This is a genomic window from Arthrobacter monumenti (assembly GCF_054511255.1).
The window spans coordinates 57,672-110,222 of sequence record NZ_JBTNCY010000010.1 but is presented as its reverse complement, the minus strand read 5'-3'; the positions used below and the strand labels follow the sequence as shown (position 1 = coordinate 110,222).

The 52,551-nt window shown below is 61.9% G+C and carries 46 protein-coding genes, 1 tRNA gene and 1 pseudogene (1 of these 48 cut by a window edge); 22 read left to right on the top strand and 26 right to left on the bottom strand.

The window, feature by feature from the left end:
* Positions 1-252 precede the first annotated feature (252 nt).
* Both ACX80B_RS15570 and ACX80B_RS15565 read left to right on the top strand, forming a co-directional pair.
* Positions 253-705, top strand: a complete 453-nt coding sequence (locus ACX80B_RS15570; RefSeq protein ID WP_459297780.1) for a hypothetical protein — start codon at positions 253-255, stop codon at positions 703-705.
* A gap of 98 nt (positions 706-803) precedes the next feature.
* A complete protein-coding gene (locus tag ACX80B_RS15565) occupies positions 804-2,216 on the top strand; it encodes an FAD-binding oxidoreductase (RefSeq protein ID WP_459297779.1) in 1,413 nt (470 codons plus the stop codon).
* Here the strand turns inward: ACX80B_RS15565 and ACX80B_RS15560 are convergent.
* Both ACX80B_RS15560 and ACX80B_RS15555 read right to left on the bottom strand, forming a co-directional pair.
* Positions 2,213-3,232, bottom strand: a complete 1,020-nt coding sequence (locus tag ACX80B_RS15560; protein WP_459297777.1) for a LacI family DNA-binding transcriptional regulator — start codon at positions 3,230-3,232, stop codon at positions 2,213-2,215. The two genes, ACX80B_RS15565 and ACX80B_RS15560, sit on opposite strands and share 4 nt — an antisense overlap.
* A gap of 39 nt (positions 3,233-3,271) precedes the next feature.
* Positions 3,272-5,002: a glycoside hydrolase family 13 protein gene (locus ACX80B_RS15555; protein ID WP_459297775.1), complete on the bottom strand. Its 1,731-nt coding sequence runs from the start codon at positions 5,000-5,002 to the stop codon at positions 3,272-3,274.
* Between the two features lie 270 nt (positions 5,003-5,272).
* Here ACX80B_RS15555 and ACX80B_RS15550 point away from each other — a divergent pair, with 270 nt between their 5' ends.
* Positions 5,273-5,410: a hypothetical protein gene (locus tag ACX80B_RS15550; protein WP_459297773.1), complete on the top strand. Its 138-nt coding sequence runs from the start codon at positions 5,273-5,275 to the stop codon at positions 5,408-5,410.
* Between the two features lie 179 nt (positions 5,411-5,589).
* Here ACX80B_RS15550 and ACX80B_RS15545 read toward each other — a convergent pair.
* The 4 genes and pseudogenes from ACX80B_RS15545 to ACX80B_RS15530 all read right to left on the bottom strand — a co-directional run.
* Positions 5,590-6,924, bottom strand: a pseudogene (locus tag ACX80B_RS15545) (DUF4032 domain-containing protein); the annotation flags it as partial.
* A 109-nt stretch (positions 6,925-7,033) separates the two neighbouring features.
* Positions 7,034-8,116, bottom strand: coding sequence for an ABC transporter ATP-binding protein (locus ACX80B_RS15540; protein ID WP_459297771.1), 1,083 nt, complete (start codon positions 8,114-8,116; stop codon positions 7,034-7,036).
* A 207-nt stretch (positions 8,117-8,323) separates the two neighbouring features.
* On the bottom strand, positions 8,324-9,160 hold the full coding sequence (otsB, locus tag ACX80B_RS15535; RefSeq protein ID WP_459297769.1) for a trehalose-phosphatase: 837 nt from the start codon (positions 9,158-9,160) through the stop codon (positions 8,324-8,326).
* A complete protein-coding gene (locus ACX80B_RS15530; RefSeq protein WP_459297767.1) occupies positions 9,153-10,667 on the bottom strand; it encodes an alpha,alpha-trehalose-phosphate synthase (UDP-forming) in 1,515 nt (504 codons plus the stop codon). Before ACX80B_RS15530 ends, otsB begins: the two co-directional genes overlap by 8 nt.
* Positions 10,668-10,828: 161 nt before the next feature.
* Here ACX80B_RS15530 and ACX80B_RS15525 point away from each other — a divergent pair, with 161 nt between their 5' ends.
* Positions 10,829-11,722, top strand: coding sequence for a DsbA family protein (locus ACX80B_RS15525; RefSeq protein WP_459297765.1), 894 nt, complete (start codon positions 10,829-10,831; stop codon positions 11,720-11,722).
* A gap of 126 nt (positions 11,723-11,848) precedes the next feature.
* Positions 11,849-11,925 (top strand) — tRNA-Thr (locus ACX80B_RS15520).
* Between the two features lie 144 nt (positions 11,926-12,069).
* Here the strand turns inward: ACX80B_RS15520 and ACX80B_RS15515 are convergent.
* Positions 12,070-12,873, bottom strand: coding sequence for an NUDIX hydrolase (locus ACX80B_RS15515; RefSeq protein ID WP_459297763.1), 804 nt, complete (start codon positions 12,871-12,873; stop codon positions 12,070-12,072).
* A gap of 99 nt (positions 12,874-12,972) precedes the next feature.
* On the opposite strand from ACX80B_RS15515, the gene ACX80B_RS15510 reads away from it, so the two are divergent.
* Positions 12,973-14,004 (top strand): SPFH domain-containing protein, encoded by a 1,032-nt coding sequence (locus ACX80B_RS15510; RefSeq protein WP_459297761.1) that lies wholly within the window; start codon positions 12,973-12,975, stop codon positions 14,002-14,004.
* Entirely contained in the window at positions 14,005-14,925 is a 921-nt protein-coding gene (locus ACX80B_RS15505; protein WP_459297759.1) for a diacylglycerol kinase catalytic domain-containing protein, read from the top strand.
* Here ACX80B_RS15505 and ACX80B_RS15500 read toward each other — a convergent pair.
* From ACX80B_RS15500 to ACX80B_RS15445, 12 genes are all read right to left on the bottom strand, one after another.
* Positions 14,903-15,109 (bottom strand): helix-turn-helix domain-containing protein, encoded by a 207-nt coding sequence (locus tag ACX80B_RS15500; protein WP_459297792.1) that lies wholly within the window; start codon positions 15,107-15,109, stop codon positions 14,903-14,905. The two genes, ACX80B_RS15505 and ACX80B_RS15500, sit on opposite strands and share 23 nt — an antisense overlap.
* A gap of 285 nt (positions 15,110-15,394) precedes the next feature.
* Positions 15,395-15,838 carry a hypothetical protein gene (locus ACX80B_RS15495; protein WP_459297757.1) on the bottom strand — a complete coding sequence of 148 codons (444 nt, stop codon included), beginning with the start codon at positions 15,836-15,838 and terminating at the stop codon, positions 15,395-15,397.
* Positions 15,839-15,902: 64 nt separating this feature from the next.
* The gene (locus ACX80B_RS15490) at positions 15,903-16,331 is read right to left on the bottom strand and encodes a hypothetical protein (RefSeq protein ID WP_459297755.1); all 429 of its coding nucleotides are present in this window, start codon (positions 16,329-16,331) and stop codon (positions 15,903-15,905) included.
* A gap of 109 nt (positions 16,332-16,440) precedes the next feature.
* A complete protein-coding gene (locus ACX80B_RS15485; protein ID WP_459297753.1) occupies positions 16,441-18,246 on the bottom strand; it encodes an alpha/beta hydrolase in 1,806 nt (601 codons plus the stop codon).
* A gap of 5 nt (positions 18,247-18,251) precedes the next feature.
* Positions 18,252-18,575, bottom strand: coding sequence for a DUF6507 family protein (locus tag ACX80B_RS15480; RefSeq protein ID WP_459297751.1), 324 nt, complete (start codon positions 18,573-18,575; stop codon positions 18,252-18,254).
* Between the two features lie 194 nt (positions 18,576-18,769).
* The gene (locus tag ACX80B_RS15475; protein ID WP_459297749.1) at positions 18,770-19,210 is read right to left on the bottom strand and encodes a hypothetical protein; all 441 of its coding nucleotides are present in this window, start codon (positions 19,208-19,210) and stop codon (positions 18,770-18,772) included.
* A gap of 49 nt (positions 19,211-19,259) precedes the next feature.
* Positions 19,260-21,386 (bottom strand): hypothetical protein, encoded by a 2,127-nt coding sequence (locus tag ACX80B_RS15470; RefSeq protein WP_459297747.1) that lies wholly within the window; start codon positions 21,384-21,386, stop codon positions 19,260-19,262.
* Between the two features lie 1,141 nt (positions 21,387-22,527).
* Positions 22,528-24,018 (bottom strand): hypothetical protein, encoded by a 1,491-nt coding sequence (locus tag ACX80B_RS15465; protein WP_459297745.1) that lies wholly within the window; start codon positions 24,016-24,018, stop codon positions 22,528-22,530.
* Positions 24,019-24,189: 171 nt separating this feature from the next.
* Positions 24,190-25,245, bottom strand: a complete 1,056-nt coding sequence (locus tag ACX80B_RS15460; protein WP_459297743.1) for a zinc-dependent alcohol dehydrogenase family protein — start codon at positions 25,243-25,245, stop codon at positions 24,190-24,192.
* An 8-nt stretch (positions 25,246-25,253) separates the two neighbouring features.
* On the bottom strand, positions 25,254-25,931 hold the full coding sequence (locus ACX80B_RS15455; RefSeq protein WP_459297791.1) for an endonuclease/exonuclease/phosphatase family protein: 678 nt from the start codon (positions 25,929-25,931) through the stop codon (positions 25,254-25,256).
* Positions 25,932-26,030: 99 nt separating this feature from the next.
* Positions 26,031-27,737, bottom strand: a complete 1,707-nt coding sequence (locus ACX80B_RS15450) for an alkaline phosphatase D family protein (RefSeq protein ID WP_459297741.1) — start codon at positions 27,735-27,737, stop codon at positions 26,031-26,033.
* Between the two features lie 94 nt (positions 27,738-27,831).
* Positions 27,832-28,488, bottom strand: coding sequence for a GmrSD restriction endonuclease domain-containing protein (locus ACX80B_RS15445; RefSeq protein WP_459297739.1), 657 nt, complete (start codon positions 28,486-28,488; stop codon positions 27,832-27,834).
* Between the two features lie 507 nt (positions 28,489-28,995).
* On the opposite strand from ACX80B_RS15445, the gene ACX80B_RS15440 reads away from it, so the two are divergent.
* The 4 genes from ACX80B_RS15440 to ACX80B_RS15425 all read left to right on the top strand — a co-directional run bounded on the left by ACX80B_RS15440 (position 28,996) and on the right by ACX80B_RS15425 (position 35,184).
* The gene (locus tag ACX80B_RS15440; RefSeq protein WP_459297737.1) at positions 28,996-32,796 is read left to right on the top strand and encodes an amino acid adenylation domain-containing protein; all 3,801 of its coding nucleotides are present in this window, start codon (positions 28,996-28,998) and stop codon (positions 32,794-32,796) included.
* A gap of 3 nt (positions 32,797-32,799) precedes the next feature.
* Positions 32,800-33,558 (top strand): 4'-phosphopantetheinyl transferase family protein, encoded by a 759-nt coding sequence (locus ACX80B_RS15435; protein WP_459297735.1) that lies wholly within the window; start codon positions 32,800-32,802, stop codon positions 33,556-33,558.
* Complete coding sequence (locus ACX80B_RS15430; RefSeq protein ID WP_459297733.1) at positions 33,555-34,484, top strand: EamA family transporter; 930 nt, start codon at positions 33,555-33,557, stop codon at positions 34,482-34,484. Before ACX80B_RS15435 ends, ACX80B_RS15430 begins: the two co-directional genes overlap by 4 nt.
* Positions 34,485-34,599: 115 nt before the next feature.
* Positions 34,600-35,184: a HutD/Ves family protein gene (locus ACX80B_RS15425; RefSeq protein ID WP_459297731.1), complete on the top strand. Its 585-nt coding sequence runs from the start codon at positions 34,600-34,602 to the stop codon at positions 35,182-35,184.
* A 4-nt stretch (positions 35,185-35,188) separates the two neighbouring features.
* On the opposite strand, the gene ACX80B_RS15420 is transcribed toward ACX80B_RS15425, so the two are convergent.
* The 4 genes from ACX80B_RS15420 to ACX80B_RS15405 all read right to left on the bottom strand — a co-directional run bounded on the left by ACX80B_RS15420 (position 35,189) and on the right by ACX80B_RS15405 (position 38,857).
* Positions 35,189-36,391, bottom strand: a complete 1,203-nt coding sequence (locus ACX80B_RS15420; RefSeq protein ID WP_459297729.1) for a cysteine desulfurase-like protein — start codon at positions 36,389-36,391, stop codon at positions 35,189-35,191.
* 68 nt (positions 36,392-36,459) lie between these two features.
* Positions 36,460-37,386 carry a lysylphosphatidylglycerol synthase transmembrane domain-containing protein gene (locus ACX80B_RS15415; protein ID WP_459297728.1) on the bottom strand — a complete coding sequence of 309 codons (927 nt, stop codon included), beginning with the start codon at positions 37,384-37,386 and terminating at the stop codon, positions 36,460-36,462.
* A 50-nt stretch (positions 37,387-37,436) separates the two neighbouring features.
* Complete coding sequence (locus tag ACX80B_RS15410) at positions 37,437-38,222, bottom strand: HpcH/HpaI aldolase family protein (protein ID WP_459297726.1); 786 nt, start codon at positions 38,220-38,222, stop codon at positions 37,437-37,439.
* Positions 38,219-38,857, bottom strand: a complete 639-nt coding sequence (locus ACX80B_RS15405) for a hypothetical protein (RefSeq protein WP_459297724.1) — start codon at positions 38,855-38,857, stop codon at positions 38,219-38,221. Before ACX80B_RS15405 ends, ACX80B_RS15410 begins: the two co-directional genes overlap by 4 nt.
* A 147-nt stretch (positions 38,858-39,004) precedes the next feature.
* Here ACX80B_RS15405 and ACX80B_RS15400 point away from each other — a divergent pair, with 147 nt between their 5' ends.
* Positions 39,005-39,859 (top strand): SDR family oxidoreductase, encoded by an 855-nt coding sequence (locus tag ACX80B_RS15400; protein ID WP_459297722.1) that lies wholly within the window; start codon positions 39,005-39,007, stop codon positions 39,857-39,859.
* 99 nt (positions 39,860-39,958) lie between these two features.
* On the opposite strand, the gene ACX80B_RS15395 is transcribed toward ACX80B_RS15400, so the two are convergent.
* Positions 39,959-40,228 carry a GlsB/YeaQ/YmgE family stress response membrane protein gene (locus ACX80B_RS15395; protein ID WP_459297720.1) on the bottom strand — a complete coding sequence of 90 codons (270 nt, stop codon included), beginning with the start codon at positions 40,226-40,228 and terminating at the stop codon, positions 39,959-39,961.
* A 157-nt stretch (positions 40,229-40,385) separates the two neighbouring features.
* Here ACX80B_RS15395 and ACX80B_RS15390 point away from each other — a divergent pair, with 157 nt between their 5' ends.
* From ACX80B_RS15390 to ACX80B_RS15375, 4 genes are all read left to right on the top strand, one after another.
* Complete coding sequence (locus ACX80B_RS15390; RefSeq protein WP_459297718.1) at positions 40,386-41,267, top strand: potassium channel family protein; 882 nt, start codon at positions 40,386-40,388, stop codon at positions 41,265-41,267.
* A gap of 120 nt (positions 41,268-41,387) precedes the next feature.
* Positions 41,388-42,395: a cation diffusion facilitator family transporter gene (locus tag ACX80B_RS15385; protein WP_459297716.1), complete on the top strand. Its 1,008-nt coding sequence runs from the start codon at positions 41,388-41,390 to the stop codon at positions 42,393-42,395.
* A gap of 133 nt (positions 42,396-42,528) precedes the next feature.
* Positions 42,529-43,599, top strand: coding sequence for a lipid II:glycine glycyltransferase FemX (locus tag ACX80B_RS15380; RefSeq protein ID WP_459297714.1), 1,071 nt, complete (start codon positions 42,529-42,531; stop codon positions 43,597-43,599).
* Between the two features lie 125 nt (positions 43,600-43,724).
* Complete coding sequence (locus tag ACX80B_RS15375; protein ID WP_459297789.1) at positions 43,725-45,197, top strand: threonine/serine exporter family protein; 1,473 nt, start codon at positions 43,725-43,727, stop codon at positions 45,195-45,197.
* Between the two features lie 29 nt (positions 45,198-45,226).
* Here ACX80B_RS15375 and ACX80B_RS15370 read toward each other — a convergent pair whose 3' ends face one another.
* Complete coding sequence (locus ACX80B_RS15370; protein ID WP_459297712.1) at positions 45,227-45,910, bottom strand: uracil-DNA glycosylase; 684 nt, start codon at positions 45,908-45,910, stop codon at positions 45,227-45,229.
* A gap of 214 nt (positions 45,911-46,124) precedes the next feature.
* On the opposite strand from ACX80B_RS15370, the gene ACX80B_RS15365 reads away from it, so the two are divergent.
* The 6 genes from ACX80B_RS15365 (at position 46,125) to ACX80B_RS15340 (ending at position 52,409) form a co-directional block, all read left to right on the top strand.
* Positions 46,125-46,400, top strand: a complete 276-nt coding sequence (locus ACX80B_RS15365; protein ID WP_459297787.1) for a DUF3263 domain-containing protein — start codon at positions 46,125-46,127, stop codon at positions 46,398-46,400.
* Positions 46,401-46,441: 41 nt separating this feature from the next.
* Complete coding sequence (locus ACX80B_RS15360) at positions 46,442-47,125, top strand: LytR C-terminal domain-containing protein (RefSeq protein WP_459297710.1); 684 nt, start codon at positions 46,442-46,444, stop codon at positions 47,123-47,125.
* Positions 47,126-47,272: 147 nt separating this feature from the next.
* The gene (locus ACX80B_RS15355) at positions 47,273-47,461 is read left to right on the top strand and encodes a cold-shock protein (RefSeq protein WP_459297708.1); all 189 of its coding nucleotides are present in this window, start codon (positions 47,273-47,275) and stop codon (positions 47,459-47,461) included.
* A gap of 16 nt (positions 47,462-47,477) precedes the next feature.
* The gene (locus ACX80B_RS15350) at positions 47,478-48,779 is read left to right on the top strand and encodes an ABC transporter substrate-binding protein (protein ID WP_459297707.1); all 1,302 of its coding nucleotides are present in this window, start codon (positions 47,478-47,480) and stop codon (positions 48,777-48,779) included.
* 272 nt (positions 48,780-49,051) lie between these two features.
* Positions 49,052-50,689, top strand: coding sequence for a chaperonin GroEL (groL, locus tag ACX80B_RS15345; RefSeq protein ID WP_459297705.1), 1,638 nt, complete (start codon positions 49,052-49,054; stop codon positions 50,687-50,689).
* A gap of 172 nt (positions 50,690-50,861) precedes the next feature.
* The gene (locus tag ACX80B_RS15340) at positions 50,862-52,409 is read left to right on the top strand and encodes a threonine/serine exporter family protein (protein WP_459297703.1); all 1,548 of its coding nucleotides are present in this window, start codon (positions 50,862-50,864) and stop codon (positions 52,407-52,409) included.
* Positions 52,410-52,476: 67 nt separating this feature from the next.
* Here ACX80B_RS15340 and ACX80B_RS15335 read toward each other — a convergent pair whose 3' ends face one another.
* Positions 52,477-52,551 carry the 3' portion of a WXG100 family type VII secretion target gene (locus ACX80B_RS15335; RefSeq protein ID WP_459297701.1) on the bottom strand. Its footprint extends 219 nt past the window's final position, so 75 of the gene's 294 nt are visible here — the last part of the coding sequence; its start codon lies beyond the right edge, outside the window; it ends in the stop codon at positions 52,477-52,479.

Sequence of the window (52,551 nt, the reverse complement as noted above, 5' to 3'; positions counted from 1 at the left end):
GCGCCGATGGTACTGCACCCGGGAGGGTGTGGGAGAGTAGGTCACCGCCGGACCCACATTAAGTGAGGGGCCCCAAACCACCAGGTTCGGGGCCCCCACCCACTTAACAGCTCATTCCCTTAAGTTAGACTGACCGGAAACAGGCTCGACCGGGAAACAGGCTCGAGCGGCGTAGAGCGGCCGCTGGGCCTCCGGCTAGTGGAACGGGGGATCACCATGACGCCGGATCCTTTAGACCCACGATCCATCTCCGTGACGGAAGCTTGGAATAACTCCAGGGTGGTTCGGCCGATACTTGGGGTTCTCGCAGTTCTCATCGCGGTAGTCACCTTGATCTCCCTGAAATGGAACGACGACTCGGGCACGTCGGGCCTCCCGGGAACGCGGATATTCCTAGTCGCGTATGGGCTGGCCGCGATGGTGTTCCTAATGGGATTGGTTCCCGCCGATCTTTGGGGAAGACGTGAATCGTTGAGGACCTGGTCGCCGTTGCCAGCGTGGATGCACTACCTCGCGGCTGGTCTTCTGACCGGGCTGGCTATAGGGATCACAGACTGGCACAACCCTCATCCCGCAGAATCGATGCATTTGTGGTGGACATTCTTCATGGCGACTGGCCTGCTCGCTCCGCAGGCGGACAACCGCAGGAATGAGAAAGAGGAGCGCGGCCGTTTGGAAATGAAGCCCGCGGCGCGGATTCAATGAGAAATGCATCGCCGGCTATGCGCGCCCGGACCTTCCGTGGAGGTATTCGCTGGCGTTCCAATTTCCAGACCCGCCTCCGGCGCCGGTAGGCTCGGGCTATGCCAGAGCTTCAACTCACTGACCTGATTTCCTCCCTGCCCACGGACGCCATCAGTACAGACGACGACCAGCTCCAGTTCTATTCCACAGATCTAGGGCCTGTCGTGGACTTGCAGCTGCCAGCAGCGGTGGTGTGGCCTGGAACGATTGAAGAGGTTCAGGCGGTACTTCGCTGGGCTCACCGGGCCGGAACCGTCGTGGTTACGAGGGGTGCCGGCACCGGCGTTTCGGGCGGGGCCCACGCAACCGCCGGCTGCATTGTCTTGAGCCTCGAGCGAATGAACCGCATTCTCGACATCCGCCCGGATGATGAGCTCGCGGTGGTCGAGCCCGGCGTGATCAATGCTGACCTGAATTCCGCAGTCGCCGAATATGGGTTGATGTACGCACCGGACCCCGCCAGCTACCGGACCTCAACGATCGGTGGCAATATCGCCACAAACGCCGGTGGCTTACGATGCGCCAAATATGGCGTCACCCGGGAAGCAGTACTTGCCCTCGACGTCGTGCTGGCCGACGGGACGTTGATTCATACCGGCCACCAGACATTCAAAGGCGTCGCTGGATATGATCTGACCGGTCTCATTGTCGGATCGGAAGGGACACTGGGTGTTGTGGTCGGTGCAACCGTACGGTTGAAGTACCTGCCGGAGGAAGTGCAGACCATCGCGGCTTTCTTTCCAGACTTCAGAACCGCAGCCGCTGGGGTGCTGGCAGTGGGCAAGGCCCGGATCCAGCCGGCGATCATGGAACTGCTTGACGCTGCGACGATGTCTGAACTGGACCGTCAGTTCGGCTCGAGTCTAAGCGACCGGGGTGCCGCACTGCTGCTCATCCAAACAGATGGATTCGGCGCCGCGGCAGAGGCGGAGGAGATCAGCCGGGTGCTCTCCGGACTGGGTGCCAGCATCAGCGCCGAGAACGCCGCGGAAGCCGAGAAGTTGGTGGAGCTGCGAAGGAACAGCCGCGGCACGGAGAAGCCGGAAGAATACCGCGTTGGCGAAGACGTCGCAGTACCGCGTTCACAGCTCGTCGTCTACGTTGCCGAGCTGGAACGAATGGCGGCGGAGCACGGGGTGAACCTCCGGGTGGTCGCGCATGCCGGGGACGGAAATCTGCACCCCACATTCTGGGTACCGATCCCGGAAGCGGCGAAGATCGCAAAGACATCCGGAACGGGTGATGTATTGCCCGAAGTCGATGAAGCGCTTGAACGGCTTGATGCTGCCCTCGATGAGTCCGTCGAGGTCGCGTTGAAGATGGGCGGGACGATGACCGGCGAACACGGCGTGGGGCAATTCAAGCTGCGCTGGTTGCCGTTGGAGCAGCGCAAAGAGGTTCGGGAACTGCAGCGCGGCATCAAGGAGCTCTTCGACCCTGCGGGGATCCTGAATCCGGGCAAGGCTATTTAGCCGCTGGCTGGTACGGCGGTGCTCGAGCGGACAACGAATTCGGTATCGAGCTTTTCGTTGAGTGGACCTGTTTCCTTCTCCGCGCTGCTGAGCGCTGCCAGCAGGCGTTGGACGGCGCGTTCGCCCTGCCGCTGTGGAAACTGATTAATTGTCGTCAGGCCAAAGACCTCACTGAGGTCATGCCCATCGATTCCAATCACCGACAGGTCCTCGGGCACATTCAGCCCCAGCTCCCGGGCGGCGAGAATGGCGCCGATGGCCATCTCATCCGAAGCGCAGAAGATGGCGCTGGGCCGTTCGTACGGGCTGGCCAGTAGTTGCTTCGCTTGCCGGTGGGCGTCATTGACGGTGAAGTCGGACACGACGACCCAGGACGGGTTGACGTCCAAATCGGCCCGGACCATTTCTGTCTCGTATCCGCCGCGGCGGCTGCCGGTCAGTTCGAAGTCCCGGTCCGCATCCGGACCACCGGTTATGTGGGCAATCTTCTTATGCCCCAGCCCGATCAGATGTCCTGTCGCCAATGAGCCCATGCCGAAATGGTCGACACTGACGGTTGGCACCCCCGGCATTGCGCCGCCGATACCGACGACCGGCCGGTTCACCGACAGCAGCCGTGCCAGTTCGTCCTGGTTCAGCTTCAACGCGACGGGAATGACGGCGTCGAGGCGTTGGCGCATCAGGTAGTCCTTCAGCACGCTCTCCTGATGGTGGGCACCGCGCGCCGTGTTGTACAGCGTCAGGTCATAGCCGACGTCGAGCAGGGCCCCAGCGATGCCCCCGACCACTTGGGAGAAGAACCAGCGGTCAACAGATGGCACGATCACGCCAATATTTCGGCTGCGGCCGGAGGCAAGACTGGAGGCGTGATACGAGAGGACGAAGTCGAGCTCCGCCGCGGCGTCCAGGACCCGTTGCCGGGATGTGGCCGAGACGTGCCCATTGCCGCTCAGCGCCCGGGAGACCGTTGCCGTGGAAACGCCGGCGCGTGCTGCCACGTCCTTGATTCCAGCCAATGTGTCCTCTCCCGGGCTGCCGATAAGGTAGCAGCAGTGTCAGCCTAACTGAATCCACACCGTCTGGTTGGGCTGCAGCACGTTGCCTTCGCCGGCGCCCGGCTCGCTGGCCGCAAGGATATCGCCGTCCGGGATGCCGGCAGCATCCAGGCCCATGTTCATGGCGACGAGGATGGAACCATTGACGAAGGCGACGACATCGCCGTCGTACTCAGGGCTGAAGCCGAGCGAACCTGAACCGAGCCCCAATTCCTTTCGCAGTCCCAGCGCCTCCCGGTACAGCGTCAGGGTGGATTCAGGGTCGGCGCTCTGGTTTTCGCGTGCCAGTTCGGTCCAGTGATCCGGCTGCGGGAGCCACGACTCGCCCGCCGTGCTGAAGCCGTAGGAGTCCCCGCCGGAGGTCCAGGGCAGCGGGACGCGGCAGCCGTCGCGCCCAAGCCGCTCGCCGCCGGTGCGGAGGAACGAGGGATCCTGGCGGTGCAGTCCCTGCATCGCGGTGTGGTCGGGGAGACCGAGTTCCTCGCCCTGGTACAGGTAAACGCCACCGGGAAGGGCGAGCATCAGCAGGGATGCGGCCCGCGCGCGGGAGAGTCCGACGGCGGTGTCCGGCTGAGGGTCGTTGGGACCGACGCCGTCGCCGTCGCGTGGTGTGTTTCCGCTGTACCCAAAGCGGGTGGTGTGACGGACGACGTCGTGATTCGACAGCACCCAGGTGGTGGGCGCTCCCACCTCATCGAAGGCGGACAGCGAGCTGCTGATCACCGAGCGGAGCGCATCCGCATCCCAGCCGGTGCCGAGATACGCGAAGTTGAAGGCCTGGTGCATCTCATCCTGGCGGACCCAGTGTGCCAGTCTGGGCAGCGGGTCGATCGATGCCTCCGCGCAGAGGATCCGGTCGCCGTTCCGGGTGCCGTCGGAGTAGCTATCGAGGATTTCCCTCCAGCGCCGGTAGATGTTGTGCAGTTCTTCCTGGCCGAACATGGGCGCCTCATGACCGGGGAAACCATCGGTGCTGACGCCGTCGGCGCGGCCGCCCCAGTCCGGCAGATCCTTGGCCTTGACCAGAGCGTGCGCCACATCGACCCGGAAACCGTTGACGCCGCGCTGCAGCCAGAAGTTAAGGATCCGCTCGAATTCGGCGCGTACGGCCTCGTTGTCCCAGTTGAAATCGGGCTGGGAGGAGTCAAACAGATGCAGGTACCACTGTCCCGCGGATCCGTCTGCTTCCTGCACACGGGTCCAGGCCGGGCCGCCGAAGTGTGACTGCCAGTTGTTCGGCGGGAGTCCGCCATCGCCGCCGCGGCCGTTCCGGAAGACGAACATCTCCCGTTCGGCGCTGTCCGGTCCGGCAGCGAGGGCTGATTGGAAGAACGGGTGCTCGCTGGAGCAATGGTTCGGAACGAGGTCGATGATGACTTTGATATCGAGTTCGTGGGCGCGCTGGACCAGCAGATCGAAGTCGTCCAGTGAACCAAAGAGTGGGTCGACGTCGCAGTAGTCGCTGACGTCGTAGCCGCCGTCTTTTTGTGGCGATGTGAAGAAGGGGGAGAGCCAGACGGCATCAATGTTGAGGTTGGCCAGATCGCCCAGTCCGGCAGTGATGCCGGCCAGGTCGCCGACGCCGTCGCCGCTGAGGTCGCGGAATGAACGCGGATAGATCTGGTAGATGACCGACGAGCGCCACCAGCGAAGGTCGCGGTCCGCAGGGTGCAGGGGCAGCAGCGATGACGCTTGGGCAGTGCCGGCGGGTGCGGTTACTGAATTTTCCATGACGGCCATTTTAGGACGCGCCGGCCCATAATGGAAACGCTTGCAGACCGTAAGCGGGCTTATTTTTGCTGAGCCGGCGTGGCTCGATGGGAGGGTGAGCGTCTTATTGGACGTGGTGAGTGGAAGCGCTTGCACATCTGGAATGGTGAAGACTTAACGGCGTCGGGCACCGGTCTGCACAGGCGTAAGGATGAGTGGTTTTGCTCCTGCCTGAAGAGGCGTAATCTCTTATCAACGGAGCCATCCAGGCCCCAAGGATTGGGAGCAACGATGTCTGATAAATCGCCACACAAAGGGCTGACCAAAAAGGCCGGCAAGTCGCTGAAAGAAAAACGGGCGGACAAAAAGGTTAAGGCTGCTGGCAAGGAGGCCGCCGCCGAAAATATCGCCAACGTCAAGAAGCACTAGAGGCGCCGGGCAATTCCCCTCTTGAACCTTCAGTGAGGGGAATTTCCGGGTTCTGTTCCTGGATGTTGTACCGGCTCATCGCCGCCCGGCGTGCTGGATGCGTGCGTGCCGTGCGCGGGGTGGCTCGCTGCTGGTTCGCCTTCCGGATCGTGATCCGGCGCCTCGCCGGCATCGTTGCCCTGAAGCACGTTTAACGTTTTAGTATCCGGGTTCAGCAGGATCGCGGCCTCGTCCCGGCGGTGCCGCAGCACATCGTCGAGGTAGGACTGCACCGTTTCGGCCAACGGGACGTCCCTGTCCTGTTTCTCCGACATGTACCAGCGGTGCTCGAGGACCTGGTGCACGACTTCGGCCGGCTCAAGCTTGCCCGCAAGCTCGCGGGGAATAGCGCGCACGATGGGTTCGAATACGTGCGTCAACCAGGAGTGGGCGCTGATTTCCTCGTCCAGATGTGGATAGTACTCCGCCCGGTACTGGTCCAGATCGTTAAGCAGCCTGCGTGCCTGGTTCTCCTGGACGTCCAGCCCTGTCAGCCGGATGAGCCGCCGCGGATGATGGCCGGCGTCGACGACCTTGGGCTGCAGCTGGATGCGTGAACCCTCGGAGTCAGTATTGATCGAGTATTCCTCGACGTCGAAACCGAGCTCATTGAGCCGTTCCACGCGCGCGGCGACACGCCAGCGCTCCCCGGCGCCGAAGGTTTCCTTGCCGGTCAGCTCGTTCCAGAGCCGTCGGTAGCTGTCCATGATCCGCTCGCTGGTGGCCAGGGGATCGACATGTTCCTCGATCAATCCGCCTTCAAGCAGGTCCATCAGCTCACCTGCGATGTTGACCCGCGCAATCTCCAGATCGTATTCGCGCTGTCCAGAGGAAAGTGAGGGATAGATTTCCCCGGTCTCGGCGTCGACGAGGTACGCGGCGAAAGCGCCGGCGTCGCGGCGGAAGAGGGTGTTGGAGAGCGATACGTCTCCCCAGTAGAAGCCGATCAGGTGCAACCGGACCAGCAACAGAGCCTGGGCATCGATCAGACGGGTGAGGGTGTCGCGGCGCAGTTTCTGGGAGAACAGTGCGCGGTAGGGGAGGGAGAATTTCAGATGCCGGGTAACGAGGACCGGGTTGAGCTCCTCGCCGTCGGGCGTCGCGCGGCCGCTGATAACCGCGACCGGTTCCACCGAGGGAACGTCGACTTTCTGCAGCCGGCGCAGCACATGATACTCATGCCGGGCGATGTGTTCACTGGTTTCCTTCACTGCGATGACGGAGCCGCCCAGATGAGCGAAGCGGACCACATGCCGGGAGATGCCGCGCGGCAGGGCGGCGAGATACTCGTCCGGCCACTCCTCCAGGGTGATATGCCAGGGCAGGTCCAACAATTCCGGATCGGTGGCGGCGGCGGTGATATTCAGGGAGCCGACAACGTTCGCGGGAGGCAGCCCGGCATTGCGTGGCAACTTGCCCTGCTGTTCCCAATCACTGGGTTCATGCCATTGGGCGTCCCCCGAAAGCTCACTCATCATGCTCCCATCTTAAGCACGCACGGCCCCGGTGCCGGCGTTTCCGGGTGGATATCCACCCGGAAACGCCCGGCTCCGGAGCCGGGTGTTTCAATCAGTTGACAGGAATTTAGTCGCCGAGGCGGAGACCTGTCTTGGTGTCGAAGACGTGGACGTGACCCTTCTGCGGACGGACCCAAACGGTTGCGCCCTTCTCCGGTGGGCGGCGGCCATCGACGCGGACAATGATGTCGTGCGAAACATCGTTGACCATGGTGTGGCCGAAGATGAACGCGTCAGCACCTTGCTCCTCCACGAGGTCGGCCTCAACCGAGAGGCCTTCACCTTCGGAGACAAGCTCAAGGTCTTCGGGGCGTACGCCGAGCGTGACCGTATTGCCTGCGGCTTCGCGCAGGGCTTCCTGTCCGGCGTCGTAGGTCGTCCCGCCGAACTTCACGCCGCCGTCGACGATCGGAAGCTCGAGCAGATTCATGGCCGGTGAACCGATGAACCCGGCGACGAAGACGTTGTTCGGGTGATCGTACAGCCGGCGCGGAGTGTCGACCTGCTGCAGCAGTCCGTCCTTGAGCACGGCAACGCGGTCGCCCATGGTCATGGCTTCGACCTGGTCGTGCGTGACGTAGACGGTGGTGACGCCGAGCCGACGGGTCAACGAAGCAATCTGGGTACGCGTCTGCACGCGCAGTTTCGCATCGAGGTTCGAGAGCGGCTCATCCATCAGGAATACCTGCGGGTTACGCACAATTGCGCGTCCCATCGCAACACGCTGACGCTGGCCACCGGAGAGTGCCTTCGGCTTGCGCTCGAGGTAGTCTTCCAAGTCGAGCAGCTTGGCGGCGTCACGGACGCGTTCGGCGCGTTCCTCTTTGGACACTCCGGCGATCTTCAGTGCGAAGCCCATGTTGTCGGCGACTGACATGTGCGGGTACAGAGCATAGTTCTGGAACACCATGGCAATGTCGCGGTCCTTGGGCGGGACATCGGTAACGTCGCGGTCCCCGATCATGATGCGGCCGGCGTTCACATCCTCAAGGCCTGCCAACATCCGCAGCGAGGTGGACTTTCCGCAGCCCGAAGGGCCGACCAGTACAAGAAATTCCCCGTCCGCGATGTCGAGGTCGAGCTTGTCCACTGCGGGACGCTCGGTACCCGGGTACACCCGGGTGGCTTGGTCAAACGATACCGTTGCCATGTTTATTTTTCCCTTCACCGGCAGGTACGTGCCGGACGATCCGTTGTGAATGGTGAATATTCAGTTATTTGGGCTATGCCCGGAGGTGACGTGGTTCACGTCCCTGAAGAAGTATGGCAGAAAAAGTCCGACGGCGTGCATCGGGGACGTAACAAAGCTCACATGAGCGGACGAAAAAGGGCTCAGGCGGCCGACCGCTGAGCGCGGCTATCGGCTGACTGTGGCGCGCAGTTTCAGCAGGGTTTCGAGCAGATCCTGCACTTGCTCCGGACTCTCGATCCGGTAGCCGGCGCGGCTCAGTCCGGAACCGATTTTCACCCCGACATCCTCCGGCCCGAGCACGGCCATCGCGTGCTCATCGGTGACATCATCGCCTGCGAAAAGCACCGCCGTCGCGCCCGTCAGCGACCGCAGTGTTTCGATACCTTGACCTTTATCGGAGTGCACCACGCTGGACTCGACGACCTTCTTGCCCTCGGTCACGCTCAGCCCGTCGAGCCCGTTCAACTCCCTTAGCGCCGTCTCCACAGCTGCCGCGGCGACATCCGGTTCGGCGGTCCGGGTGTGCAGTACGACGCCGGCGGGTTTGGTTTCGATATGTGTGCCGGGGTGCGCTTCAACAATGCGTTCGACGACGGCGGTGGCTTGCGCCAGCAGCTCCCTCGCCGCAACGTCCAGCTCCAGCGGTTTGCGGTCCGGCCCGGTCCAGGTTTCGGCGCCGTGACTGCCAATCAGCAGCGTCTTTTCCCCGGGCGAGGCGAGGAGCCGCAGTGTGTCCAGAGCGCGTCCGGAAATCAGCGCCGTCGTCGTCGCCGGCAGTGCTGCGAGTTCCGCGAAAGCCTGCGCCGAGCGGGGGAGGGCCCTGGCATCTTCGGCCCGGTCGACCAGCGGAGCCATGGTTCCGTCAAAGTCCATGGCCACCAGCAACCGCTCCGCAGTGGCCACCCGTTCGAGTGCATGGCGCAGATCCTCGGGAAGAGTGGCGCCGTCGTCCTCGCCGACCGTTTGCGCAGGAAGGGGGCCGCCGGCGTCGTTCTCACTCACTGGTTGGGCCTCTGTCCCCGGTGACTTCACGCAGGGTGCTGAGGAATGACTGCGACCAGTGCTCGACATCGTGGTCCAGGATTTCGCGCCGCATTTTCTTCATCCGCCGCTTCGCATCCTCAGGATCCATATGGACGGCCTTCAGGATGGCTTCCTTTAATCCGTCGATATCGTGCGGGTTCATCAGCACGGCTTCATCGAGCTGGTCCGAGGCTCCGGCGAACTCACTGAGCACCAGGGTTCCGTTCGATTCCACCCGCGCGGCGACATACTCCTTGGCCACCAGGTTCATGCCGTCCCGCAGCGCCGTCACCAGCATGACGTCGGCGGCCAGGTAGAGCGCCACCATTTCCTCCAGCGGGTAGCTGTGATGGAGATACCGAACGGCAGTGTGCTCAATGGTGTCGTGCTGGCCGTTGATGTGCCCGACCGAGCCCTCGATTTCCTCCCGCAGAATCCGGTACTGCTCCACGCGCTCGCGGCTCGGGCTGGCCACTTGGATCAGGACGGCGTCCTCAACGGTCAGCGTGCCGTCATCGAGCAGCTCGGAATACGCCTTGAGCCGGTGGCCGATGCCCTTGGTGTAATCCAGCCTGTCCACGCCGAGCAGGACCTTCGTAGGATTTCCCAGGTCCCGGCGGATCTGCGCCGCGCGTTCTATGACTTCGGCATCGTGGGCGAGCTTATGGATTTTCGTGCTGTCAATGGAGATCGGGAACGCTTCAGCCCGGGCAATATGGCTGACCTCGCCGTCGTCGTCCTGGACGTGGACAAACTGTTGCTTGACGCTGTAGCCCCGGAAGCGCCGGGCCGAGCGGATGAAATTGCTCGCGTCGCTGGTGCGTTGGAATCCGATCAGATCCGCGCCTAGCAGGCCGTCGATAACCCGTCCCCGCCAGGGCAGCTGAGCGAAGATTTCGGTGGGAGGGAACGGGATGTGGTTGAAGAAGCCGATGCAGAGGTCGGGGCGGAGCCGGCGGAGCATCTGAGGCACGAGCTGGAGCTGATAGTCCTGGATCCAGACCGTGGCGCCTTCGGAGGCAACAAGGGCGGCGGCGTCGGCGAACCGCTGGTTGACGCGCCGGTAGGCTTCCCACCAATGGCGGTGGAACTCGGGTGGGGCGACGACATCATGGTAAAGCGGCCACAGTGTCGCGTTGGAGAAGCCCTCGTAGTAGTACTCGACCTCTTGGCCGCTGAGACTGACGGGGATGAGGCGCATGTCGTTGTGGCTGAACGCGTCAAGATGCTCACTGGTTGCGCCGTTCCAGCCGATCCAGGCGCCGTCGGCCTTCGCCATGACGGGCGCCAATGCGGTGACCAGCCCGCCGGGGGAGCGGCGCCAGGAAGCGTTGCCGTCGTCGTCGACCACCCGGTCCACCGGAAGTCGGTTGGAGACGACTATGAAGTCATATTCGCGCTGGTCCGAGTCGCCGATCTGCGGGCTCAGATCCTCCAGCTCAGGTGAAGAGTTTTCGCCGGTATCAGCGGTTGTGGATGCAGTCATAGTTGCTCCCTACGTCGAATCGACCCCACATAGACTCTAACGTTTATGGAAACTTTCTGTTCCGCTGCTTCGTTTGTATGACGGTGCATGAAATTGCTGGCTAGACTGGCAAAGTTGCAGTTTTCCGTGGTTCGAGACCACGCCCAACAACACGAGGATTTATGACTCCGCAGAACAAAGGCAAGCCGTCCCGGGCCGAGCGTACGGCCGAGGCGCGCGAAAAGGCCCGCAAGATCCGCGAGGAACAGCAGAAGAAGGAAAAGCGGAACCGCCTGCTGGTGCGTTGGGGAGTCGTTGCCGGAATCGTCGCTATTATCGCCATCATCGCGATTATTGTTATGCAGAACGTTCGCGGCCAGATTCCTGATGAGGGCCCGACGGCGGCAAACACCAACGAGTACGGCGGCATCGTTATCGGCGCCGATAACGAGGTGTTGACCAACGCTCCGGCTGGAAACATTTCCGCTGATGATCTGCCCGACGAAGCACCGCAGCCGGAAGGGGAGGGACCTCTCGTACCGCCCGGAATTGAGCCTTCCGAAGAGGACGAACCCGTAAACGTCGTGCTGTTCGAAGACTTCCAGTGCCCGATCTGCAAGCAGTTCGAGGAAACCTTCGGTGGCCAATTGCAGGAGTTGCAGAACGAAGGCGATATCACTGTCGAGTACCGAATCATCAGCATTCTGGACCGGGCCACGACGACGAACTACGCGTCCCGGGCCGCCAACGCCGCTAAATGCGTTGCCGATGAGTCACCCGAAAACTACACCGCTTATTCGAACGCTCTCTTCGAGAACCAGCCACCTGAGGACGGCGGCGAGGGACTCTCGAATGAACGTCTGACCGAGATGGCCTCAGAGGTTGGAGCCGAAGGGCTGGGCGATTGCATCGACAGCACCAAGTTCCGCCCCGCCGTGGAGATCCAGACCGAGCGCGCCGGAATGTACGGCGTGGACGGGACCCCGACGGCCTTCGTGGATGGGGAGAAGTGGAACCCGCAGGAAGTTCCCTCGTTCATCGATTTCGTGGAGCAGAAACTCCAAGCGAAGCAGTAATTTCCAGCAGCCCGGGCGGGCGCGGTTTCCTACGACCGGCCCGCTTGGGCTAACCTTGTTTAGCGCGTTGAAGTTCCGCCGTTATGGCAGGAACGACGACGCTGGCCGGCTCACTGGGGCCGGTTCGCCTCCTTAGCTCAGTTGGCCAGAGCACCTGTCTTGTAAACAGGATGTCGCCGGTTCGAATCCGGCAGGGGGCTCCACGAAAAACCGCGCAGTTACTGGGATGTAGACCAGTTGCTGCGCGGCTCTTTTTTGCCCGGAGGCAGGGACCCGCCTTGGCTGGGCAGCTGAATTTTTCACTTTCCGCATGGCATGGGATGCACGAAACAGGTTATGCATCCTTGCTATGGGCGTGGTCGCATTAGCGGCGGATTGAGGACTGTGCGAATTGGCTCCCCTGTGGCCGGACGGGCTTCTTTGGCGAGCCGGTAAAGTGCCGCGGGGCGACCGGTTGCGCCCTCAATATTTCGTCCGGTTTCTTCGAGGAAGCCGGGTGTGCTGATGGCCTTACGGTGGAAATTGCGAGGGTCCAGTCGCGCACCCCATACGGCTTCATAGACCGAGCGTAACTGGGCAACTGTAAATTCCTCCCCGCAGAACGAGGCAGCCAGGGGGGAGTACTCAAGCTTGGATTTGGCGCGTTCGAGTCCGTCAGCCAGGATCTGCTGGTGATCGAAGGCAAGGCCTATGGCGGGGTCGTTGAGGACTCGTCGGACGGGGTGCCACTCGGCTTCTGCAGCATCGCTGCCTGCGGAGAGGACAGGAAGATCGGGCGCGAGCAGGAGGTAGGCGACAGTGAGTACATCCCCGCGGGGATCCCGACCAGCGGGGCCGTAGCTGCGCAACTGTTCCAAGTGACCGGGTATGCGATCGACTCCTGTCTCCTCTGCCAACTCTCGGCTGGCGGCGGTCGGCAGGTCTTCTCCGGGAAGAACGAAACCACCAGGCAGTGCGAGCCTGCCGCGAAAGGGCTCGATGAGCCGGGTGATGAGCAGGACATGCAGACCGCCATCACGCACAGTCAACGCGACGACGTCGACCGCCACTGCGAACTGCGCGGATGGAGGCAGCCCCCACTTCAATGCCGGCTGATTCCCGGTGTCGGAATCGCGCGGTCGCTCATTGGGGTTGGAAGAGAGTGCGGGCATGAAGCCACCGTAAACCCTTTATCGTCGGATTGACAATAAGGGCGTTGGTCGTTATCGTCATAGTGACGATAATAATTTCAGAAGCATAGGAGAACTCCCATGGCCAGCATCAAGTCTTACCCCTGGATCAGGCACTTCCTCGGCACCCCGACCGGATACGTCGTCCATCTACAGGGCGGTGCGGTTAAACACCAGGGCGTGGGGCAGGCGTTTTGGTTCCGGCCCAACACCTCGGTGTTGAGCGAGGTTCCGATTGACGATCAGGAACTGCCCTCGATGTTCCATGCGATCACCCGGGACCACCAGGATGTATCAGTGCAGGCGAATGTGACCTACCGCTTCGTCGACCCGGTATCGGTATCAGGGAGATTGGACTTCGCGCTTCAGCCTGACGGCACCGCCACGGCCACAGGTCGGGAACAGGTGGCCACGATCATCGGACAACTGGCACAGAGCCACGCCATCGACCAGATGGCTACCACCACGCTCGCTGAGGCTCTGGAGCGCGGGGTAAGTCAGCTTCGCGGAATGCTGACTGAGGCGCTTCGCAGCGATGAACGTCTGCGCTCGACCGGAATCGAGATTCTGGGCGTGCAGGTTTTGGCTGTTCGTCCCGAATCCGATGTCGAACGGGCCCTGCAGACACCCGTACGGGAGCAGCTGCAGGCCGAGGCTGACCGGGCCGTCTATGAAAGGCGGGCCTTGGCGGTTGAACGGGAGCGCACAATTTCCGAGAATGAAATGGCGAGCCAAATCGAGTTGGCCACCCGGCGTGAGCGTCTCGTCACTCAGGAGGGCGCCAACGCACGACGGCAGGCCGAGGAAAAAGCCACCTCAGGACTCGTCGACGCACGCGCCGCTGCCGAGCGCAAAGGGATTGATGCCACGGCCGAAGCCAATAAGGTCCGCGTGGTCGGCGATGCGGCCGCTGCACGTGAAGCGGCCGCCATGGAGGTCTATCAAGGCATGGATCAAGCCACTTTGCTGGCCATTGCACTCCGTGAGGCCGCAGGGTCGCTCCCCAATATCGGAGCTCTCACGATCACCCCGGATCTACTCAGCGGTGCGTTGACTGCGCTCCTGGGTGGAACGGGAGCAGCGACCGCCAATCAGGACAAGGTGGACGTCTAAATGGCCAACCCCAGGATCGTCATTGTCCACCGCCGCACCGAGCTCCAGGAACTGCTGGACCGTCACGCCACGCGTGGTCAAGCGGAGTTCTTCCTGCGCACCCGGGGCCGCACGATCGAGGAAGTTCAGGAACGGCATGATCGACTGGCTACAGCATTGGCGACCGTTCGTACGGCCATCCCTGCCGAATGGCGCCACGCCGAAGTGGAACGCGAAGACCTCAGCCGGTTCCTGCTCGCTCCCGAGGACATCATCGCCGTCGTCGGTCAGGACGGACTGGTCGCCAACGCAGCAAAATACCTTCAAGGCCAACCCGTGCTGGGTATCGACCCCGAACCGGGAATAAACCCTGGAGTCCTTGTCCGCCACACCGCCGAGGAGGTCGCGTCACTGCTCAACCGAATCAGCCAAGTCGGCGCCAAGGCAGGGTGTCAATTCGATCGCGAGCAGCTGACGACCGTCCGGGCGGAGCTGGACGATGGCCAACAGCTGTCGGGACTGAATGAAATTTTCGTCGGACAAGCCTCTCACCAGTCCGCCCGATACGCGATTCAAACATCGAGGAGTGAACATGAACGGCAATCCTCATCAGGACTAATCGTCTCTACCGGAACCGGCGCGACGGGATGGTGCGCCTCAGTAGCGCTTGAACGCGGCGGGCGTTCTCTCCCCGCCCCGTCTGATAGCCGGCTTGCGTGGTTCGTTCGCGAAGCCTGGCCTTCACCCATTACAGGAACCAACCTCACCGAGGGCATCCTTGAAGCTGGAGAATCGCTCACCATCACAGTCGCGTCCGATCAGCTCGTCGTATTCGCAGATGGAATGGAAAGCGACCGACTCACCGCCACATGGGGACAAACAATAACGGTAAGGCAGGGTGATCGTCCCCTCCAGCTCGTCACGAAGTTGCGTCGTTCGTAAGTTCAGACGAGCGAGCGGTTGGATCGGCTTCGCGGAGCCGTCCTTTCCGCCGTACTCTTTCTGAGCCGTACTCTTTCAGGTACCGGTAGAGGGTCGAGCGGGACAAGCCGACAGCCTTGGCTGCCTGCGCGCCGGTTTGCCGTCGCGTCTTATGGGCATCGCCGGATGCGCCGCGTCTTTTCATCAGCAGGAAGCTAATACCCATTACCGGGCCAGCGGCGGCAGCAAGATAGCCGTACATGGGCTGGTCCCCTGTCCAGGAGCTTCAGCTGATGAAAGGAAGTTATCTGGATATGGCTGGTTTGAAAGACGGCGGATTGATCCACGGGTCTGACTGACGGGCTGAGGATCGGCATGACGGTGACTTATACTCGCCTCGATCACCTCCAGCTCCGGGACGGCATTCACCGTGTCTTCGACGGATCTCACCATGCTTGTGGGCATCTGCCGGAGGTAGCTGGATGTTGCGCTAGTTGCGGCCGACGACGACCATCAGCAGGAGCTGCAGGAGCGGGTAGACCATGACGCTGAAAACAGTTATTCCGAGAGACGCTGCTGTCCTGAGTGCCCCGAAAGCCAGCCGCACTCCGGTGCGGAACCTTGTGCGGTCCTTGTGGTATCCGTTGACGATCCAGCCGGCCAACACCGTGGCGAGTCCAATCGGGAATCCGATGATGAATGTCCACCCTCCGACATCGGCGGAAATCGGGTCGGTGGTGCCGAAAGGGTAATTGCTGACGATCAGTTCAGGTGAAAAGACGTTCACCCATGTGGCCAGGACCAGGTAAGGAACCATACTCAGCACAATGATCCCACCGCCGATGTATTTGAGTTTCCTGCGCCATGCCGGTCCCTCGCCGACGCGATGAGTGCCAGCGGGAGGAATAGATGGATCGATGCGGTGGGAGGTCATCTGGGTCTTCTTCTTGTGGCGGGCCTGTCCCGGCAAAGACAATAGCGGAAACCTCAGCTGCGGTCTATTTGGTGATCTGGTCCATGTCCCGGTGCGTCGAACATTCACTGTCGACTATGAGTCCGCTTCCGGTCTCGCCCACTGTATAGGCGAATGACGCGCCATTTTCTGCTCTCATGGACAACTGAATGTATTTGCCTATTCCGGCCTCGTCCTTGAACTGATTGGTGACAGTGAATTCTCGGTCGAGAAAGTGTTCCTTGATCTTCGCGGCCGCGGCCTGCAGATCATCCGCGCCTGGCCCGAGCAGGGACTGGGAAAACCGCTGTACGTCGGAGGCGTCGCCACAGGGAGTGCCCCGGTAGCCGTCAGTAGCCTCCGGCTGCCATGCGGCCCCATCATTGTAGGTCCACTTGCCACCGTGAATTCGGACGATGCTGTTGGCAAGTTTATTGAGCTCAACAGCAATTTCGGTTGGCGGTTTGTTTCCCACGGTGTCCTCTTCCATGCCTAGCCCGCACGAACCCAGCCCGAGACTCAGAACGAGTATCGTAACAACCGCGAGCCAACGGACGCATCGTGGGCGGTGTGATCGGAACTTGTTAACGGACATATCGTAACCATTCCTGTCGCGCTTCGAGCTCCCGATGATTTAAGTCTGTATCAGTGGTCTCAACCAGCCCTCCGTGACCGCTGATGACCTTCGCGATGCTGTTGAGGCTCTGCGTGTCTACATCAAGATAGCCACCGCCTGCGTCGGTTTCCCAGAAGGCGAAGAAGTTCTCACCGTCTCCGAGTGCGCTGTGCCCGGTAGTCTGGGCGAAGTTTTCGGTGCCTTCGGAGCTAAAGACCTTTGCATCGAATGCCCTGGCGGTCGGGCTCACCCGCTGATCTGTTCCGCCCAAGCCAGCCAAGTCAATCCCGGTGGTGGCAACCACGTCCCTTCTGGCCTGGGTAGCGTAAACTTCCGGGTTTCCCTTACTATCGGTGGCTACGTGCAAGTCTGCTGATTCGTCGACGACGTCGGGGTTGACTCCGGCTGAGCCGTAAAACACCACCGTATCGAGGTCGAAACTGGTGTGGGTCAGGGCCAGCGACGCGGTCGTGGTCCCGTACGAGTGTGCAGTCACTGAGGTGAATGGCATAGCCCCATCCGCAATGCGGGCGGTGTGGAAGCCCTCCAACGCTGAGGTCAGCCGCGGAGCCCCGGCCTCTGCCGAGACCATCGAATTGACCTCCCAACTGGGCAGTTCATCCGGCGAGTCATAACCGACCCACGCCACCACCGTCTGGTTGTCCTCAGGATACAGAGCCCCTTGCCGGTCGTAGATGTTCTGGGATGCGTCGGTCCAATAGATCATGTCCCCGGTGTTCGACCCCATCCCGGGCACGTTGAAGGTCACGTGATCGGCAGTATCGAGGTCGCCGATCGCTACGGCGGCCAATGGCGGGCTGGACGCATCGAAGGAAACGAGACTCCGCTCACCACGGCCCCTCGCCTCCGACGCCAGGCTTTGTTTGATGTTTTGGTAGGCGTCGCGTTGTTTCTTGGTGGCGAATGGTTGGCTGGCGGCGAGGGCCAGTGCTGTGGCGTTGGCGGCGGCACGGGTGTCGTAGTCGATGCCTTCGAGGTTGCCGACCAGCGAGGGCAGTTCCTTGGAGAACAGGTCGCGCATGTCCTGGTCGAGACCGCGCCACCATTGCCGGTTCACCGCCGGATCATGGCCGGCCGCCCTCGGCGGTGCCGCCAGGGCAGCAGCCGGATTGGCCCCTACGAACGTCTTCAACTGGGCGGGGCTGAAACCGGCCAGCAACCCCAGATACCGGTCAAAAGCCGCCGCCGGATCATCGGCCGTGCCCACTGCCACCCGATGGGATGCTGTGGCCGCATCGAGTACGTCTCCGCCGCCGGGCCGGTCCGCGTCCGAGTACATGACCGGCACATCCACTCCGGAGCGTTCGAGCCTGGAAAGCGCGCGGATGCAGTCGTCTTCGGCCGCCTCCAGCCGGGCCGCCAGCGCGTTCGCTCTGTCCTGCAGCCGGCGCTCACCGGTAAGGAGGCTGGCAGCGTCGGCCGGTGACCATGTTTGGGCTTCGTGGTCGGCGAAGTCCGACTGTAATTCCGCCCGGGCCCTGCGGATGGCTTCAACTTCGGTGGCGAAAACCTCCAGGGCCTTCGCCGCTGTTGCCAGGACTTCGGCCAAGCCCGCTGCGGTGTCTTTGGGCCGGTCCATCGCCGCATACAGCATTTCCTGCTCCGGAGCCTGATACACCCCGGCCAGGTTTGCCCATTGCCGGTGGGCGTCATGGACAGTGTCGCTGAACCGTCGTCCGAACCGTGCCATATCGATGGCGGCATGGGAGAGCTCCTGCCCATCGGGTAGCGCGGCGATCGCCGAGAGATCCACCCCGCTCACCACACACGCCCCAAAGCGGCAATCGTGCTGGTCGCCATCTGCTCGTCGCCGGAACGATACGCCTGGACCGCCGTGGAGGCACCACCGACGGCGTTCCACCCGCCGGCGACAACCGAGCGGGCATCGGCCATGGCCACCGCATCGGTGAATGCGTTGAACGCCGGCCCCACCCGGCCCATCTGCAGGGCAGTCCCAACGGCATCCATACAGGACCGGAACTGCGTGTCGGCGCGGTCGATCTCGTCCAACCCGCTCTCCACACCTTTCACGATGGACGTGGCGGCTGGCACGTCGACGTCATACCGCACGAAGACCGCCACACGACGCCAGACCGAGACTGAACACAGAGACCATCTCACACGAATGGGAAGCGGGAAATCAAACGGAGACTAACACTGTGACGGCGTATCCAGCGTGTTGGTTTATCAGAATTCTCCCGGAGGACATGCTGCCATCTTCGTGCCACCAAGCATGCCCAGAGACGCTGCACTGTCGCCGAGGACATGATCTCCTGTCACCGAGTCTTGGGCTGGTCCGCCCCACTGGAACGGTTCTCAACGATCAGGATAAAACCGGGCGCCGCAACGGCGCTCAGGCCAGCGATGATGACCTCTGGCAGCGGAAAACCCACTCCCGTAGACGACGAAGCGAAATGTAAAGCGGCCGCTGACACGCCTACCGCAAGGTAAGCAGCCAGCGCCGCCATCACAACAGTCTGCCCCGAACGCAGGACAAAGTAGCTGACCGTACTCGCGACGGCTCCGATCATGGCACCGATGATGGCCCCGCCAATCAGGTGCCAAGCTGCCATGCCAGGAGCAACACCGGCAGGATCACTGCCCGCATAGAGCAAGAAGTAGGTGACTACGGCTATGGCGGCACCCGCCAGAAGCGCGACGGGAATCAGCCAGAAAAGCTTGTTTATCCTGCCGTTTGATGGGTATGAAGCTTTCACGATCAGCTGTACCTTCGGCTGTAAAGGACCAGTTTGGTGGTAAGACCAGCTATCGAATTTTGGATGTCGCGGCGGATGTCTTCGCCACGGTGGTGTAACCGGTTTGGTGGCCGGTGACCTTTACCTTGATCCTGTCGTAGCGGTCTGCGGCGACCAGCCTATACGTGCGGCCGGTCGCGCCCTTGATGGCTTTGCTAGAGCGGTACCACCGGTAAGTGAACTTTGTGTTGGCCGTCCAGGCCCGCGGGTTGGAGGTCAGCCGGTGGCCGACCTCTTTGCTGCCGGAAATCGTCGGGGTGGACGTCTTCAGAGTGCCCTTGGAGATAACGGTCGTGGGCTTCGAGTAGCGGTAGGAAGTGTTGTATCCGGGAAGGCTGGTTGCCAAGCGCACTTTGATCGTCTTGCCTGCGTCCTGGCCGGTCAACCTGTACGTCTTGTCGGTCTCACCCTTGATGGCGGTGCTGCCGCGATACCACCGATAGCGCATTGTGGGAGGCATGTCCGGGTCCGGCACGGATAGCCCATGCCACGAGACGTTGCTGTACGGTGCCGTCAGGATGTAGCCGGCCTTCATCGTGCCGGTCGGGGCGCTCACCCGGTCGGCGATCGAGAAGACGCCCTTAGTGACGGTAACGGAGGTGGCAGCTGTCCTCATGGTGGCAGAGATGAAGCCCGGCTTTGAAACGCTTATCCGGACGGTGTAGGAGTGTGTTCCTAAATCGTCGACCCTTGGATAGTAGGCCGATTTGGTTGCCCCGGTAACAGCCTTTCCGTCCCTGTACCACTGATATTTACGAGTCGTTTTTGGCGTCCACGTCGATGGTATGCGGACGGACCACTGGGCGCCGATACGACTGGAGGGGACCTCGATACTGAAGCTGGGGGCCTTGATTGTCCCTATGGCAACAGGCCCGGTGGGAGTTGACGTCTTTGAGGTGGTCTCGTAGCCGGTTCGCCGGGATGTCACTTTGACGCTGATCGACTTGCCTAGATCGGCGGCGGTCAGGGTGTACTTACCGGCGGCGGTGTGGAAGTACCAGGGGTCCATCCATTGCATGTCGATCACGGTGCCGTCGCGCATCCATTCGACCTTGTATTGGCCCTGGACCAGTGCCGGCTTCCAGATTCCCGGATCCACGGTCAGCGTTTCTCCGACTTTTGCAGTTCCACTGATGATCGGGGCTGCCGGTTCGAAGACTCCGAGCACGACGGGATGGGTGGGTGCAGACATACGTGAAACCGGATGGAAGCCAGGGCGCGTCCAAGTGACCTGCACAGTCAAGCGCTTGCCCGCGTCTCCGGTCTGAGGGGCGTAGGAGCGTTGGTAGGCGCCTTTCGGAGTGACGGGGGTTCCGTCCGCGAACCACTGGAATTCTTGTGTGCCCCCGTGGAAAACGTCGCCCATTTCCACGTGGAGCACTGAACCGCCCTGGGGCAGTCCGGTGATTGTGGGCGTAGATGGACTCCAATCGGACAGCGGAACCGGCACGGGAGCGGACTCGCGGGCGGTCGTGGCGTACCCCGGCTTCTTGGCCGTGACCTTCACGGTTATGCTCCCACCCCCTAGGGACGGATTGACAGTCAAACTGGTTCCGCTGCCGTAAATCTGGGTTCCGTTCCGGTACCAGGCATACGTCAGGCCTGGTTCGGGGCTCCAGATGCCGGGGTCCACCGCGAGGACCGTGCCAGGATCACCGGTGCCGTTGAGCACTGGCACCGGGGCATCTGTGAACTGCTCGATGGCAGGTGTTGCCAAGGCCGTGTCCGGCAGGGTAATGCCAGGTGAAGAGACGGCCACCGGATCGGCTGCTTCAGGCCGAAATGCGTCCTGATGCCACTCGGTGATGTGGGGGCCGTCCAGGCGGGGCTGTGTGTCGGTGTACCGGAGACGGTAGGAATGATCGCTGGCCACCGAGAGGGTGTACTGGCCGAGGGTGTTGCTGGTTCCGGTCGCGTCCGCTGGCACGCCCGCGGCCCCGGCATCCGGGCCGCTGAAAGCCGCAACTTGGATACCCTGAAGCGGCTGGCCGGCCTCGTCTAGGACCCGTCCCTGCAGGAATGCATCGGCTGCGTGTGCGGGAATCGCCCCGGCCAGCGATCCGGCAGCCAGAACGGCCGCGACGAGCATCGCGTAGAGAGACTGCCGGGCGCGCGGCATCGCGGATTGAATATTCAAGTTTCCCCCAAGTTTCGCAGAGCGGTCAAGATGTTCCGACTGCCGCGCAAATTTTAGCACGGTATGTGTGACTGCTGGTTAGCGGGAGCCCTAGTATGTGAACCATCAGCACAGTTGTCAGGAGGCCGGTATGAGCGAACCGAAGATGGTCGATACTAGGGATACCCGCTGGAAGAGGAATATCCGTCCTACCGGGTCCAGGTGTGGCATCGCAGGAGCCCAAACCCGGACGAGGCACTGTTTCTAGAGGAGTACCAGTTCGACGACGTCGACGTGGACCGCGTCCTTGAATGGGCTTCATCCCAGGAGGGGCCAGCCAGGGAGGTCGTCGTCTATGCGCGGATCACAATGAACTACGAGCCGGGCCTCATCCGGTTGCGCGGCAGCGACCCCTCCGTCCCAGACTCACCACCCAGAAGCTGAGCCGCAATGCCCCTGACAGGGTTTTTCATCGTCTGCATGGTGCTGATGTCCGTCTGCGGGTCCTGGCTCTATTTGGTGACAGACAACGGTGAGGTCCGGATTGCTGGGGTTGCTATCGCAGGGTGCGGGTTGGTCGGCGCCACCGCTGGGGTTTTGTCGCGGTCGGGAAAATGACCAACATGGTTTAGGCGGGCACGGGTTCGATCACTTTAAAGACAAGCAAAGGCTGCCAGTCGGTGCCTGGGTCACACCGTAACACCACTCATTCCATTATTGCCGTCGGCGCTCGGGGCAACGGACTTGCCTTTGAGGTCCTTGCAGTTCTCGGGCAGGTCGGCGTCAACAGCAAATTTGATATTGCCGGATTCAATCTCATGACGGCCAGCCGGGACGACGGTCAGTTCTGGACAAAATGGCTCCAGACTGTGCTGGATTCGGTGTGTACCTCTATCGCGCTCCTCCGGCTGCCTCCATCCGGATCCCACCGAACCGGTGCCAACAAGGGGACGACGAGGCATCCTGCTCAAACGAATTCGACGTCGACCTGGCTGAGCCGATTCTGCGGGTGGCCGGGCCGGATCAGGAGACCGCCTGCTGCTGATCGAGTGCGTCGTCTCGGCGGTGCCATCGCACGCCAGCCGGAAGTGCCAAATGCTGTTGGATCCATCGGGCATCTTCCCGCCTGCCCGACCTGCGGCGTGAGCGGAGCGGCCATGGCCTATTTGAGGTGCAGCGGGAAGGAGTTCCAGCCGTAGCCGATATTGGTCTTGGTCCCGAAGCGGTTTTTATAGACCGGGTAGTAGCGCAGCTGTCCGTTATCCATCCGGACCTGCAGCCCACGGGATCCCTCGGCCTTATACGTTTCGGTGGCCCGGATGCTGTTGGCCCGTTGCCAGCCGCTCCGGCCAACGAGCTTGCGCACCTTGAGGTTCATCGCGTTTTCATACACGTACAAGCGTTGGCCCTTGGTGGTGACGAGTTCGTTCCTGCCGTCCAAGTCAAAGTCGGTGAGCGCGAAGTTCCCGTAGCTGCCCCAGCCGCCAGTGCCGATGATTTCCGCGTCCCGCAGTCGTGAGCCGTTGTCGTAGAGGCGCATCCGGCCGTTGGAGTCCTTGGCGATCACAGATGGCCTGCCGCGGTTCCATTCCCCGACAGTGAATGTCAGGTTTTTCCAGCCGGTGGCCATAAGCTGCCGCCCGTGAAAACCGCCACGGCGCTTGCCCTCGTAGAAGTAAACCCTGCCGTTGTTGAACTGGCCGATCATGTCGAAGACGCCGTCGCCGTTCCAATCGGTGACGTGTGCGGACTTCATATCCTTCCAGCCGGAATGGATACGCACGCGCGGATTGAGCCAGCCGTTGCCGGCCGCCGGGAAGTTCCAGAGCACCCCATCACGTCCAGCCGAAAGGACATCGCCGCCGGATTTGATAGAGGCGATCGACAGGCCGGCGCCAGTGTTCTTGCCTTGGTGCCGGGTTCCGCTGAAGATGTCCCCAACGGCGCCGAGAACCATCCGATCTCCCGGAACGGCTGTGCGGAGGTACCTCTTCACCGTGGAGAGGTGCGTGGAGATGCAGCCCGCGGAGGTCACGTTTCCGGCGTGCAGGAAGATGGCGAAGGATGCGCCGCGGACCGTGGTCATATCGGGTTTGCGGTTCCAGTTGATGACCGCGGCCTGCTCGTAATAACCCTGGTTCATGTACCGGTATAGATTTTCGTCCGATTCGCCGCCGCGGCCCTCGAAGTACTGGTTGTAGCGGGAATTCCGCTCACCGCCCCATTTCGACGACGGTTTGATCCGGTAGTACTTCAAATCGGTGCCTGGATTGGACCTGCCGAGCGCTTCGGTGACGCTGAAGCTACCGGTAGGTGATTTCCAGGTGTCCTCCCACAGCTTGCCTTGCGCCGCGAAACCCTTCAGCCCCGCGAAGCCTGAGTCCACCCATTCCTGCTGATAGCGGACGTTCCGTTTCACGCAGCTGGTAATCCGGACCCGGTTGGACGAACGCGAGGTGGCAGTCGCAAAGGTGACACGCTTCGCTTCGTAGGTGTTGTACTTCACCTGCCCGGCGTTCAGCCGGGTGCAGGGATTGGTGACTTGGTATGCGCCCTCGGCTGGAGGGGCGCTGACCGTTCCGGCAAGGGGGCTTATCAACAGGGCGAGGGCCAGCGCCATTGCGGCAGGCGACATCAAACGGGCGATTCTCAAGGAATGTCCTTATGCAGAGTGAAGTGGCCCGGATGCCGGGCAGACAGGGCAAGTATTCGCCCCCTCCACCCAGGCGGGCAGAGGGGGCGGAAAACCTATCTGATACGAAGCATAAGGCAGAAATCCCCGATCCCTTGACAACGTTGTCGTCAGGGGCGCGGCTGGAACCCGTTAGGGCTTCAGCAGGACCTTGATGGAGCGTCGCTCGTCCATCGCCTTATACGCTTCGGCCGCTTCATCGAGGGGCATTTCGACGTCGAAAACCTTGCCAGGGTTGATACGTCCGGACAAGACATCCTCGAGTAGCTCGGGGATGTACGTGTGCGCAGGGGCCATGCCGCCGCCCACGGTGATGTTCTTGGCGAAGAGGAATCCGATCGGCAACTCGGCTCCTCCGGCGGGAACCCCGACGAAGCCAAGATTGCCGCCAGGCCGGGTGCTCCCGAGCGCCTGCCGCATGGATTCCTCCGTCCCGACGCATTCCAGCACCGAATCGGCCAGCACTCCACCGAGGAGCTCGCGTACTTTCGCCACGCCGTCGTCGCCGCGTTCAGCGACGATGTCGGTGGCTCCAAATTCGCGGGCCAAGGCTTGGCGGTCTTCGTGCCGGGACATGGCAATGATGCGCTCGGCGCCCAGACGCTTCGCGGCGAGTACCCCACACAGTCCCACGGCGCCGTCGCCAACGACGACGACGGTGCGGCCCGGTCCCACCCGTGCACTGACCGCGGCGTGATGTCCGGTGGCCATGACGTCGGAGAGTGTCAGCAGATTTGCCGTCAGGGCGGCATCCGGATCGCTGACACCTTCGACCTTCCGCAGCGTTCCTTCCGCCTGGGGGACGCGGACGGCTTCACCCTGGCCGCCGTCGACATAATCGCCATGCTCGTCGTTGCCGCCCCAACCGGTCAGATGATCGCAGGCTACGGTGACGCCATTGAGGCACTGGGGGCAGTGGCCGCAGCTGTCCACAAAGGGAGCGATGACGAAGTCGCCGGCTGACAGTTGGGTCACTTCACTGCCGGTTTCCTCCACCACGCCGACGAATTCATGACCGATCGCGCGGGGCTCCTCGGTTTCGCGCACGCCGCGGTAGGGCCAGAGGTCCGAGCCGCAGACACAGGACGCCGTCACTTTCACTATGACGTCGGTGGGCCGTTGAATAGTCGGATATTCCCGGTCTTCGACCCGGATGTCACCCGGTCCGTGGATGATGGCGGCACGCATGTATGCTCCTAAAGAATTTCGCTGTACTCGGCGGTTATGAGAATTGGTAAGTGGTCGGAATCGCCGCTTGGCAGGGTCTCGACGTTTTCGATGTCCATCCCTCTGGACGTGGCGAAGTCGAAGTGTCCCTTGAAGACCTTGTAACGCATATAGGTTCTGCTGTCGCTCAGTGTGAGGTCATAGCCGGAGGCGTTCATATGTGCGGTGAGGTTTTTCGTGAAGAAGGGGTAGTTAAAGTCGCCGACCATGAGTGAGATGAGTCCGGAACCCATGCTGAGCAGTTCTTCGTGCGCGGCATGGATCTGCTTCCGGCGCAACGAATTCGAGGCGGTCAGCGGGGCGGCATGGAAGGACCCGACAACGATGTCGTGGTGCGATTCGTTGTCGATGAGGCGTGTTCCGATGAGCCGCTCATGCGCCGGCGCGGCGATCCGGTCATGCAACGACTTCTTGAGGGAAAAGGCATTCGTATCCAGCGCAGTGAAGCGGTCCTGCGCGTAATAGATCGCCAGGCCGAGCCGGTTCGCCTTGGTGGAGTCGGCCAGGTGCAGGGTGCCGATCGTCTCGGGAAGTTCCGATACTTTGCATTCCTGAAGGCACAGGATATCGGGACGGAAATCCTTCGTCAGGTCGACAAGTTCACCACTGGCATTGTGCTTTCGGAGGTTGTAGCTAATGACCCGTATCAGGAAAAACACCCCTTCCGGCGCTGACTAGTGGACTACGGATCGAGTCTACCTACTGAGGCATTCGGATAGATCACGGTACTTCTACGGCGGAAGCTTCTACTGTGGAGGCGGGGTTGAGGATTGCCGCGTTTGTCGAACATCGTTTCCAGCGATCGTTTCCTGATGCACGAGCCGTAAATAGGGAGTGCCATTGGTGTGCTCCGCGCGTTCAATCCGCAGCTTCCCGGAGCCGGTGTCGAGCCGCAGCGACGCCAGGTGATTGCCGAACAACGGACCGGTTGTCAGGGACCACTTGATACCCGCCTTCGGAACCCGTGCTGTGTTGGCCAGCAGGCGGCCGATGAGTCTGGCAATCCAGGAATTCGCGATGATGATGGCCCTTCGCAGCTTCCCCGGATAGTGGCTGCGCAACGGGGAGCTGACGATCTGCGCAACCGGCGCCTCTGCCGTTCGGCCCAGCCGGTTGACGTGTGCGACGTAGGAATGGTGGACGTCGCCGGAGAGCACCAGTACGGTGGCAGGCGCCGCCCCGCGTTGTCCAGCCGCGACTTCTCCAATAGCTGCGGCCAGGCGTTTGAATGAGGTCCGGAACGCCCCCCAGTGCTCGAGATTGCCGATCAGCCGGAGTTTCTCGCCTCTTCTTGCAAACTTGGCTCCCCAAATGCCCTCGGTAAGCGCCTCGTCCCAAGCTTCGACGTCGTGCACTGATGGTTCCAATAAAAACGGGAGGGAGGAGCCGATTAAGAGATGGTCGCAATCGCCCCGGAGCCAGCCCTCGACCAGTTCCCACTCATCCTCGCCGAGCATGTTGCGCCGGCCGGTTTCCAGTACCCGTCCTGAGCGTGTGTCGAGCATAACCAGCCGGGTGCGGCCCAGATCGCGGCAGTAGCTCCAGCGGGACCGCTTGTGACCATTCACTTCATCATCGGCATGGGCGGCGAATTCTCGAAGCCGCTTCTCGCCGTCGTCCGAGTGCATCAGCGCCGGCCACAGGCCCTCTTCAACCAAGGCCGTCGGAGAGAGGTTGCCCATGTGTTGATAGAGCCAATACGCCAGGTAGGCGCCCATGATCTGTTCCGGCCAGCCCGGATCCTGCATCACCTCGCGCCGCCAGTGGGCCGAAATGTTCCAGTGGTTCCGCACTTCGTGATCGTCGAAAATCATCGCCGACGGCACAGTGGAGAGCAGCCAGCGGATATCCGGCTGCGACCAACTGTGCTGATACACCCAGGCATAGTCGTCAAAGTTGCGGGCAGCTCCCTTTGGGGGTGTTCCCGGCGGCTGCTTCCGGGTCATCTGCCCGCGCACCTCGGGCGACAGCCGCTTGTCCGCATAGATTTGGTCTCCCAGCAGCAGCAGAAGGTCAGGTAGCGGGCGTTCACCCGCTTGCAGTGCCCGGGACAACGCAATCAGCGCATCAACTCCCACTGCATCCGGCGCTTCGCCATGCTCCAGTGTCCACGGCTCAATATTGGGACGGTCGACCCTGCAGGAACCAAAAGCGATATTGAGTTCCCGGCCGTCTTCCATCGTACGGATCCGTGGTGTGGCCCGCCGCTCGTCCGGTTCCGGCCAGACGGTTGTTCCATCCAGGCTCACCGAGTACTCAGTCTCAGAACCGGCACCCAGTTGGTCGATAATGACGAGCGCGTAGTGGTGTCCACCGACGGAGAAGGTCCGGCTCGTGCGGCCGAGAACACCGACCTCTGCCGGCGCCGAAGTCTCTACCCAGACCGTGGCCGTTGTCTCGTCGACGTAGCGCAAAATTGGTCCCAGAATCAGGGACGCGTTCGCTGCTGGCATTCCACCAGTGTATTAGGGCAACAGAGGAGGTCAGCCTGAAGAGTCCGAATTCTTTCCGCAGGGAAGATTGCGCATCTGACGGGATCGCCGCAGATTAGCGCTTGGTGACAGTGATGGTCCGGGATGAGCAGGAGTTTGCGAACTTCACCAGCGCGTCCTTTTCCGCTCGGTCGACCTTCAGGCCCCAGCGGATCTTGATTGCGACCCAGTCCGCCACGTAGCGGCAGCGGTTTTTCGGCGGCATCCAGGCTTCGGGTCCGCTGGCCTGCTTGGATGAGTTCAGCGAATTCGTCTGCGGGTTCAGCGCCCGGCGGTCGCCCATGTCGTTATAGAAGTTGATGCGACGGTTTTGGCTCCACGATTTCGCGCCGGATCCCCAGGCTTCATGGACCGGAATCAGGTGGTCGATCTGGACCTTGGAAGCGTAGTAATGGGTGCGGTTATCCCAATTGGTAACCCATTTGCCCTTGCTGACCGTGCACCGGGTGGACGAGGTGAAACGCGGCGTAGTCTTCGACTCCTGAATCAAAACTTCGGCACGGGTGTCCTGACAATCCCGGTTGAAATCCTTCCAATCACCAAAATAGCGGTACCGGTCGTAACCGGTGTTCCGCTCGGTGGCCACCGGCAGCGAGCGGACGGCGCTGCGTAACGATGCTTTGTAGGTGGTGGCGGCTTCGGCCGGCACCGTGAACCCACTCACCAGCAGGATGGCGCCAACGATTACGGACAGAGCTTTTCCAAGCATCATTTACCCCCAAGTAATGAATTATCCAGCGCTCGGCAAAGCCTCTGTATGGATACGGTGATGTCTGCGCGGGACGAAGGTGTCAACGCGACGGAATAATAATGACATGTCCGGATGAATTGCGCTATAGGAACGTACCGGGAACTGATATTTGGATGGTTTTGAACAATTCGTCCTGGCTGCGACAGACCCAGTTCCAGCCAAGTTCGGGGTGTTATAATCCTGTTATCTTCGAGGTGAGCTTCATGCCTAACCATATAGTCCGGGTTGTTGGAGTCGATACGACGAGGTCAGATATGATTCGCGTTTTGATTTCTCAAGTTTCACCTACTCCTGTCTCGTGTCTTGGACCGAGGCTTTATGCGCTGCCCCGTCAGTACTTGCCTCCTCAACGGCCGAAGCAAGGGTCCAGCGCACTCAACTTTCTATTCGACGACGTGGAGCCGGATGCCGGTCTGACGATCGGCGGGGTCCCGGCCCCATAGGAAAGTCTCTCTATAGGACTTCAAAATGGCGTTTGACCAGCTCAATCCGCTTGAACATCTGGAAACGGATGCACTCATTGGTGCAGACTTCTCGGTTTCCGCCAGACAATTGACGACACTGGTGGAACGCCTGGCGGGGGAAATCACCTCCGCTGAAGGCGGAGGAGCGGTCGCAATTCTGGCCGAGCCGGGAATTGTGCCGTCCACGGCGGCTATTGCCGCGCTGTCCTCCCGGCGGCCCTACCTTCCCATCGCCGCGTCCTATCCCGAAGAGCGGATCAAGTACATTTTGGATGACAGCGGAGCAACCACTGTGCTAGCCGCTTCCAACGACGCCGACCGCGTGCGGAGCTGGGGATATGGTCTCAGCGTTGTGGACGTCGAAACCCTGCTCCACGATATGGAGGCAGATGCTCCGGCAGGAACAGCCCATGTGTGGGATCTGGTGGACTTGAAGGTAGAGCCGGATGCCCCTGCGTATCTAATTTATACGTCCGGTTCGACGGGCGATCCCAAGGGAATCGTCGTATCACGGGCAAACCTGGCCAACCAACTGGACTGGCTCCATGAGCAGGCGTACTTGACAGAGGGCACCCGGATCATCCAAAAAACCCCTATTGGCTTCGACGCCGCGCAATGGGAGATACTCGCTCCTCTGGCCGGCGCAGTGTCGGCGACTGTGGAAGCTGGAGAGCACAGGGATCCGTATGCCTTGATCGCCCGGATGCAGGAGGCCGCGGTGACCGCTTTGCAAGGAGTCCCGACTCTGCTCCACGCAATAGTCGAAACCGGCGAGCTGCCGAAGGTGACTTCGCTCCGTCGGATCTTCTCCGGAGGGGAGGCCTTGTCGTGGGACCTGGTGGCTAAGCTTCAAGAGCAATTGCCTGGCCTTGAGGTCGTCAACCTTTACGGGCCTACCGAGTGCACTATCAATGCGACCTCGTTCAAAATTCCGGCCAGCGGCCTCCAGGGGACGCGGCCCGGTACCAACTCCGTGCCGATCGGGAAGCCCGTGTCCAATGTTGGCTTGTCGGTGATGGAAGACGGACCCGAGGGGCCGGTGGCTGCAACGGTCGGCGAACTCTGGATCTCCGGGGCGCAAATCGCCATCGGCTATCAGGGCATGCCCGGAGAAACTGCCAAGAAGTTCCCAACTATCAACGGTAGGCGGTGCTATCGCACGGGAGACCGGGTGAGAAAGCTGGAGGATGGCAACCTTGAGTTCCTTGGACGGTTCGACAATCAAGTTAAAATTCGTGGAAACCGGGTCGAACTCGACGAAATAGCGGCACAATTCCACCGCCATCCTTGGGTTGAACGTGCCCATGCTTTGCTGCTGTCGGGCCGCCGGCCCGGCCAACAGGAGCTTGTCGCCTGCATCCAGCTTGACCCTGGAAATGCACCCTTGATGGATGGTGCCCAGGCGGCATCACACCACCGGTCAAAAGCAGACAGGACACAGGTAAAGGCCCAGCTCTCAAGCCCGGGGCTGCGCGAGGTTGGCGGCATTCCAGAGGCGGATGTCTTCAGTGTTCCGGGCAGCGGTTCAGAGGAACGCATCGAAGCACACACGTACGCGCGGAAAACGTATCGATTCTTCGACGGACCGCGTGCCCGCCAACGTGAGATTCTGAAGCTGATCGCGGCCGCGGAAACAGCCGCCGTCGAGCCTTCCGTGCCCGATGCGGACATCTACCGCGCATCGGTATTGGATATGCTTCACGCCGTGTCGGCTCACCATAGCCCGGAGCGGCTGCTGCCAAAGTACTTGTATGCCTCTCCCGGGGCGCTGTACTCCACGCAGATTTATCTGGAGAACGACGGGACGCTTGGCATCCCGCCAGGTATGTATTATTTCCATCCAATCGAGCGGCAACTCTACCTCCTGCCTGGCCAGAAGGAATGGAATCCGACGGGGCTCCGGTTCCATTTGGTTTCGAAGACCTCCGCAATCCAGGACGTCTACCAGAAGAACGTCAAAGAGGTACAACTGCTGGAAGCCGGTCACATGCTCGGCGCGATGGAACAGTTCGCGGCCCGGCACGATGCCCACGTGCACTTCGAGGAGCCCGGACGAAGCCACTTCCCGGGACAGGAGTCAGACGACGACGTCTACCTGGGCACAGTTGAACTGCGCACTTCGCGGCAGCCGTGGTTGGAGGCCTGCGACTTCTATATTTCGATTCCCGAGCACACGACCATGCCGCTCGAACCTGGAATGTACAAGCACAACGGGCAGAGCGGGCTGCAGCGCATTTCGGATCTCTATGTCCGGCAGAACGAGGTCATCGCCATTAACCAGGCGGTGTACAGCCGGGCCGACTTCGGGGTGGCCATCGTGTCCGGAGAAGACGATCCGCGGCATGCCTACATATCGATGGGCTACCAGATGCACAAGATCCAGGACAACGATCTGAAGTTCGGCTTCATGTCCGCGGGATACAGCTCATTCAGCGGCCACCCGCTGCCCTCGGCAACGACGATTCAAAGGGCACTCGGGGTCTCTGAAGAACGGGACCTTCCGTCATATTTCGCACTGGGAGGACACATCTCGGACGAACAAATCGAGCACCGGGGCATGAATGAAGACTCTGTACATATGACCGGCCCTGCCGAGATGATCACCAAGGACATGACGAACTACGTTCCCGACTACATGGTTCCGGACCGGACGGTGCTTGTCGCCGGGTTCCCGACGACACCGAACGGAAAGATCGACGGCCGCGCGCTGGAGCAGAGTCCGGAAGTAACCGCCCCCTCACGCAACCGCGGAATCGTTGAGCCGGGCACAGCGACCGAAACGCTGCTGGTCCAGCTGTGGCAGGGCGTTTTGAAGGTCGACGACGTATCGGCGGACGACAATTTCTTCCAGGTCGGCGGGGACTCGATCCGCGTCATGATGCTGCTCGCGAAGCTCAAAGAGCAGGCCCACATCACTATCGGGCCAGAGACAGTGTTCTCCAATCCGGTACTGAACGATCTCGCCAGCGCCATCGACGAAGGTTCGCACGCTTCCAGGCTTATCCCGCTGAGTGACTCAATGCCTGGCCCCGCGACCATTGTCTGGCCCGGTCTGGGAGGCGTTCCGATCAACCTCAAACCCTTGGCGCTCAACCTGCAGACTGAGTCCACCGTCTACGGCGTCCGGGCGAGCGGTATCAACCCGGATGAGCCCATCCACAGTGACGTACATGAGATGGCGCGGCACGACATTGAATTGATACCGGACCGCGACTCGTACCGGCTGGTTGGATACTCATTCGGATGCCGGGTCGCCTTCGAGGCAGCCTTTCAATTGGAGAATTGGGGAAAGAACGTCGAGTCATTGGTGCTGGTCTGTCCAGGCAACCCTGCGGTGGAACTCGGGGGAGAGCCTACAGGCAACCGGGCCGCCTCCTTCGAGAACCGCGAATTCGTCGCCATGCTCACCTCCGTATTCACCGGCCGGATCGATCTGGACCTGATAGCAAAGGCCTGGGAGGCCGTCGCCTCGGCCGAGGATATGGTCACGTTCGTGATGGCCAACGTCGATGGATTCGAAGCGTCGCAGGTGCGCCGGATCGTGGATCTGGTGTCCGGGACGTACGAGTTCGACTACTCCTTCACCGAGATGGCGGATCTTCAAATCAAATGCCCTGCACTCATCATCAAAGCAGCCGGTGATCTGTACTCCTCCGTAGAAGACATCATCTCCGATGGACAGCTGGACTTTGACGAGAAGCAGCTGCCGGACGACCACTACACAGTGCTCAGGGAGCCGGGTGTGCAATCCCTGGCGGCAGCCGTACGTGAATTCCAGCTCAAACACTCAAACGCGAAAGGCTGATTGATGCCCATCAGCATGGAGCGGCACGAAATCCGGGACCATCACACGCAGGCGTTTGCGGGTGAACGATCCTGTGTCACGGTTGAGTACGAAGGCTGGCGCGGAACTGCGAAAGTGCGGTTGCAGTCCGATGGCAGGCCAGCGCTGGCGTACCTGGCTGGAGAACTGGATCCTCAGACAGCTCTCTGGTGTAATCGCCGTGAACACGAGCGTGTATACCTCCGGCCCGAACCCGCCCGGTTTGCATCGCTAACGGGCACCGCCTTTGTGCGGCTGCTGATCGGACTGATGGCAGGGGGGATTGACCCGCGGCATGCCGGGCTGGACTACAGGCGCGGTATTCCAGTGCCCACCGACCCACAGTTGCATGCCTCCATTTCCCACAGCGGGTCCATGGTCTGCGCGGCGGTGAGCCGTGGCGCCCAAGTCGGCATCGACGTCGAACCGGAGCACCGGGCGCCGGAGCTGAAGTCCGTGCTCGCCTCGCTCCAAACCGCCACAGCTGAACATATGACCGACCGGCAACTGGTGGAGTGGTGGACTGCGCGGGAAGCTGTTTACAAGGCGTTGGGGGTGGGCATCGCCGGGTTCTTTAGTCCCGAGGCCCTGGTGATACGAGGACATCACTGGTCCAAGGGGCAAGCGGAAGGGGCCCTGGCGGCATTCGAGGTCGTGCACGACAAACAGGGCCGGAACCACTTCATGGCCGTCGCATGTATTTCGATGAACCCCAACGCTTCGTCAGGAAGGGCACCACAATGAAGGCACCGAATGCCACCAGTGCTCCCGCCACGGGCAGAACGACGCCTTGGAAATGGGTGTTGCTGTGCGCTTCCGCGCCTGCCGTGTGGGGCACCACCTACGTCGTCACGACCGAGCTGTTGCCCGCCGGGTACCCGGTTTGGTCCAGCGCCCTGCGTGCCCTGCCCGCGGGTATCATCGGACTGCTCATCTGCCGCCAGCTCCCTTGGGGAGAGTGGTGGTGGAAGTCGCTCGTCATGGGGTTGCTGAATATGGGAATGTTCTTCCCTCTGCTCTTCATCTCCGCTTACCGTTTGCCGGGTGGTCTGGCCTCGGTACTGATTGCCTGCCAGCCCCTGTTCGTCGCTGCCCTCGGCTTTCTGATTCTGAAAGAGGCTCCCACGATATGGAGAATCGTATGGGGACTTATCGGCATCGCCGGCATCGCCATGATGGTGCTGGATTCGGACGCCGTGGTGGATGCGTGGGGCATCGTGGCCGGTATCATCGGCGCCGGAAGCATGGCTGCAGGGATTGTGCTCTTCAAGAAATGGCACCGTCCGGTGGGAGGCCTTACCTGGGCCTCGTGGCTGCTGGCTTGGGCCGGCGTCATGCTTATCCCGGCCTCGTTCCTCTTCGAAGGCGCCCCTCCGCCAATTGATGCCGGTGCCGGAGCAGGTTACGCGTGGCTGGGAATCGTCGGCGCGCTTCTGACGTATTGGGCCTGGTTCGGCGGGCTGGGGAAGCTCCCTGTCTCGGCGGCTTCGTTCCTGCCTCTTCTGTCGCCGATCGTCGCAACGTTGCTCGGAATCGTGTTGCTGCAACAGTTCCTCGGTATTGTGCAGTGGATAGGGTTCTCCATCTGTCTGCTGGCCATCGTATGTGCCCAACTTCCACCGCCAGCGCGGACCCCAAAGAAGGACCAGGTTCCAAAGACGGGTTCCTAAACGGCGCCAGCGCCTGGGTATTCTGGACGAGGCTCATGTTCGCGAAGCGCACGCGGGCCGTGGGTTTGCGCGTGGATCTGCCATATTGACCCCTGCAGGATGACGGAGGAAGTTCTTGACGACGGCGACGCACTATTCGGCGGCGGATTTTACCGTGATGCCGTGGAAGAACGGTGGCGGAACGACGACGGAACTCGCCCGGGACACGGCGGAGGCGGATTACGGCTGGCGGCTCTCCATCGCCGACATTGCGGGGGACGGGCAGTTCTCAACCTTTCCGGGGATGCAGCGGATCATCACGGTTCTCGAAGGCGGCGGCATGCGCTTGACGGTCGACGGGAAGGCCAGCCGGAACCTCCTTCCCTTTGATGCCTACCCGTTCGACGGCGGCAGCGGCACCGAGTGCGTTCTGCTGGAAGGACCTATCCGCGATTTCAATTTGATCCACCGCCAGGACAGCTTCACCTCCCGGGCGGAATGGTTCAGCGTGCCGGATACGCGGACGTTCCTCACCGCCGCGGACACCGTTCTCATCTACAGCACGGGTGCGGGAACAGTTGTGCAGACGTCCTCCGGTGCCGAAATCACGCTCGGCCGGGGCGAGCTCCTCCGGCTCGACAGCACCGGCAGCCTGTACGAGGTTTCCCTCCACGGCACAGCCGGAGGCCACTGCGGAATCTTTGAACTGAGCAGGCGTTGATTCCTTAGACTTCGAGGAATTCGGTCAGGGCATCGATCAGCCGCTGCACGTCGTCGTCGGAAGTATAGGGGGCGAGGCCGATGCGGAGTCCGCCGTCGTCGTCGAGCCCCAAGGTGCGGGAGGCTTCGATGGCGTAGAAATTGCTGGCAGGGGCGAGGATGTTTTGTCCGGCGAGGAACTTGCTGACGTCGGCGGCGCGGTGGCTGTCGAAGCTGAGCAGCAGGGTGGACGTGCGGGCCGCTGCCCGCGAGTGCAGCACGAGGCCGGGCAGCCCGGCAAGTGCGGATTCGAGTTTCTTCTGCAGCGCTTCCTCATGCGCGTCGATGGCGGCGAAGGCTGAGACAATTTGCCCGCGCCGGCCGCCTTCTGTTCCGGCGAGGGAGGCGATGAAGTCCACGGCCGACGTCGCCCCGGCCATGATCTCGTAGGGCAGTGTTCCGAGCTCGAACCGTTCCGGCACGGCATTGGTGGAGGGCAGCAGCTTGTCGGGTTCAATGGATTCCAGCAACTCCGGCGACGCCGCCAGCACCGCACAGTGCGGGCCCAGGAACTTGTAGGGCGAGCAGACGAAGAAGTCCGCGCCGAGAGCCTGCACGTCGACCGCTTCATGGGCCGCATAGTGAACGCCGTCGACGTAAAGCAGTGCGCCGGCGTCGTGTACCAGGCGCGCAATTTCCGGCATGTCCGGTATGGTGCCGACGAAGTTCGAGGCCGCCGTGACGGCGACTACCCTGGTGCGTCCGCTGAGGGCCTGTCCGAGCTCGTCCATGTTCAGTTCCGCAGTGGCCGGATCGAACCCGACCCAGCGAAGAGTGGCACCTTGGCGTTCGGCGGCCTGGACCCAGGGGCGGACATTCGAATCGTGGTCCAGACGCGTGACCACGACCTCGTCACCGGGACCCCAGCTGCGGCTCAGGTGCCGGGAGAAGTCGTAGGTGAGCTGAGTGGCGCTGCGGCCGTAGACGATTCCACGGTGGTCCGCGTTGAGGAAATCGGCGAAGGCGGCGCGGAACCCCGCGACGGCGTCGTCGGCGTTCTGCTCCGGGAGGACGCTGCGGCCGCGGTTGGACAGCGGGCCGGTCAGGGTGGCGGCGATGGCGTGGCCGACGACGTCGGGCGTCTGGGTGCCGCCGGGTCCGTCGAAGTGGGCGATGCCTGAAGCCAGGGACGGGAAATGCGCGCGGAGGCGGTGAACATCGAGGGGCATGGCTGCCTTTCTCCGAAGGGGGATGCGCTCGCTGCAGCGCAGATATCCCGACTATACCCAGACGAGTGTCATATGGGTTTCGTGCCCGCAACATCATCTTTCGCTTCGCGGCGGAAAGCCGCCCGGAGCTGCGCGGCAAGGGAAGTGGACGCGAGCAAGATGGGCAAGCCCGGCAGGACGGATATCAGGGCCAGGATGCCGTATCCGGTGGCTGCGGCAACGCCTTCCGCGCCGGAGTAACCGTAGGCCATGAATGCCAGCGCGGTGGCGCCCTCGCGCGGCCCCCAACCGCCAACACCGAGGGGAATGAATATGCTGGCCAGGCAGATCGCTCCCAGACCGGCCACATGGGCGAATGGAATGCCTGGTGAGGTCATTGACGCCGCGGCCCAGAACATCAGCACAAAGCAGCCCCATTGCAGCAGCGACAAGGACCAGACCGCCGTCGACGCAGGCAAAGCAATTCGGCGGATGGAAGGCCAGGCACCGGCGAATACAACTACAGCCACTGCGAGCGTCGCAATGCTCAGCCGCCAATCCTGTGTCGCGAGCGCGATCGCCGCCGCGAGAATGACGATTACGGTTCCTGCCAACCGTTCTCCCGCGACCGAGCCGATGCTGCTGGACCACGATGACTTGTGCTCGGCCCGGTGCTGGACGGTTCGATGCGCATCGCCGGCCATCCCGCTGGGGAGTACAGAATTCAACAGCGTTGCGCCGTAGCACTGGCGCAACGCTTGACCGGTGGACAGCTCGATCCCATACCCGCGGCAGATAATCCGCCACCGTGCCCCCTGCGCCCAGGTTGCAACAAAGCCACACGATAGTGCCGCCAGCACGGTCCAGACGTTGACCGCTTGAATCCCGGCGGCAAAAGGGGCAACGCCAAAGGCATGAACGAGGTAAGCGATCAGACCCGCCAAGCACACGACTTGAAGGCCGCTGACCAGAAGCATCTTCCGCCCGGCGATCCGGCGGATCATCCGTGCAACCATACCCGCAGTGTACGCCGCGGCAGTCCCCTCGCGGCAGGTCCCGCTTCGGGCTACCCGGCTGGGCGGTTCCTGCCCTGTCCGGCGAGCAGATCCCCGGCAGCCGCTTGCAGCAGCGATACGTCCGTGGCCGCCGCAATCCGGCCGAAGCCCATGGCCCTGAACGACTCAAGGTGGTCCGGATTGGTGGTGAAGACGCCGCTCCCGATGCCATGCTCCCGGCAGACGCGGACAACCCGCTCAAGATGATGCCCGCCCGGTCCGGGATGGCGCTCGCCGTCTGGGATGCCTTCACCGTCTCCGACCAGCAGGCCATCGATGGTGGTGCCCAGGTCGATGGAGAGATCGAGCGGACCGACGAAGATGAAGCCGATCCCGGGTACTGCTGCAATTTCTTCGAGGTTGCGCAGCGCCCGGGCGGTTTCCACCATGACCCCGACCTGAACCGACGCGTTGGCTTGCTCGACTGATGGGAAGCCGCGGCCGCGGTGGACCTCGAACGGCCCCCGGCTGCGGTCCCCGGAGGGCGGGTACAGGCAGGCGCGCACGGCCCGTTCCGCTTCGGCTGCGGAATTGACCATCGGAACGATGACGCCCGCCGCCCCGGCATCGAGCGTACGGCCGATCAGGGCGGCGTCGTTGGCCGCCACCCGCACCAGGACCGGTGTCTCCAGCTGCCGTGTCATCGCCATTGCCTCGGTGACAGCGCCGTCGTCGTACTGGCCGTGCTGGGCATCCAAGCACACCCAGTCGAAGCCGGAGCGCAGCAGAAGTTCGACGACGGCGGAGCTGGCCAGCATCGACCACCCGCCCAGCAATGGAGTGTCGCTTTGGGTCATGGGGAATCGTCCAGTTCCTGTGCTGTTTCGGTGGCGCGCCGCCGCAGCTCGTGGCGGGCTTCGAGAGCGGCGAGGGCCTTTTCGGGGATGGCGATCAGTCCGTCAACCGCCTTCCGCAACTGCCGGTAGGCACCTTGTCTTTCCCCGGGCGAGCTCGCCTCATCAGCGGCCACGTTGAGCAATTGGCGGGCCGTCAGCAACCGCTGCTGTTCATCGGGTGTGAAATGTCCGCGCTTGACCCGCTTCGCTTCCGCTTCGGCAATCAGGAATGCCTCCTCGAATTCGCGCACCGCATGTCCGTACTCGCTGCCGGCGGCTTCCTCGTGATGGCCGGCTGCGGAACCGGGCCTCAGTCTGCCGGCAGCGCGCATCGCCTTGACCATAGCCACTGTATGCGGCTCGCGAAGGTCCGTCATCACGGGGTAGTCAATCAGCTTTTCCAGATCCAGTTCGTATTCCGACCAGCGGCGGAAAATCTCGTCGTGGAGGGCAAACGTTTCCTCCCAGGACCGCTGGATGCGGGCTTTGCGGTCGCGCCGCCAATTCAAGCCGAAGTGCAGTCCGTGGCCTTCCGGTTCGTCCTGGTCCACCCATTGCCCCGAAGCGAGAAAGCGCGGCGACTCTGGCTCCTTCACAGTGCCTGCCTCCCCTCCCACGGTAATGCTTCCAGTTTTCCCGGTCCGGCGGTGATGTCAAGCTGGACGGGATGCGGTACCGTCGGCGGAATTGATGCAGCCGACGGGTTGTTCGCATCGGTAGAGCCAACGCAGGAGAGGAACTTCATGGTTGAGAAGGTAGCCGATATCGCAGTAACCGGATCCACCGGCGCTCTGGGAGGCCGTGTGGCGCAGATCCTGTCCGACGCCGGACTGCAGCAGCGGTTGCCGGTGCGCGACATCAGCCGCGCTCCGCAACTGCCGGGTGCGGCCACAGTGCGTGCCACTTATTCGGACAGGGATTCGGCCGAAACGGCGCTGTCCGGCGTGAAAGTGTTGTTCATGGTCTCCGCCTCGGAAACCGCCGACCGCGTGACCCAGCACAGGACCTTCATCGACGCGGCGAAGGATGCCGGCGTCGAACATATTGTTTACACGTCCTTTCTTGGCGCCGCCACGGATGCGACGTTCACACTGGGCCGGGACCATTGGGCAACGGAGGAGCACATCCGTGGAAGCGGCCTTGGGTTCACCTTCCTGAGGAACAACTTCTACCAGGACATCATGCCTATGTTGGCCGGCGATGACGGCGTTATCCGCGGCCCAGGCAATCACGGCCGGGTGTCTGCTGTGGCGAGGGACGATATTGCCCTTGCCGCCGCCGTCGTACTTCAGGATCCGGGTCCGCATGCCGGCCGGACCTACAATCTCACTGGGCCGGAGGCCCTGACCTTCGCCGAGATCGCCGCAACCATCAGCGACGTGACCGGCAGGGATGTGGGTTATTACAACGAAACCGTGGAAGAGGCCTACGAATCCCGGAAGAAGTGGGACGCACCGGGCTGGCAGTACGATGCCTGGGTCAGTACGTATACGGCTGTCGCCAAGGGAGAGCTGGACGGAGTCAGCGGTGATCTCGAGGCACTTACCGGGCGGACCCCGTTGACTTTCCGGCAGTTCCTTGAGGGTGGGAAGTCCTGATCTCTGCGACAGGCGTCTGATCGATACGAGATGGTAAAGGCAGGACGTGGCCCCCGGTCCGATGGGCCGGGGGCCACGTGACGGTGAGCCAGCGTGCGGTTAGGTCCGGGCGTGGCCGCGGTTGGTGATGAATCCCCAAATACCGAGGACCACCAGTGCTCCGACCAGCGCGACGAGCCAGGTCTGGAGCGACCAGAATTCTTCGAGTCCGACCCCGAAGATTGCTGATCCGAGCCATCCTCCGAGGAGGGCCCCAAGTACGCCCAGCACCAAGGTGGCAATCCAGCCGCCGCCTTGCTTTCCAGGCAGGATGAGCTTGGCCAGCGCTCCCATAATGAGGCCAAGAATCAGGAACCCGATGATACCCATGTGTCCTACTCCTTAATGGATACTGCTACCTGAATTACCCTGACCGCGTCACGCTTTGGCGACGTGGTAGAGGTGGGAATCAAGTCGATTTCCCACGTGTACTAAGGATACTTCTTAATGCACGGTTTTATGGGGTCAATACGATTACAGTCTTTGCATGGAGTGGTTGTTTACGATTCTCGGAATTGTCGTGGCCGCGGTGGGGTTGAACGACGTTTTCCAGACCTTGCTGCATCCCAGTGGGCGCGGCGGACTGAGCCGGATGGTGGTCACGTCGGTGTGGTGGATTTCGAGGAGCCTGAAACGCAAGCCTGGACCGTTTACCGGTCCGCTGGCCGTGGTGTCGGTAATCGGGATCTGGGCTTTATTGCAAACCGTTGGGTGGGCGTTGATTTACTATCCGCATATTCCGCAAGGATTTTCTTATGCTCCGGGTCTTGATGAGTCCAGATACGCGGACATAGCCGAGGCGTTTTATGTTTCTTTGGTCACCCTTGGAACACTCGGCTACGGGGACGTTGTCGCCGTCGACAATTGGTTGCGGTTGGCGTCACCGCTGCAGGCCATTACCGGCTTTGCCCTGCTTACGGCAGCGGTGTCCTGGTTCATGCAGATTTATCCGGCGCTTGCCCGGCGCCGGGCCCTGGCTGTCCGGCTGAACCTGCTGCGAAGGGCCGACTACGCCAGCCAGTTGAGCGATGTGGATTCAGCGATCGGCAGCCAGTTGTTGGAGACCTTGGCTACGGATATCGTCCAAGTCCGTGTGGACCTGACGCAGAATGCTGAAACATATTACTTTCCCGAAGCGCAGGCGGAAACTTCGTTGCCTGCAATGATTTTCTTTGCGTCGGAATTGTGCGAAGAAGCGCGACTTTCACAACGGCCCGATATCCGCCTCGGAGGTCTGGTCATGTCCGAAGCATTGGACGATCTGGCCGAATATATGAGCGGCAAATTCATCGCAAAAGGCGACACTACCAAGGAGGTCTTTAAATCATTTGCTGCGGACCATGGATATACGTACGGATCGACGAGCTGAACTGCCATTTCGATAACGACAGTATGCTGACTGGTTCTGCTAGAGTGCGGAGCAGCAGCCGCGCCAAAATTGGTTTTCGGAGGTGACCGGAGAAATGCCGGGAAGTCAGAGGCTGGCATCATGAGCCAGGAAGGCAAGACTGCCCGTTTCGGCCATACCGAGCTTCCAGAGGAGCAGCAGGCGGCGCTGCGCAAAGCGATCAAATGGGAATGGATCACCATCTCCTTCCTTATCGTTGCGGTCGTCATCGTTTACCTTGTGCTGGGTAACTCGCAGGCTATGAAAGCGGCCTGGATCGAAGATCTGCTGTCGTTCCTGCCACCAATTGCTTTCCTCGTGGCATGCCGCATCATCCGGCGCGCTCCAACCGAGCAGCACCCTTATGGATTCCATCGCTCCGTCGGGATTGCCCATCTGGTTGCCGCCGTTGCCCTGCTGGTTATGGGTGGCTATCTGGTGGTCGACTCCGGTATCGCGCTGATCACCGCGGAGCATCCGACCATTGGCGGCATCACTCTGTTCGGGCAAACGTTCTGGCTGGGCTGGCTGATGATCGGTGCGATGGCGTTGACTGCTGCGCCGCCGGTGTATCTGGGCATGGTCAAGATGAAACTTGCCAAGAAGCTGCACGACAAGGTGCTGTACGCGGATGCGGATATGAACAAGGCGGACTGGATGACCGCCGTTGCGGCAGCAGTCGGCGTGGCAGGTATCGGCATTGGCTGGTGGTGGGCGGATTCCGTGGCTGCGCTGATCATCTCCGCGAGTATTTTGAACGACGGGATCCGGAACCTGCGGGGTGCCGTGGGAGGGCTGGTCGACACCCGGGCCCGGACCTACGACGACTCAGAACCGCACCCGCTCAGCGACCGTATCGATGCTTACCTTGGTGCCCTGGACTGGGTGGCGGAAGCTGAATCCCGAATTCGTGATGAAGGCCACGTGTTCCATGTCGAGTCGTTCGTGGTGCCCAACAAGGAACTGGCTCCGTCAATGAGACACCTCGAGCAAGCACGGAAAGCCTGCATTGAGATGGATTGGAAGGTCCAGGACATGGTGATCGTCCCGGTTGCGGAACTGCCTGAGGAATTTCTCCCAGGATTGACTGCCGCCTGGGGAGAGCGCTAGACAGAGTACGATTTGTGCGGGGCCTGTCGGCGACAGAAGCTGGACAGAGCCAAGGCGATGACGAAGGCGCAACGCCGTGCCACCAGCGCAGCTGGAATGAAATCAATGGCTGAAAGAAGCGAAGCGAGGAACTGTGCCCGAATTTTCCGCACGACTGGCCACTGCCGACGAGATCGCCGACTGGGATTCACACGTCACCTCGAATCCGAACGGCGGCAATGTACTCCAGTCGACGCCCTTCGCCGAGGTGAAGCAGTTGCAGGGATGGCGTCCGGTACATCTCGTATTCGAAGGTCCCTACACCAGCTACAACCTGGTGCTGGAAAAGGCCTTTCCGGGACTCGGAAGCCTCTGGTACATGATCAAGGGACCGGACGTCGCGGAACCGGCCGATGTGCCGGACATTACGGATGCGGCGGCGGCGCTGGTGAAGCGGCTCCGGCTCAACGTCTTCGCAGTCAAGGTGGAGCCCGACGTCGTCGCCACGGAAGAAATCCGCGCATTCTTTATCCGGTCCGGTCTGCTCAAAACCTTCAATATTCAACCCAATGATTCGACGGCGCTGCTGGACGTCAGCCCGGAACCGGAGGAGCTGCTGAAAAACCTGCACTCCCGCGGCCGGAACGCCGTCCGCCGTGCCATCCGTGAGGGTGTTGAAGTGCACAACATGGAACCGACGGAGGAAAACTTCCGGGCCATGTTCGGGCTGATGGGCCAGGCACAGCAGGGTCAGCTGACGGCAACGCTGCGGTCCTTCGAGTACTACCGGACCTTCTGGCGGAAGTTCGTTGACGCCGGCTTCGGCCGCATGCTGTTCGTTTACGAGGACGGTCAACCGTCGGTCGGTGCGTTCGTGATTAAGTACGGCTACAAGGGCACCTATAAAGACGGCGGTTCGACGCCGCGGCGCTCGCAGTACGGTGACTCCCACCTGCTGCAGTGGACGGCGATTAGCCAGCTCAAGGAACTGGGCGTGACGGAGTATGATTTCTGTGGAACGCCGCCGGCGGCCAGGCGCAAGGACAAGGACCACCCGCAGTACGGTCTGGGCTTGTTCAAGACCAGCTTCACCAAAACTGTCACCGATTTCGTAGGTTGCTATGACCGCGTGATTAGTCCCGTGAAGTACCGTGTTTGGAGCACTATCGGTGAGCGTGTTGCCCGCCAAGTGTATTGGCGGAAACATCACCAGCCATTCTATTAAAAATGACGGTATTGCCGGCCGGAACGTGACGTTGCCGGCGGTACCCAAGCAGCACTGAGGAGGGGTTCTTGGAGGATAAGACGCCCGGCCGCACACGGAAGGGCAAGCGGCCAGCTCCAGACAAGATGGCGCTTCCCCAGGAAACGAATCCTGCCACGGGTGGAACACGGCCGGTGCAGGCGGTCTCGCAGCCGCGGACGAATTATCCGGCCCGGCAGATGCTCCGCAAACTGGTGCAGGGCGAGTCGCCGCCGACGGCACCAATGAGTCTCGTGGACCGGTTGGTTGGCAGTCCATACGCCAACCCCACCATCCAGGTCGGCGGGGTTGACGCCAATGCCCGGAAGACCCTCGACTTTGCCCTGAACCTGGCCGAGTCCATGTTCCGCTACGGTGCCGGCGCGCTCGAAGTGGAGACCAGCATCATCGCCGTCACCGCGTCGCTGGGTCTGCGCAACGTTGAGGTGGACATCACCAACCAGTCAGTGGTGATCAACTACGCCCCGAAGGACCGCACCCCGATCACCGTGATGCGGGTGGTCCGCTCGTGGACCAATAACTATGCCGGCCTGTCGCTGGTGCATCAGTTGGTTACGGAGATTATCGACGGCGACATGACCCGCGGCGAGGCAGCCAACCGTCTGGGGGAGATCACCACCAGCCCGAAGCCGTTCGCAAAATGGATGGTGACTTTCGCCGTCGGAATCTTCGGGGCGGTGATTGTCGCCATTATCGGTGGCGGAATGACTGCCTCTGCTGTGGCCTTCGGCAGTACAATCCTCGTCAACATCCTCGCCCGGCAGCTGGGACGGTGGCGGGTGCCGGAGTTCTTCACCACCGCAGCCAGTTCCGCCGTTGTCACGTTTATCGCTCTGCTGTGCTGGTGGTTAACCATGCCGATCTCGCCAGGACTGGTGATCGCTGGCGGCATTCTATTGCTGCTGCCCTCCGGCCGGCTCGTCTCCGCCGTGCAGGATGCGATCAACGGGTATCCCGTCACCGCTGCAGGACGCCTGCTCTCGGCATTTTTGACCTTCGGAGCCGTGGTGTCGGGAATTGCCGTGGGCCTGGTCGGCGGTGTGATGATGGGCCTGCCGCGCCTCGACGTTACCGAGGCAACGCCGCCGCTCTACAATTTCTGGGTATTGACCCTGCTGGTGCTGATCGCCGGCGCGATGATTGCCGTTATCGAACAGAGCAAGGCCACCCTGCTGCTGCCCACTGGACTGGTGGCAGTCCTCGGGTACTTCGTCTATTCAGCCGCCTTGAACCTGGGCATCGGCGAGCGGTTGGCACCGGCGATGGCGGCGGTGGTGATTGGTTTTGCCGCCAGGATTGTCGCCTTGCGGCTGCGTTCCCCGCAGCTTGTGGTGGCTGTACCCGCGGTGCTCTACCTGCTGCCCGGACTGCTGATTTTCCGGTCCATGTACATCTTCACGATCGAGGAAACCGGAAGCCTGAACGGGCCGTTGGGAATTTTCAATGCACTGACGGTCATCCTTGCGATTGCCGGCGGCGTGGTCCTCGGCGACAACCTCGCCAACCCGGTCACCAAGGGTATGGGTGCCAATGAGCGGCGCCGCGGACGACGCCGGTAACTCAGTTCGGACGGCGGCGGTAGCTCAGTTCAGCGCAGGCGCCAGTCCACCGGCCCGGCTCCTTGCGCCTGCAGGAGTTCGTTGGCCCGGCTGAACGGCCGTGAGCCGAAGAAGCCGCGTGAAGCCGACAGCGGACTCGGATGGGCGGATTCGATCCGCGGCGTATCGCCGAGCAACGGAACGAGTTTTTGCGCATCCCGGCCCCAGAGGATGGCCACCAGCGGCTGATTGCGTCCCAGAACAGCCTGGATAGCAGCTTCGGTGATCGCTTCCCAACCCTTGCGGCGGTGTGATCCGGTCTCACCCGGACGGACGGTGAGCACCCGGTTCAGGAGCAGCACACCTTGATCACTCCACGCGCTAAGGTCGCCATGCGGGGCGGGTTCAATGCCTAGATCCGCATGCAGTTCCTTGTACATGTTGTTCAGGCTCCGCGGCAGCGGCCGGACATGCGGTTCGACCGAAAACGCCAGGCCGATGGAGTGTCCCGGCGTCGGATACGGATCCTGGCCGACGATCAGGACCTTGACGTTGGCGAGCGGACGTTGAAAGGCCCGGAGGACGTGTCCACCGGCCGGCAGGTACTGGTAACCCATTCTGAGCTCTTCCCGCAGGAACTCTCCCATCGCGTGGATATCCTGCTCGACCGGTGCCAATGCCTCGGCCCAGTCCGGTGCCATCACCTCTGAAAGGTCAGTGCCGTCGTCGTGCATATTTCCATCATTGCCGATGGCGGCGGGTACAGGCGAGTTGCGCCCGGCACCGCGGGCGGCGCGCCGGTACGAATGACACGGCTGTTATTTCCAACTACCATGGGGAGGTAATTCATGGCGGAAAACAATGATGGAGTGTGTCGTGGCAGCAGCTCAGGCATCCGGATCCCAACCGGCAGTATCCCCGGGGGCCGGCACGGCTAAGGCTTTTTCCATTGACACTGAATACAATCCGGACAGCGACTTAGGCGAGCGGGAGCAGCGGATGCTCGCCCTTGAACGGCAGTGGTGGAAGTACGCCGGGGCCAAGGAACAGGCCATCCGGGAGCTGTTCGACTTGTCAGCCACGCATTATTATCAGATCCTGAACGCGCTGATCGATACCGAGGCCGCACTGGCCCACGATCCCATGCTGGTCAAGAGATTGCGTAGACTACGTACGTCTCGTCAACGCGCACGTACTGCACGGCGGCTTGGAAACGAGGCGTAAGCCACCGCAGCAGCCAGCAATCACAAGGACATCAGCCGACTATGAGCAATTACCCTCGGGACGAGTTTGACCGGGTCCCGGAATCCTCATCGCGTCAGGGAGTTCACCGCGAACGGATGGAACAGCCGAAGGGCGGGGGACTGGCGATCGTCATCTCGGCAGGTGTGATCGCCCTCTTGATCGGCGCCGTGGCATACTTCGTCCTTCCCAACCTCAATCTTCCGGGCGGCTCCCAACCGGTTGCGACCCAGGGCGCGGCTTCGCAGGCTACCGACGAACCTGTGGAAGCGATCAACGACGACGAGAACAAGCAATCGTCCGGGCCCAGCGAGGAGCCCGAGGGCGGTGCGGCCCCGGCGGTGAGCGAAGCCCCCGCTGAGGAGACGGAAGAGCCGGCGGAGTCGGAAGCGCCTTCAGAGTCTGCCGAACCTTCGCCGGAGGCTGCGGCGGTCGACAAGACCACTGGCGTCGTCGTTCTGAATTCAACGACCGTGCCCGGTTTGGCCGGCAACGCCAGCAGCCGGCTGACCGCCTCCGGATGGCCGGTCACGTTCACGGGTAATTGGGCCGGCGCACCGCAGGCAAGTTCCGTGGTCTTTTACAACGGTCCCGATCAGTTGGCCAACGCGCAGGCAATTGCGGGTTCGCTGGGGATTGAGCAGCTTGTGGATACTGCCGATTTTCAGCAACCGCTGACCGTAGTGCTCGGACCCGGCTTTAGCTAAAGCCGCTGAATCGTTACGCCTCGATAACGTTCCGCGCGCCGCCGCCGTCGTTTCCGGGGACCGGCGAATAAAGTGATTGCATGCCCCGGTCAGTGAGACCGCCGCAACGGGGCATGACAGTCTGGAGAAGGTACGGCGCAGGGAACTGTGAAATGGTTCAACGCGGAAAAGGGGTACGGCTTCATCAGTGTCGATGAGGACGGTTCCGAAGTGTTTGTTCATTGGTCGGCTATCGAAATGGACGGGGATCGTGCCCTCAATGAAGGACAGCGCGTCCAGTTTGATATCGCCGAGGGCCATAAAGGCCCGCAGGCCGAAAGCGTAAGGCCGCTCTGAGCGGCCTGGTCACGCCATGGCAGCCGTAAAAACAGGCCGGAACAGGGTGGTCAACGCCTCCGCAACCGTGGCGATGGTGGCCGCGTTGGCGGTGGGTATGTCTGGATGCGGTCAGCCACAGCCGAATCTCAGAATCGCCGATACGCAGGCCAAAGGCAACGGTGTGCTGAAAATCGGGATGATCCTGGAAAGTACCGGAGAGCAGAAGTTCCTGAACGACTCCCAGCGGGCAGCGGTGCAGTTGGCCGTCAGGGAAATCAATGATGCAGGCGGGCTCAACGGCCAGCCGGTGAAACTGCTTCCTTCGCAGGGTGGCGAGGCCGCGGTTGTGGCCGCGCAGGACTTTATTGACGGCGGCGCCGACGTCGTCATCGGCCCCACTGATTCCTCGCATGCGCCTGCAGCAGCCGACATGTTGAGCGATGCCGGGACGGTACTGATTTCCCCTTCCAATGGTGCAGCGGCTTTGAGTGACTATTCCTCCGGGGGCTTCTACTTCCGCACTTATCCTTCCCATGTCCTGGAAGGCGCGGCGCTGGCCGATCAGCTATGGAAGACGGGAAAGCGGGACGTTATGGTCCTGCACGACGAATCGGCCTATAGCGCCACTGTCACCGAAGCCCTGAAGGAGGAACTCGCCGGCAAGGTAACATCGCCGGCCTTGGTTTCCACCGCCGGAGATCCCGGCCAGGCAGTCGCGAAGGCCGTGGACGCAAAGCCGGACGCCGTCGTCGTCATAGCCCGTGAAGCGCGGACCGTCCTGGAACAGCTGACCGCGTCCGGAATAGCACCTTCGACGTTGTTCCTGGGCAGCGCCGCCACCGGGAACTATCACGAGGAGCTGCCGGCCGGAGCGCTGAAGGGCAGTCACGGAATCCTCGCGGGAAGCATGCCGTCGACACCATTCCAACGACGAGTCCTCACGGTGAACCCGGACCTCGAACATCTGACCTTTGCGGCGGAGGCTTACGACGCGGTTATCCTGGCTGCGCTTGCTGCGGCCGATGCTGATGACGACGCCGGGGCGTCCATCGCTGCCCACCTCCTGGCGGTCTCGGGTAATCACGAGTACACGGATGGTTCTTCCGTTTCCTCCGGTCCGGCGGCAACGGAGTGTTCCGGCTTCGCGGAGTGTGTTGCCCTGCTGGCCGAGGGCAAACGGATCGACTATCGAGGACAATCCGGTCCCACCACCTTCGATGCGGACGGCGACATTACCCGGGCGAAGTTCCAGCTGTACGAGTACGGCGCGAACGGCCGGGCGGTAGCAACGAAGACGATAACGGCAACCACAGGGGAAACAGATCCGGAGGAATAGGAAGCCCCAGTTGCGCGGGCGGCGAACAAGGGCGCTGCAACGCCGCCACAGCTTGCACTCCGGGGGCCTGAGTGCTAATTTTTGGCTTAGCACTCTTACCGGTTGACTGCTAAGCAGCGCTGGGCTGGAGTGGAACAGTAAACCTCTGTGGTGAGGGCCGGCGCGAGGCGTAAAGAGATCGCCGCGTGTCAGTCCGTCCGTCGCGGGCATCGCAGCAGGTCTGTGCTCTTTATAGCTGACAGTGGAACTGTCCAGGAGGGACATCAGCCGTTATGGCCAAAATGATTGCATTTGACGAAGAGGCACGCCGTGGCCTCGAGCGGGGTCTGAACATCCTCGCTGACGCCGTCAAGGTCACCCTCGGTCCGCGTGGCCGCAACGTGGTCCTTGAGAAGAAGTGGGGCGCTCCGACGATCACCAACGATGGTGTTTCCATCGCCAAGGAGATCGAGCTGGACGACCCGTACGAAAAGATCGGCGCCGAGCTGGTCAAGGAAGTTGCCAAGAAGACCGACGATATCGCCGGTGATGGTACGACGACGGCCACCGTGCTGGCCCAGGCATTGGTCAAGGAAGGCCTGCGCAACGTCGCGGCCGGCGCTGACCCGCTGAGCCTCAAGCGCGGCATCGAGAAGGCCGTTGAAGCAGTGACCACGGAACTGCTGGCCTCCGCCAAGGAGATCGAGACCAAAGAGCAGATTGCTGCCACGGCTTCGATTTCCGCCGGCGACACCGCCATTGGTGACCTGATTGCCGAAGCCCTCGACAAGGTGGGCAAGGAAGGCGTCATCACCGTCGAGGAGTCCAACACCTTTGGTCTGGAGCTCGAGCTCACCGAGGGCATGCGCTTCGACAAGGGCTACATCTCCGGTTACTTCGTGACGGATGCCGACCGCCAGGAAACCGTACTGGAAGACCCGTACATCCTGATCGTCAACTCCAAGATCTCCAACGTCAAGGACATGGTTTCCGTCCTGGAGAAGGTCATGCAGTCCGGCAAGCCGCTGCTGATCGTCGCCGAGGACGTCGAGGGCGAAGCCCTGGCCACCCTGGTCGTGAACAAGATCCGCGGCACCTTCAAGTCCGTAGCCGTCAAGGCTCCCGGATTCGGTGACCGCCGCAAGGCTCAGCTGGCGGACATCGCCATCCTGACCGGTGGCCAGGTTATTGCCGAGGAAGTCGGCCTGAAACTGGACAATGCCGAGCTCAGCATGCTCGGACAGGCCCGCAAGGTCGTTGTCACCAAGGACGAGACGACCATCGTCGAGGGTGCAGGCGACGCCGACGAGATCGCCGGCCGTGTCAGCCAGATCCGCGCCGAGATCGAGAACTCGGACTCCGACTACGACCGCGAGAAGCTGCAGGAGCGCCTGGCCAAGCTGGCCGGCGGCGTTGCAGTTATCAAGGCCGGTGCAGCCACCGAGGTGGAGCTCAAGGAGCGCAAGCACCGCATCGAGGATGCCGTCCGCAACGCCAAGGCGGCTGTGGAAGAAGGCATTGTCCCCGGTGGTGGCGTGGCTCTGATCCAGGCTGGCGTGAAGGCATTCGCCAACCTGCAGCTTTCGGGCGACGAGGCAACCGGTGCGAACATCGTCAAGGTTGCTATTGATGCTCCGCTGAAGCAGATCGCATTCAACGCTGGCCTCGAGCCGGGCGTTGTGGCCGACAAGGTCCGCGGCCTGGACGTTGGCTTCGGACTCAACGCAGCAACCGGCCAGTACGAGGACCTGCTGGCCGCCGGTGTGGCCGACCCGGTCAAGGTGACCCGCTCTGCCCTGCAGAACGCGGCTTCCATCGCCGGTCTGTTCCTCACCACCGAGGCAGTTGTCGCCGATAAGCCTGAAAAGGGCGGCGGCGGAGCCCCGGGCGGCGACGACATGGGCGGCATGGGCGGTATGGGCGGCTTCTAGTCCCCACAAGCTCAGCTTTCGGTTTAGCCGAGCGCAACGAAGGGCGCGGCATCCACTGTGGATGCCGCGCCCGACGCGGTTAAGCCGGCGGTGTGGATAGTGCCGGCAGTGTTCGCCTAACGTCTTAACCAGCAGCGGGACCGCGGCTTTGAACAGCAGGAAGGAGTGATCTGTGGAGGACAAGTCCTCAAAGGGGAATGTCTCAGGCGCTGCTTCCGGCGGCGGCCAACGGCCGGACCCGTCCACCTTGCAGGGACAGCAGAGCGCCAAACCGCCTTCCATAACCCGCAGCCGGCCGTCTCCGGCACGGCTGGCCGGAGGAAAGGGCCGCGAGAGCGACGCCCGCCGCGTCCTGCGCCGGCTGGTGCGGGGTGAGACGCCGCGTCCGCCACAGAGCTTGGTCGACAGTCTTGGCGGCGGCCCCTATGCGCAGGCGAAGAGCCGTGCGGTTGCGGATACCGACTCGCGCGAGACGGTCGATCTGGCACTGCGCGTGGCAGAAGGCATGCTCCGGTTCGGAGCCGGTGCGTTGGAGGCTGAATCAAGTATTGTCGCTATCGCGGCCGCATATGGATTGCGCGAGATCGAGGTCGACATCACCAACCAGTCCGTGAAGGTGAACTACCCCGACACCAGTTCAGAGCCGGTCAGCATGATGCGGGTGGTCCGGTCCTGGTCACAGAACTATGCCGGCTTGGCCTACATCCACCAGTTGGTCAGGAAAATTGCGACCGGCGAATTGACCCGCCCGGCGGCCCTGCAGGAGTTGCAGGACATCATGACCCGGCCGAAGCCGTTTGCCAAATGGATGGTGATAGCGGCCAGTGCAACGGCGGCGTCGGCACTGACCGGCGTTCTCGGCGGTGGTCTGGTCGATTGTATGGCTGCTATCGTCATCACCCTTATCGTGCAGTTCCTGGCCCGGCAGCTCGGAAGCTGGAGGTTGCCGGAATTCTTCACGATGGCGGCCTGCTCCGCGTTCATCACGCTGGCCGCCATTGCGATACTGCGGATGGGTCTGCCGGCCGGTACCGGATTCATCGTGGCCGGCGGCATCATTCTGCTCCTTCCGACCGGCCGCGTTATTTCCGCCACCCAGGACGCTATATACGGTTTCCCGGTCACAGCCGCAGGCCGGTTCTCCTCAGCGTTCCTGGTGCTGGGGGGACTCGTTTCCGGCATTGCCGTGGGAGTCGTTACCGGTGCCTTGCTGGGGTCGGGACGGATTGATGTTACCGAAGAGGGCGCGGTTATCAGCCCCTTCCTGCTGGGTGCTCTGCTGGTGCTTGCTTCCGCGATGCTGGCCATCGCGGAGCAAACGAAGCCCAGCTATGTTTTGCCGACCGCTGCTATCGGACTGGCTGGCCTGCTCGTCATGAACGGTTACATCGCCCTCGGGGTGGGGAACTTGCTGGCGCCGGCCGTTGGCGCCACTGTCGTTGGTATTGGATCCAGGCTGGTTGCCAGTTGGATGCATACTCCGCAGTTGGTGCTGGCCGTACCAGCGGTGACTTTCCTCCTGCCCGGGTTGCTGCTGTTCCGGTCAATGTATGGCGTCACCGTCGAGTCCGTGAATTCGGTCGAAGGATTCGTCGGTCTGTTCAACGCGCTCACGGTTACTCTCTCGATCGCCGGCGGCGTGGTCCTGGGGGATAATCTGGCCCGGCCGTTGACCACCGAAGCCGGCTGGCAGGAGCGCCGCCGTAACCGGCGCCGCTAAGGCCGGTTCCCGGGGTTGTCCCTGCCGGTATGAGAGACGAGCAGGACCGGAACCGGGTGAACGCCGGTCAGCCCGCGGTAAACATCCTGGTGTTCGCTTGTTCTGCCTGCGCGTACTGCGTGGCTGCGGTGGAAAGGGCCGT

Coding starts and splice junctions, on each gene's coding strand:
- ACX80B_RS15435 (WP_459297735.1), top strand. CDS start 32,800: ATGCCCATCAGCATGGAGCGGCACGAAATCCGGGACCATCACACGCAG.
- ACX80B_RS15500 (WP_459297792.1), bottom strand. CDS start 15,109: ATGAAAAGACGCGGCGCATCCGGCGATGCCCATAAGACGCGACGGCAA.
- ACX80B_RS15460 (WP_459297743.1), bottom strand. CDS start 25,245: ATGCGTGCCGCCATCATCCACGGACCGGGTGACATCCGGGTCGAAGAC.
- ACX80B_RS15410 (WP_459297726.1), bottom strand. CDS start 38,222: ATGACCCAAAGCGACACTCCATTGCTGGGCGGGTGGTCGATGCTGGCC.
- ACX80B_RS15530 (WP_459297767.1), bottom strand. CDS start 10,667: ATGACTGCATCCACAACCGCTGATACCGGCGAAAACTCTTCACCTGAG.
- ACX80B_RS15385 (WP_459297716.1), top strand. CDS start 41,388: ATGAGCCAGGAAGGCAAGACTGCCCGTTTCGGCCATACCGAGCTTCCA.
- ACX80B_RS15505 (WP_459297759.1), top strand. CDS start 14,005: ATGGCCAACCCCAGGATCGTCATTGTCCACCGCCGCACCGAGCTCCAG.
- ACX80B_RS15375 (WP_459297789.1), top strand. CDS start 43,725: ATGGCGCTTCCCCAGGAAACGAATCCTGCCACGGGTGGAACACGGCCG.
- groL (WP_459297705.1), top strand. CDS start 49,052: ATGGCCAAAATGATTGCATTTGACGAAGAGGCACGCCGTGGCCTCGAG.
- ACX80B_RS15555 (WP_459297775.1), bottom strand. CDS start 5,002: ATGGAAAATTCAGTAACCGCACCCGCCGGCACTGCCCAAGCGTCATCG.
- ACX80B_RS15420 (WP_459297729.1), bottom strand. CDS start 36,391: ATGCCCCTCGATGTTCACCGCCTCCGCGCGCATTTCCCGTCCCTGGCT.
- ACX80B_RS15390 (WP_459297718.1), top strand. CDS start 40,386: ATGGAGTGGTTGTTTACGATTCTCGGAATTGTCGTGGCCGCGGTGGGG.
- ACX80B_RS15440 (WP_459297737.1), top strand. CDS start 28,996: ATGGCGTTTGACCAGCTCAATCCGCTTGAACATCTGGAAACGGATGCA.
- ACX80B_RS15395 (WP_459297720.1), bottom strand. CDS start 40,228: ATGGGTATCATCGGGTTCCTGATTCTTGGCCTCATTATGGGAGCGCTG.
- ACX80B_RS15565 (WP_459297779.1), top strand. CDS start 804: ATGCCAGAGCTTCAACTCACTGACCTGATTTCCTCCCTGCCCACGGAC.
- ACX80B_RS15515 (WP_459297763.1), bottom strand. CDS start 12,873: ATGCCCGCACTCTCTTCCAACCCCAATGAGCGACCGCGCGATTCCGAC.
- ACX80B_RS15495 (WP_459297757.1), bottom strand. CDS start 15,838: ATGACCTCCCACCGCATCGATCCATCTATTCCTCCCGCTGGCACTCAT.
- ACX80B_RS15540 (WP_459297771.1), bottom strand. CDS start 8,116: ATGGCAACGGTATCGTTTGACCAAGCCACCCGGGTGTACCCGGGTACC.
- ACX80B_RS15370 (WP_459297712.1), bottom strand. CDS start 45,910: ATGCACGACGACGGCACTGACCTTTCAGAGGTGATGGCACCGGACTGG.
- ACX80B_RS15510 (WP_459297761.1), top strand. CDS start 12,973: ATGGCCAGCATCAAGTCTTACCCCTGGATCAGGCACTTCCTCGGCACC.
- ACX80B_RS15525 (WP_459297765.1), top strand. CDS start 10,829: ATGACTCCGCAGAACAAAGGCAAGCCGTCCCGGGCCGAGCGTACGGCC.
- ACX80B_RS15400 (WP_459297722.1), top strand. CDS start 39,005: ATGGTTGAGAAGGTAGCCGATATCGCAGTAACCGGATCCACCGGCGCT.
- ACX80B_RS15430 (WP_459297733.1), top strand. CDS start 33,555: ATGAAGGCACCGAATGCCACCAGTGCTCCCGCCACGGGCAGAACGACG.
- ACX80B_RS15550 (WP_459297773.1), top strand. CDS start 5,273: ATGTCTGATAAATCGCCACACAAAGGGCTGACCAAAAAGGCCGGCAAG.
- ACX80B_RS15445 (WP_459297739.1), bottom strand. CDS start 28,488: ATGATGCTTGGAAAAGCTCTGTCCGTAATCGTTGGCGCCATCCTGCTG.
- ACX80B_RS15350 (WP_459297707.1), top strand. CDS start 47,478: ATGGCAGCCGTAAAAACAGGCCGGAACAGGGTGGTCAACGCCTCCGCA.
- ACX80B_RS15450 (WP_459297741.1), bottom strand. CDS start 27,737: ATGCCAGCAGCGAACGCGTCCCTGATTCTGGGACCAATTTTGCGCTAC.
- ACX80B_RS15360 (WP_459297710.1), top strand. CDS start 46,442: ATGAGCAATTACCCTCGGGACGAGTTTGACCGGGTCCCGGAATCCTCA.
- ACX80B_RS15415 (WP_459297728.1), bottom strand. CDS start 37,386: ATGGTTGCACGGATGATCCGCCGGATCGCCGGGCGGAAGATGCTTCTG.